General features: G+C 73.2%; 51 protein-coding genes (1 of these 51 running past the window's edge). 17 read left to right on the top strand and 34 right to left on the bottom strand.

The genetic code is table 11. The annotated features are described in order from the left end of the window. From ACWGDE_RS03660 to ACWGDE_RS03620, 9 genes are all read right to left on the bottom strand, one after another. On the bottom strand, positions 1 to 673 hold the 5' portion of the coding sequence (locus ACWGDE_RS03660) for a GntR family transcriptional regulator (RefSeq protein WP_453387329.1). The gene continues 38 nt to the left of window position 1, outside the view; 673 of the gene's 711 nt are visible here — the first part of the coding sequence; the start codon lies at positions 671 to 673; its stop codon lies off the left edge, out of view. A 74-nt stretch (positions 674 to 747) separates the two neighbouring features. Further along, the gene (locus tag ACWGDE_RS03655; protein ID WP_453387337.1) at positions 748 to 1,680 is read right to left on the bottom strand and encodes an ornithine cyclodeaminase family protein; all 933 of its coding nucleotides are present in this window, start codon (positions 1,678 to 1,680) and stop codon (positions 748 to 750) included. 23 nt (positions 1,681 to 1,703) lie between these two features. Beyond that, entirely contained in the window at positions 1,704 to 2,735 is a 1,032-nt protein-coding gene (locus tag ACWGDE_RS03650) for a proline racemase family protein (protein WP_453387328.1), read from the bottom strand. Continuing rightward, positions 2,732 to 3,736 (bottom strand): proline racemase family protein, encoded by a 1,005-nt coding sequence (locus ACWGDE_RS03645; protein ID WP_453387327.1) that lies wholly within the window; start codon positions 3,734 to 3,736, stop codon positions 2,732 to 2,734. The genes ACWGDE_RS03650 and ACWGDE_RS03645 overlap by 4 nt, the downstream gene beginning before the upstream one ends. A 48-nt stretch (positions 3,737 to 3,784) precedes the next feature. Then, complete coding sequence (locus tag ACWGDE_RS03640; protein ID WP_453387326.1) at positions 3,785 to 4,714, bottom strand: dihydrodipicolinate synthase family protein; 930 nt, start codon at positions 4,712 to 4,714, stop codon at positions 3,785 to 3,787. Positions 4,715 to 4,790: 76 nt separating this feature from the next. Further along, on the bottom strand, positions 4,791 to 6,299 hold the full coding sequence (locus ACWGDE_RS03635; RefSeq protein WP_453387325.1) for an FAD/NAD(P)-dependent oxidoreductase: 1,509 nt from the start codon (positions 6,297 to 6,299) through the stop codon (positions 4,791 to 4,793). Beyond that, complete coding sequence (locus tag ACWGDE_RS03630) at positions 6,280 to 6,615, bottom strand: (2Fe-2S)-binding protein (RefSeq protein WP_453387324.1); 336 nt, start codon at positions 6,613 to 6,615, stop codon at positions 6,280 to 6,282. The genes ACWGDE_RS03635 and ACWGDE_RS03630 overlap by 20 nt, the downstream gene beginning before the upstream one ends. A 51-nt stretch (positions 6,616 to 6,666) precedes the next feature. After that, on the bottom strand, positions 6,667 to 7,818 hold the full coding sequence (locus ACWGDE_RS03625) for an NAD(P)/FAD-dependent oxidoreductase (protein ID WP_453387323.1): 1,152 nt from the start codon (positions 7,816 to 7,818) through the stop codon (positions 6,667 to 6,669). Positions 7,819 to 7,898: 80 nt separating this feature from the next. Beyond that, positions 7,899 to 10,292 carry a collagenase gene (locus ACWGDE_RS03620; protein WP_453387322.1) on the bottom strand — a complete coding sequence of 798 codons (2,394 nt, stop codon included), beginning with the start codon at positions 10,290 to 10,292 and terminating at the stop codon, positions 7,899 to 7,901. 172 nt (positions 10,293 to 10,464) lie between these two features. Here ACWGDE_RS03620 and ACWGDE_RS03615 point away from each other — a divergent pair, with 172 nt between their 5' ends. Next, positions 10,465 to 11,853, top strand: coding sequence for an aminopeptidase P family protein (locus tag ACWGDE_RS03615; RefSeq protein WP_453387321.1), 1,389 nt, complete (start codon positions 10,465 to 10,467; stop codon positions 11,851 to 11,853). Between the two features lie 57 nt (positions 11,854 to 11,910). Here ACWGDE_RS03615 and ACWGDE_RS03610 read toward each other — a convergent pair whose 3' ends face one another. The 3 genes from ACWGDE_RS03610 to ACWGDE_RS03600 all read right to left on the bottom strand — a co-directional run bounded on the left by ACWGDE_RS03610 (position 11,911) and on the right by ACWGDE_RS03600 (position 14,031). Further along, entirely contained in the window at positions 11,911 to 12,243 is a 333-nt protein-coding gene (locus ACWGDE_RS03610) for a hypothetical protein (protein WP_453387320.1), read from the bottom strand. A gap of 202 nt (positions 12,244 to 12,445) precedes the next feature. Further along, positions 12,446 to 12,844 (bottom strand): RidA family protein, encoded by a 399-nt coding sequence (locus ACWGDE_RS03605; protein ID WP_453387319.1) that lies wholly within the window; start codon positions 12,842 to 12,844, stop codon positions 12,446 to 12,448. Further along, positions 12,841 to 14,031, bottom strand: coding sequence for an acyl-CoA dehydrogenase family protein (locus tag ACWGDE_RS03600; protein ID WP_453387318.1), 1,191 nt, complete (start codon positions 14,029 to 14,031; stop codon positions 12,841 to 12,843). Before ACWGDE_RS03600 ends, ACWGDE_RS03605 begins: the two co-directional genes overlap by 4 nt. Positions 14,032 to 14,238: 207 nt before the next feature. Here ACWGDE_RS03600 and ACWGDE_RS03595 point away from each other — a divergent pair, with 207 nt between their 5' ends. From ACWGDE_RS03595 to ACWGDE_RS03575, 5 genes are all read left to right on the top strand, one after another. Beyond that, entirely contained in the window at positions 14,239 to 15,888 is a 1,650-nt protein-coding gene (locus ACWGDE_RS03595) for an AMP-binding protein (protein WP_453387317.1), read from the top strand. A gap of 23 nt (positions 15,889 to 15,911) precedes the next feature. Then, positions 15,912 to 16,712 (top strand): PaaX family transcriptional regulator, encoded by an 801-nt coding sequence (locus ACWGDE_RS03590; protein WP_453387316.1) that lies wholly within the window; start codon positions 15,912 to 15,914, stop codon positions 16,710 to 16,712. Positions 16,713 to 16,861: 149 nt separating this feature from the next. Beyond that, positions 16,862 to 17,212: a hypothetical protein gene (locus ACWGDE_RS03585; RefSeq protein ID WP_453387315.1), complete on the top strand. Its 351-nt coding sequence runs from the start codon at positions 16,862 to 16,864 to the stop codon at positions 17,210 to 17,212. Positions 17,213 to 17,318: 106 nt separating this feature from the next. Then, the gene (locus tag ACWGDE_RS03580; RefSeq protein WP_453387314.1) at positions 17,319 to 18,164 is read left to right on the top strand and encodes a GNAT family N-acetyltransferase; all 846 of its coding nucleotides are present in this window, start codon (positions 17,319 to 17,321) and stop codon (positions 18,162 to 18,164) included. Further along, a complete protein-coding gene (locus ACWGDE_RS03575) occupies positions 18,161 to 18,619 on the top strand; it encodes a hypothetical protein (RefSeq protein WP_453387313.1) in 459 nt (152 codons plus the stop codon). The genes ACWGDE_RS03580 and ACWGDE_RS03575 overlap by 4 nt, the downstream gene beginning before the upstream one ends. Here ACWGDE_RS03575 and ACWGDE_RS03570 read toward each other — a convergent pair. Both ACWGDE_RS03570 and ACWGDE_RS03565 read right to left on the bottom strand, forming a co-directional pair. Then, the gene (locus ACWGDE_RS03570; RefSeq protein WP_453387312.1) at positions 18,616 to 21,009 is read right to left on the bottom strand and encodes a bifunctional salicylyl-CoA 5-hydroxylase/oxidoreductase; all 2,394 of its coding nucleotides are present in this window, start codon (positions 21,007 to 21,009) and stop codon (positions 18,616 to 18,618) included. The genes ACWGDE_RS03575 and ACWGDE_RS03570 overlap by 4 nt on opposite strands. A 4-nt stretch (positions 21,010 to 21,013) precedes the next feature. Further along, entirely contained in the window at positions 21,014 to 21,841 is an 828-nt protein-coding gene (locus ACWGDE_RS03565) for an enoyl-CoA hydratase family protein (protein WP_453387311.1), read from the bottom strand. Between the two features lie 239 nt (positions 21,842 to 22,080). Between ACWGDE_RS03565 and ACWGDE_RS03560 the strand changes: the two genes are divergently transcribed. After that, on the top strand, positions 22,081 to 22,500 hold the full coding sequence (locus tag ACWGDE_RS03560; RefSeq protein WP_453387310.1) for an ATP-binding protein: 420 nt from the start codon (positions 22,081 to 22,083) through the stop codon (positions 22,498 to 22,500). Positions 22,501 to 22,552: 52 nt separating this feature from the next. Here ACWGDE_RS03560 and argF read toward each other — a convergent pair whose 3' ends face one another. From argF to ACWGDE_RS03535, 5 genes are all read right to left on the bottom strand, one after another. Further along, positions 22,553 to 23,563, bottom strand: a complete 1,011-nt coding sequence (gene argF, locus ACWGDE_RS03555) for an ornithine carbamoyltransferase (protein WP_453387309.1) — start codon at positions 23,561 to 23,563, stop codon at positions 22,553 to 22,555. 135 nt (positions 23,564 to 23,698) lie between these two features. Then, a complete protein-coding gene (locus ACWGDE_RS03550; protein WP_453387308.1) occupies positions 23,699 to 24,925 on the bottom strand; it encodes an arginine deiminase in 1,227 nt (408 codons plus the stop codon). Between the two features lie 92 nt (positions 24,926 to 25,017). Then, positions 25,018 to 25,485 carry a hypothetical protein gene (locus ACWGDE_RS03545; protein WP_453387307.1) on the bottom strand — a complete coding sequence of 156 codons (468 nt, stop codon included), beginning with the start codon at positions 25,483 to 25,485 and terminating at the stop codon, positions 25,018 to 25,020. Positions 25,486 to 25,714: 229 nt separating this feature from the next. Next, positions 25,715 to 28,282 carry a polynucleotide kinase-phosphatase gene (locus ACWGDE_RS03540; RefSeq protein ID WP_453387306.1) on the bottom strand — a complete coding sequence of 856 codons (2,568 nt, stop codon included), beginning with the start codon at positions 28,280 to 28,282 and terminating at the stop codon, positions 25,715 to 25,717. Continuing rightward, positions 28,279 to 29,769, bottom strand: a complete 1,491-nt coding sequence (locus ACWGDE_RS03535) for a 3' terminal RNA ribose 2'-O-methyltransferase Hen1 (RefSeq protein WP_453387305.1) — start codon at positions 29,767 to 29,769, stop codon at positions 28,279 to 28,281. The genes ACWGDE_RS03540 and ACWGDE_RS03535 overlap by 4 nt, the downstream gene beginning before the upstream one ends. A gap of 262 nt (positions 29,770 to 30,031) precedes the next feature. Here ACWGDE_RS03535 and ACWGDE_RS03530 point away from each other — a divergent pair, with 262 nt between their 5' ends. Genes ACWGDE_RS03530 through ACWGDE_RS03520 form a run of 3 tightly spaced genes read left to right on the top strand, consistent with a single transcriptional unit; the run spans position 30,032 to position 33,226 of the window. Further along, complete coding sequence (locus ACWGDE_RS03530; protein ID WP_453387304.1) at positions 30,032 to 31,312, top strand: cytochrome P450; 1,281 nt, start codon at positions 30,032 to 30,034, stop codon at positions 31,310 to 31,312. 4 nt (positions 31,313 to 31,316) lie between these two features. Next, entirely contained in the window at positions 31,317 to 32,525 is a 1,209-nt protein-coding gene (locus ACWGDE_RS03525; RefSeq protein WP_453387303.1) for an MFS transporter, read from the top strand. Next, the gene (locus ACWGDE_RS03520; RefSeq protein WP_453387302.1) at positions 32,522 to 33,226 is read left to right on the top strand and encodes an HAD family hydrolase; all 705 of its coding nucleotides are present in this window, start codon (positions 32,522 to 32,524) and stop codon (positions 33,224 to 33,226) included. The genes ACWGDE_RS03525 and ACWGDE_RS03520 overlap by 4 nt, the downstream gene beginning before the upstream one ends. Before the next feature lie 48 nt (positions 33,227 to 33,274). On the opposite strand, the gene ACWGDE_RS03515 is transcribed toward ACWGDE_RS03520, so the two are convergent. Next, the gene (locus ACWGDE_RS03515) at positions 33,275 to 33,916 is read right to left on the bottom strand and encodes a MerR family transcriptional regulator (RefSeq protein WP_453387301.1); all 642 of its coding nucleotides are present in this window, start codon (positions 33,914 to 33,916) and stop codon (positions 33,275 to 33,277) included. Positions 33,917 to 33,999: 83 nt separating this feature from the next. Between ACWGDE_RS03515 and ACWGDE_RS03510 the strand changes: the two genes are divergently transcribed. Next, positions 34,000 to 34,506 (top strand): DUF4188 domain-containing protein, encoded by a 507-nt coding sequence (locus ACWGDE_RS03510; protein WP_453387300.1) that lies wholly within the window; start codon positions 34,000 to 34,002, stop codon positions 34,504 to 34,506. Here ACWGDE_RS03510 and mmuM read toward each other — a convergent pair. Further along, positions 34,503 to 35,441 carry a homocysteine S-methyltransferase gene (mmuM, locus tag ACWGDE_RS03505; RefSeq protein WP_453387299.1) on the bottom strand — a complete coding sequence of 313 codons (939 nt, stop codon included), beginning with the start codon at positions 35,439 to 35,441 and terminating at the stop codon, positions 34,503 to 34,505. The two genes, ACWGDE_RS03510 and mmuM, sit on opposite strands and share 4 nt — an antisense overlap. A 16-nt stretch (positions 35,442 to 35,457) precedes the next feature. Then, positions 35,458 to 36,381: an LLM class F420-dependent oxidoreductase gene (locus ACWGDE_RS03500; RefSeq protein ID WP_453387298.1), complete on the bottom strand. Its 924-nt coding sequence runs from the start codon at positions 36,379 to 36,381 to the stop codon at positions 35,458 to 35,460. A gap of 200 nt (positions 36,382 to 36,581) precedes the next feature. Between ACWGDE_RS03500 and ACWGDE_RS03495 the strand changes: the two genes are divergently transcribed. Continuing rightward, a complete protein-coding gene (locus ACWGDE_RS03495; RefSeq protein ID WP_453387297.1) occupies positions 36,582 to 36,869 on the top strand; it encodes a hypothetical protein in 288 nt (95 codons plus the stop codon). Positions 36,870 to 36,942: 73 nt separating this feature from the next. On the opposite strand, the gene ACWGDE_RS03490 is transcribed toward ACWGDE_RS03495, so the two are convergent. The 4 genes from ACWGDE_RS03490 to ACWGDE_RS03475 form a co-directional block, all read right to left on the bottom strand. Next, complete coding sequence (locus ACWGDE_RS03490) at positions 36,943 to 37,428, bottom strand: DUF6099 family protein (protein ID WP_453387296.1); 486 nt, start codon at positions 37,426 to 37,428, stop codon at positions 36,943 to 36,945. Positions 37,429 to 37,551: 123 nt separating this feature from the next. Next, positions 37,552 to 37,893, bottom strand: coding sequence for a nucleotide pyrophosphohydrolase (locus ACWGDE_RS03485; protein WP_453387336.1), 342 nt, complete (start codon positions 37,891 to 37,893; stop codon positions 37,552 to 37,554). A gap of 89 nt (positions 37,894 to 37,982) precedes the next feature. Then, positions 37,983 to 39,305, bottom strand: a complete 1,323-nt coding sequence (locus tag ACWGDE_RS03480) for an ATP-binding protein (protein ID WP_453387295.1) — start codon at positions 39,303 to 39,305, stop codon at positions 37,983 to 37,985. Positions 39,306 to 39,372: 67 nt separating this feature from the next. After that, the gene (locus ACWGDE_RS03475) at positions 39,373 to 39,768 is read right to left on the bottom strand and encodes a cell division protein SepF (RefSeq protein WP_030154409.1); all 396 of its coding nucleotides are present in this window, start codon (positions 39,766 to 39,768) and stop codon (positions 39,373 to 39,375) included. 199 nt (positions 39,769 to 39,967) lie between these two features. Between ACWGDE_RS03475 and ACWGDE_RS03470 the strand changes: the two genes are divergently transcribed. Further along, positions 39,968 to 40,681 (top strand): DUF2470 domain-containing protein, encoded by a 714-nt coding sequence (locus ACWGDE_RS03470; RefSeq protein ID WP_453387294.1) that lies wholly within the window; start codon positions 39,968 to 39,970, stop codon positions 40,679 to 40,681. Positions 40,682 to 40,802: 121 nt separating this feature from the next. Here the strand turns inward: ACWGDE_RS03470 and ACWGDE_RS03465 are convergent, their stop codons facing one another. The 8 genes from ACWGDE_RS03465 to ACWGDE_RS03430 all read right to left on the bottom strand — a co-directional run bounded on the left by ACWGDE_RS03465 (position 40,803) and on the right by ACWGDE_RS03430 (position 48,728). Next, the gene (locus tag ACWGDE_RS03465) at positions 40,803 to 41,171 is read right to left on the bottom strand and encodes a 4Fe-4S binding protein (protein ID WP_453387293.1); all 369 of its coding nucleotides are present in this window, start codon (positions 41,169 to 41,171) and stop codon (positions 40,803 to 40,805) included. Then, a complete protein-coding gene (locus ACWGDE_RS03460; protein WP_453387292.1) occupies positions 41,168 to 42,742 on the bottom strand; it encodes an FAD-dependent oxidoreductase in 1,575 nt (524 codons plus the stop codon). The genes ACWGDE_RS03465 and ACWGDE_RS03460 overlap by 4 nt, the downstream gene beginning before the upstream one ends. Continuing rightward, positions 42,739 to 44,070 carry an LLM class flavin-dependent oxidoreductase gene (locus ACWGDE_RS03455; protein ID WP_453387291.1) on the bottom strand — a complete coding sequence of 444 codons (1,332 nt, stop codon included), beginning with the start codon at positions 44,068 to 44,070 and terminating at the stop codon, positions 42,739 to 42,741. Before ACWGDE_RS03455 ends, ACWGDE_RS03460 begins: the two co-directional genes overlap by 4 nt. 156 nt (positions 44,071 to 44,226) lie before the next feature. Beyond that, entirely contained in the window at positions 44,227 to 45,120 is an 894-nt protein-coding gene (locus tag ACWGDE_RS03450; RefSeq protein WP_453387290.1) for an ABC transporter permease, read from the bottom strand. Continuing rightward, positions 45,117 to 45,947 (bottom strand): ABC transporter ATP-binding protein, encoded by an 831-nt coding sequence (locus tag ACWGDE_RS03445; RefSeq protein ID WP_453387289.1) that lies wholly within the window; start codon positions 45,945 to 45,947, stop codon positions 45,117 to 45,119. Before ACWGDE_RS03445 ends, ACWGDE_RS03450 begins: the two co-directional genes overlap by 4 nt. 9 nt (positions 45,948 to 45,956) lie before the next feature. Next, complete coding sequence (locus ACWGDE_RS03440) at positions 45,957 to 46,988, bottom strand: ABC transporter substrate-binding protein (protein WP_453387288.1); 1,032 nt, start codon at positions 46,986 to 46,988, stop codon at positions 45,957 to 45,959. Positions 46,989 to 47,128: 140 nt separating this feature from the next. After that, positions 47,129 to 47,686, bottom strand: a complete 558-nt coding sequence (gene ssuE / locus ACWGDE_RS03435; RefSeq protein WP_453387287.1) for an NADPH-dependent FMN reductase — start codon at positions 47,684 to 47,686, stop codon at positions 47,129 to 47,131. Positions 47,687 to 47,735: 49 nt separating this feature from the next. Then, positions 47,736 to 48,728, bottom strand: a complete 993-nt coding sequence (locus ACWGDE_RS03430) for a TauD/TfdA dioxygenase family protein (protein WP_453387286.1) — start codon at positions 48,726 to 48,728, stop codon at positions 47,736 to 47,738. A gap of 881 nt (positions 48,729 to 49,609) precedes the next feature. Here ACWGDE_RS03430 and ACWGDE_RS03425 point away from each other — a divergent pair. The 4 genes from ACWGDE_RS03425 to meaB all read left to right on the top strand — a co-directional run bounded on the left by ACWGDE_RS03425 (position 49,610) and on the right by meaB (position 56,067). Further along, positions 49,610 to 50,968: an ROK family protein gene (locus ACWGDE_RS03425; RefSeq protein WP_453387285.1), complete on the top strand. Its 1,359-nt coding sequence runs from the start codon at positions 49,610 to 49,612 to the stop codon at positions 50,966 to 50,968. 62 nt (positions 50,969 to 51,030) lie between these two features. Then, positions 51,031 to 52,887, top strand: a complete 1,857-nt coding sequence (locus ACWGDE_RS03420; RefSeq protein WP_453387284.1) for a methylmalonyl-CoA mutase family protein — start codon at positions 51,031 to 51,033, stop codon at positions 52,885 to 52,887. Further along, positions 52,884 to 55,070 (top strand): methylmalonyl-CoA mutase, encoded by a 2,187-nt coding sequence (scpA, locus tag ACWGDE_RS03415; protein ID WP_453387283.1) that lies wholly within the window; start codon positions 52,884 to 52,886, stop codon positions 55,068 to 55,070. Before ACWGDE_RS03420 ends, scpA begins: the two co-directional genes overlap by 4 nt. Positions 55,071 to 55,083: 13 nt before the next feature. Further along, on the top strand, positions 55,084 to 56,067 hold the full coding sequence (gene meaB, locus ACWGDE_RS03410; RefSeq protein ID WP_453387282.1) for a methylmalonyl Co-A mutase-associated GTPase MeaB: 984 nt from the start codon (positions 55,084 to 55,086) through the stop codon (positions 56,065 to 56,067). Positions 56,068 to 56,282 lie beyond the last annotated feature (215 nt).

Genomic DNA, 56,282 nt, shown 5'->3' with positions numbered 1-56,282 from the left:
CGGGCTCGTCGCGGCCCTGGGCCCACAGGGAGCGGACGTGGCCGAGGTGGCGGGTCATGCAGGCTTCGGCCGCCTCCGCGTCGCCGGTGAGCATCAGGTCGAGGAGTTCGATGTGCTCCTCGGCCGAGGAGACCAGCTTCCCGGCCTCGTCCAGGCCGGTCAGGCCGTACAGCCGGGAGCGCTTGCGCAGGTCGCCGACGGTTTCGACCAGGCGGTCGTTGCCCGAGAGGCCCAGCAGGGTCAGGTGGAAGCGGCGGTCGGCCTCCAGGTACCCGATGAGGTTGTGCTCGCGGGCGCTGGTGACGATCTCCTCGGCGATCGGGCGCAGCGCCTCCAGCTGCTCCGGAGTCGCGATCTTGGTGATCCGGCCGATGGTCGGGACCTCGATCATCGTGCGCAGCTCGGTGTACTGGTCCAGGTCGCGTTCGCTGACCTCGGTGATCCGGAAACCCTTGTTGCGGACCGGCTCGACCAGGCCTTCGCGGGCCAGGTCGAGCATGGCCTCGCGCACCGGGGTGGCCGAGACGCCGAGTTCGGCCGCGAGGCCGGGGGCGGAGTAGACGCTCCCGGGGCGCAGTTCACCCGCTATCAGGGCTGCCCGCAGGGCGTGGCCGACCTGGTCGCGGAGCCGTTCCTGAGCCTTGATGAGACTGTGCTGCTTCAGGTCACCCATTGCATATCCTCCGAGACCGCTCACACCACCGGCGTGCGGAGGAACAGCGTACAATGTCACGTTGCGCTTGCTCCTCAGCGGACACCTCTCCCGGCGGCCTCGAACAGGGCGACCGCCACAGCGAGATCTTCCCAGGCCATGCCCACACTCTTGAAGAGTTGTGGACAACTCCCCGTCCCCGCTCCCGGCATCCGGCCCGCGACCAGGTCGGCCAGGGTGCCGCTGATATGACCGGCCCCGATGGCCCCTTCCGCCTCCGGAACCAGCAGGTCCCCCGCCTCGCGCAGAGCCGCCGCACGCGACTCCACGTACACGGCCGCCCGCCGGACCAGCGCCGTGTCGACCTCGCGGGCGTCCGGCTCGTGCGAGCCGACCGCGACCACGGTCGCTCCCGGTGCGACCAGCCGCCCGTCGAAGAGGGGTTCGCGGGAGGTGGTGCAGCAGATCACCAGGTCGGCGTCGGCCACTTCCGCCGCCGCCCCCGGCCGGGCCGGCACCCCCAGCCCCCGCGCGTGCGCCGCCAGCTTCCCGGCGCGCTCCGCGCTGTCGGGCGACCCCGCGCGGGCCACGACGACCACCTCCGCGAGCTGCCGGATCGCCAGCACCGCTTCGAGGTGCCCGTACGCCTGCGGCCCCGACCCGAAGAGCAACAGCCGCAGCGGCCGCCCGGCCGGGGCCAGATGGCGCAGCGCCAGCGCCGAGACCGCCGGGGTGCGCAGGGTGGTCAGCGCCGCCCCGTCGAGCAGGGCCAGCGGACGCAGGGTGGGGCCGTCCAGCAGGAGGTACGACCCGGTGATCCGGGGCAGCCCGAGCGCGGGGTTCCCCGGCGCCACCCCGGCGATCTTCACGCCCGCGTAGGAGCCGGTGGCGGCCGGCATCAGCAGCAGTTCCCCGCCGCCGGGCACCGGCAGGGCGCTGCGCGGCGGACAGGTCTCCGGGTCCAGCCCGGCGAGCAGTGCGCCGGCCAGGGCGTCCGCGGCGGCGGCCGGGGTGAGCAGCCCGGCCATCGCGGCGCCCGACAGCTGGGGGATCACAGCAGGAACCCCGCGCCGAGGGCGTCGTGCGGGTCGAGGGTGAAGAGGTGTTCGCCGGTGCGGTACGCCGTACCGGTGACCTCCGTGATCAGGCCGTCCGCCACGCGCCCGGCGACGCGGCCCGTGAACACCGTGCCCACGACCGACTCGTGCAGCAGGTCCTCCCCCTCCCCCAGCCGCCCGTCCTCGGACAGCAGCGCGAGCCGCGTCGAGGTGCCGGAGCCGCAGGGCGAGCGGTCGATCTGCCCGTCGGCGAAGACGGTGACGTTGCGCTGGTGCGGCCCGAACGGGGTGTCGGGCATCTCCTCGTACAGGATCACCCCGTAGACCCCGGAGAGCAGCGGCCCGTCCGGGTGCCAGGTCCCGGGGTGGGTGGCGAGCGCCGCCCGGATCTCCTGCCCGGCCCGCACGAGCGAGGGCAGCGCGGCCGGGGTCACCTCCAGGCCGAGGTCCCGCGCCGCGACGGAGGCGTAACAGGCCCCGGCGTGCGCGATGTCGGCCTCGGTCATGCCGAGGGTGGTGGCGACGGGCACCTTGCGGGCGCTGCCGCGCGCCGGGACGTTGCGGAAGGTGACCCCGGTGGTACGGCCGGCCGTACGGTGCACGGTCGCGCAGACCCGCCCCGAGGGCACGTCGATCCGCACCTGGACCTCGCCGTCGTCGGGGGCGGCGACCCGGCCGGTGTCCACGGCCCAGGCTCCGAGCGCCATGGTGCCGTGGCCGCAGGCGGTGGAGTAGCCGTCCTTGTGCCAGAACAGCACCCCGAAGTGGGCCCCGTCGTCGTCGGGCGGCAAGATGAAGCCCCCGTACATCCCGGCGTGCCCGCGCGGCTCCTGGACGAGGAACCTTCGTACGTCGTCCAGGGCTCCCCGCCGCGGCGCCGTGCCGGAGCCGCCCGGTCCGATGGCGGTGGCGCAGCGCTCGGCGACCGTGTCGCCGGGCACGGGAGGCAGGCCCGCCGCGAGGGTGTCGACGATGCGGAAGGGCTCCCCGGCGGCGTGGTAGTCCTCGGTCCGAACGGTGATCACAGCAGGAACCCTCCGGGGAAGGGGTCGGACGGGTCGAGGAAGTACTGGGCGGTGCCGGTGATCCAGGCCCGCCCGGTGACGGTGGGCACGACGGCCGGGAGCCCGCCGACGGTGGTCTCGCCGACGAGCCGGCCGGTGAACTCGGTGCCGATGAAGGACTCGTTGACGAAGTCCGTGTCCAGCGCCAGCTGCCCCCGGGCGTGCAGCTGCGCCATGCGCGCGCTGGTCCCCGTACCGCAGGGCGAGCGGTCGAACCAGCCGGGGTGGATGGCCATCGCGTGCCGGGAGCGGCGGGCGTCGGAGCCGGGGGCGGCGAGGTAGACGTGCTTGACCCCGGAGAACGCGGGGTTCTCGGGGTGGACGGGCTTGTCGTCGGAGGCGTTGATCGCGTCCATGACGGCCAGTCCGGCGGCGAGGAGGTCGTCCCCGCGCTCCCGGTCGAAGGGCAGGCCCAGGGCGTCGAGTTCGACGAAGGCGTAGAAGTTCCCGCCGTAGGCGAGGTCGTAGGTGACCGTGCCGTACCCGGGGACCTCCGCCTTGAGGTCGAGCCCGACGCTGAAGGACGGAACGTTGGTGAGGGTGACGGCGGTGGCCGCTCCGTCCTCGACGCGGACGTCCACGCTCACCAGCCCGGCCGGGGTGTCCAGCCGGACGGTGGTGACCGGCTCGACGACGGGCACCATGCCGGTCTCGACCAGGACGGTGGCGACCCCGATGGTGCCGTGGCCGCACATGGGGAGCAGGCCCGACACCTCGATGTAGAGGACGCCGTAGTCGGCGTCCGGGCGGGTCGGGGGCTGCAGGATCGCGCCGCTCATCGCGGAGTGGCCGCGCGGCTCGTACATGAGCAGGGTCCGGATGTGGTCCAGGTGCTCGATGAAGTGGAGCCGCTTGTCGGCCATGGTGGCGCCGGGAATCACCCCGACTCCCCCGGTGATCACCCGGGTGGGCATGCCCTCGGTGTGCGAGTCCACCGCGTGGTAGACGTGGCGCGTACGCATCCGCTTTCCCCTGACTGACGTGGTGACGTGGTTGGTTGAGGCCCGGTGTTAGTTGAGGCCCTCGGCGAGGGCCTTCTCGGTGGCCGCGCGGACGGCGGCGTCGATCTCGCCGGTCAGCGGGAAGCGCGGCGGGCGGGTGGCGCCGCCGGGGCGGCCGGCCAGGTCCATGGAGAGCTTGATGGCCTGGACGAACTCGGTCTTGGAGTCCCAGCGCAGCAGCGAGTGGAGGGACTTGTAGAGCGGGAGCGCGGTGGTGAGGTCTCCGGCGACGGCGGCCCGGTAGAGGGTGGCGCAGGACTGCGGGAGGGCGTTGGGGTAGCCGGCGATCCAGCCGACGGCGCCGGCCAGGGCGAGTTCGAGCAGGACGTCGTCGGCGCCGATCAGCAGGTCCAGGCCCGGGGCGAGTTCGGCGATCTCGTAGGCGCGCCGCACGTCGCCGCTGAACTCCTTGACGGCGACGATGGAGCCGTCGGCGTGGAGCCTGGCGAGCAGGGACGGGACGAGGTCCACCTTGGTGTCGATGGGGTTGTTGTACGCGACGACGGGCAGCCCGGCGCGGGCGACCTCGGCGTAGTGGGCGCGCACGGTGTCCTCGTCGGCCCGGAAGGCGTTGGGGGGCAGCAGCAGGACGGAGCCCGCGCCCGCCTCGGCGGCCTGGTCGGCCCAGCGGCGGGATTCGGCGCTGCCGTAGGCGGCCACGCCGGGCATGACGCGGGCGCCGTCGCCGGCCGCCTCGACGGCGGTACGGACGACGCGGGCGCGCTCCTCCTCGGTCAGCGTCTGGTACTCGCCGAGGGAGCCGTTGGGGACGACGCCGTCGCAGCCGTTGGCGATCAGCCAGGCCACGTGCTCGGCGTAGGCGTCGTAGTCGACGCTCAGGTCTTCCCGCAGGGGCAATGCGGTGGCGACCATGATGCCGTGCCACGGACGGGTGCGGTGGTCCGCTGCGGCGGGCGCGGGGGTGTGCGCGAAGGTCATGAGGATGCTCCCTAGAGTGATGTGTGACATTTTACTAGTGGGTGCGAGGCGGCCACAAGACTCGCGGCGCCCCTGATCAGTGGTCGGAGGAGGGAAGTTCGGCGAGGTGGGCCAGCGGGACCGGGCAGGACAGCGGCCTGCGGTCCGGCGCGGGGGCCCCTCCGGCCAGTGCCGCGACGGCCGGACCGCACATCCGGCCCTGGCACCAGCCCATCCCGGCCCGGGTGAGGAGTTTGACCGTACGGGCGTCCCGCGCGCCCAGGTCTTCGACGGCCTCCCTGATCCGGCCGGCCGGGACCTCCTCGCAGCGGCACACGTCGGTGTCCTCGCGCAGCCAGCCGGTCCAGCCGGGGCCGGGGCGGTGCGCGGCGGCCATCGCGGCGGCGAAGGCGCGCAGCCTCGTACGGGTCCGGGCGAGCCGGGCCGGGACGGGCCGGCCGGCCACGGCGTGGGCGGCGATCTCCCCCTCGGCCAGGGCCAGCTGGGCTCCGCCGATGCCGCCGGTCTCCCCGGCGGACCAGATGCCGGGGACGGAGGTACGGCCTTCGGCGTCGAGCTCCAGGGCGACGGCCCCGTCCGGGCCGACCGCGGTGGCGCAGCCCAGTCCGGTCGCCAGTTCCAGCTGCGGGACGAGCCCGTGGCCGACGGCGAGGGCGTCGCAGGGGATGCGGCGGGCGGTGCCGGGAACCGGACGCCAGTCGCGGTCGAGGCGGGCCACGGTGACGGCCTCGACGCGGTCGGAGCCGTGGGCCTCGGTGACGGCGTGCCGGGTCAGGAGGCGGATGCCGTGGCGGACCAGGGCGCCGCCGTACGTGGCCGCCTCGGCCAGCTTGGCGGGGTTGCGGAGCAGGACGGGCGTGTGGCCGGCGTAGCCGGTGTAGGCGGCGGCCTCGACCACGGCGGGCACGCGGGCCCCGGCGGCGGCGAGCGAGCCGGCCACGGCGAGCAGCAGGGGCCCGCTCCCGGCGACGACCACCCGCCGGCCCGGGAGCACGAGCCCGCCCTTGAGCATGGCCTGGGCCCCGCCGGCCCCGACGACGCCGGGCAGGGTCCAGCCGGGGAAGGGCAGTTGGCGCTCGTAGGCGCCGGTGGCGAGCAGGACGGCCCGGGCCGTCACGCTCACGGCGCGCTCCTCGGGGCCGGCGACGGCGTGCAGGTTCCACGCGGGGGCGCCGGTGTCCTCGGGGACGACGGTCCAGACGTGGTGGAAGGGGAGGTAGCCGATCCGCCCGGCGGCCTCGTGGGCCCTCAGGGCGGCTTCGCGCGAGGCGAAGGCGTCCCAGTCGTGGTGCAGGGCCTCGGGGCGGGCCGCGCCGAGTCCGGGCGCGGGGTGCCGGTAGTACTGCCCGCCGGGCCGCTCCCCCGCGTCGAGGAGGACGACGCGCAGGCCGAGCCCGGCGGCGGCCACGGCGGCGGCCAGCCCGGCGGGTCCGGCACCGACCACGGCGAGATCCCACGGCCCGCCGGCCACCGGGGCCGCCCCGGCGGGGGCGGCCCCTGCACGCTCAGACCCCGTGCGCTCAGACCCCGTGCGGTCGGCCGCGCCGTGGTCGGACCCGGCGGGGTCAGACGGTGAGGTCGGCATGGCCGGTTCCTTCCTGAGTGGTGACCTGGTCTCCGGGGCGGGCGGGCACGAGGCAGGCGCGCTGGTTCGGGCGGTCGTTGACGGTGACGAGGCAGTCGTAGCAGCTCCCGATCCCGCAGAACGCGCCGCGCGGGGAGCCGGTCTCGCGGGTGGTGCGCCAGGCGAGGATGCCGGCGGACCAGAGGACGGCGGCGATGCTCTGCCCGGACCGGGCGGGCAGTTCGCGCCCGTCGAAGCCGATGCTCCAACTCTCCACCGGCGCCCCGCCGACCAGCTCCCGGGGCGACCGTCGCCGCCCCCTCGTCGCTTCACTCATCGCTGTCCGTCCTCCTCGATTCCTCTGACGTGGGCAAACTCGGCCCCCCGGTCATTCGGGGTGATCCGCGAAGCGGGACGGGGCGAAGGGGGCCGGGTCCATCAGGGGGGTGCTTCCCGTCAGGGCTGACGTGATCAGGGTGCCCGTTGCGGGGGCCAGGCCGATGCCCGCGCCCTCGTGGCCGCAGGCGTGGAGGAGTCCCGGCACCCGGGGGTCCGGGCCGATCGCCGGGAGGTGGTCCGGCAGGTACGGGCGGAACCCGTGGTACGTGCGGAGGACCTTGACGGTCGACAGCACCGGGAACAGCGCCACCGCCTGCGACGCCAGCCGCCTCAGCGCCTCCGTCGACAGCGAGCGGTCGAAGCCCACCCGCTCCCGGGTGGCACCGATGAGCACCGGGCCCGCCGGCGTCCCCTCGACCACTCCGGAGGACTGCAGCGCCGCCGACCCGCTCGCCACGTCGGCGATGTAGTCCGCCGCGTAGACCTTGTGCCGCACCACCCGGGGCAGCGGCTCCGTCACCAGGACGAACCCCCGCCGGGGCAGCACCGGCAGGGTGGCCCCGGCCAGTGCGGCCACCGCGCCGCCCCAGGTGCCGGCCGCGTTGACCACGGCCGGGGCGAGGAGTTCCCTGCGGGGCGTGCGGACGCCGCGGATGGACCCCGAGGGGCCGAGCAGCAGCTCCGTCACCTCCTCGCCGAGGTACGTCCGCGCCCCCGAGGCCGCCAGCAGCCGGGCCGCCGCCTGGGCGGGCTGGACCTGCGAGTCCTGCGGGTAGTGGAAGCCGCCCGCCATGCCCGGAGCCAGGTGGGGCTCCAGCTCGCGCAGTTCCTCCGGCCCGACCTCCACCGCGTCGACCCCGGCGCCGCGCTGGCCTTCCGCGAAGCCCCGTAGCCCCTTCACCGTGGCCTCGTCGGCCGCGACGACCAGGCCGCCCTTGGTCTCGTACTCGATCTCCTCGGGGAGCGCGAGCGCGAGTTCGCGCCACAGGCGTCCCGACAGCAGCGCGAGGTCGAGTTCCGGGCCCGCCTCCTTGTCGGAGACGAGGAGGTTGCCTTCGCAGGCGCCGGTCGTGCCGCCCGCCACCGGGCCGCGGTCGACGACGGCCACGCTCAGTCCTGCGCGTGCCGCGTAGTACGCGCACGCGGCTCCGACGACGCCGGCGCCGATGATCACGACGTCCAGGGAAGTTCTCTTGGCCACGACAGTAATATGTCACATTCTTTAGAAGCCTGGAAGAGAGGGGAACGGGCCGGTCCGGGACGGGACCGGCCCGCGGCCGGTCAGCTGCGCAGCGGCCCCTCGCAGCTGTAACTCGCGGTGCCCGCGACGTGGTTGCTCCAGATCTCCGTGGGACCGAAGGAACAGTTCATGTCGGCCAGGTTGTTCGAGGCCGCGCCCGCCCGGTCGAGGATGAAGTAGTCGACCGTCTCGGACATGTCCTTGAAGTTCTGGTCCTCGCTGCGCCAGTCCTTCAGGTTCGCGGTGATCTTGCCGGTACAGGTGAAGCGGCGCTTGCCGGGGTCGCCGTTCTCCACGCAGTCCGGGTTGCTGTACGTGGCCGTCCGGAAGGAGGTCTTCACGTCCGCGAGCGCCGCGTCGCGCAGCTGGGCGTTCGGGGTGAAGGAGGTGTTCGGCACGTACAGCTGGTCGACCTTGGCGATCTGGGCGTCGAGGAAGCGGTCGTAGTCGCGCTGGAGGGCGGCGTCCTGGCCCATCCGGTTGCGCCAGGCGTCGAAGCCCGCCGGGTTGTCGGCGCGCAGGTGGCCGTACATCTCCTTGAGGAGCGAGGGGCGCTCGGCCCACAGGAACTCGAAGAAGGTGCCCGCGTAGTTGTAGAAGCGGAACCCGTCGCCGTCGTAGGTGGCGTGCAGCAGCCGGTCCACCGTCATGCGCGGGCCGCCGCCGGCCGTGTCGTTGATGATCCCCCGGACGAGCGACTTGCGGACGGCGATGCCGTTGTCGCGGGTCGCGCCGTCGAAGAACTCGGCGGTGCCCTCGTCCATGGCGGTCGTACGGTCGCCCTGGTACCAGGCGCCCTGGCCGAAGGTGCCGGGGACGGCGAAGCGGCCGTTGAGGTAGTGCGTGTACTCGTGGCGGAAGAGCTCCTCGAGGGTGAGCGAGGAGTCCTGCGGGACGCGGCGCTGGTAAGTGTAGAAGGTGGCGCCGTTCTCGATGTAGATGCCGCCGTTGTTGGTGCCGTACCCCGTGAGGATCGGGTGGTAGTTCACGTAGTCGGCGCGGGAGGCGTAGAGCACGATGTTCAGCGTGGCGTTGGTGTCCCCGGCGAGCGGCTGGTCGGTGCCCAGCACGCGGTGGTACTGCGTCTTGACCTGCTTGCTCGCGTAGTAGAGCTGGTCGACGGTGGCCCGGTCGAGGGCGGTGCGGACCTTGATGGCGCCGTTGTCGTACGTGTAGGTGTTCGGGAAGAGCTGCTTCTCGATGTCCTCCTTGCACACCCCGTACGGCTTGCACGCCTCGTAGAAGTTGAGCCAGGAGACGACCTTCGCCCACTGCTCGCTGCCGTCGCCGAAGGCTGCCCTGGCCGTGCCCAGCAGCGTGCCGAGGTCGGCGACGACCCCGTCCTTGAGGCTCGCGATCTGGCCGAAGCGGCCGTACTCGCCCAGCGCGTCGCGCGCCACCCAGGCGTTGCGGGTGCCCTTGAGGTGGCCGTAGTTCGCGAAGTCCTTGAAGGCGGCGCGGTACGAGGCGTCGCCGGCGGCCGCGTTCTGGAACGCGGTGTCCAGGTTGCCCGGGTACACGCCGAGGTAGTTGACGGAGAGGGCGGCGAGCGCGGCGCCGGCCCAGGTGGCGTCCTGGTTCGTCGCGGGGTGCGACGCGTCCATGGTGGCCAGGACCTTCTTGATGAGCCCGAGCTGGTGCTGGCGCAGGCCGGGGGCGCTGGCGGCGTAGAGGGCCTCGCGCAGGGTGCGGGCGTTGGAGGCGGTGGCGTCGAAGGTGCGGGCGGCGGCGCCGAAGTCGGCGACGGCCTGGCGCATCGCGTTCACGGTCGGGGCGTCGGTGACGTCTATCTCGGTGCGCGAGTAGTCGTGGTAGGCCACCGCGTGCAGGTAGGTGAACATCTCCTCCAGGTGCGAGGAGTTCTGGCCGTCGTGGGAGGCGGCCAGGGTGGATATCCGGCGCGAGACGGCCTGGACGTGGGCGTCGGACATGACCGGGGCCAGGCGGGCGTCCCAGGTCCAGATGAGGCCCGAGAGGCAGCCGCCGGTGCCGGCGCTGACGGCCGGGTCGGCGAGGAAGTCGGCGAACTGCTCGGGGGTGAGGTTCGTGATCCCGTCAAGGGTGCAGGGGACGCCGGCGGCCACGCCCTGGGCGGAGGCGGCGGAGGAGGCGGCGAGCTTGCCGCTCTTCGTGGTGCTCGCGGCGGCGGGCTTGGTCACGGGGCCCGGGACCTTGCCGTCGGTGACGGCCTGGCCGCCGGGGGCCGGAGCGGGGGCCGGGTCCGTCTTCGGCGCGTCCGCGAGGTGGTCGACCTCGTCGAACGGGTTGGCGCCCGGGGCGCCCGCGGCGAAGGTGTCGGGCGCGGTGATGCCCGGGACGCCCGCACCGGCGCCGGTCTCGGCCGCCTGGGTCACGGCCTGGCCCGCGGTGGCGAGGAGGGTGACGGCGACGGCGGCGGAGAGGAGAGACGTACGCACAGCTTTGTGCTGGGACACCAATGACTCCTGTTGGGAGGGGAGGTGGGGGAAGTGGTGCGTGAACTGCCCTGCTTCACGCGGCGTTTGACGGGGGTTAACGAGCCGCTGTGTGACCTGTAACATAGTAATGTGAAATTGCACTGACAAGACCCGTGCGCCCACCAGTTCGCATCTTCTTGAGGGAGCTCCCGTGACCGACCCCCACTCCCGCCCCACCACCGGCCTCAACATCGGCAGCCACGACCTGCCGGTATCACCGGAGTTGTCCCGGTTCATGGCGTCCGACTGGGCCGCCTCACCGCTCCCCGAGTCCGACCGCGTCCCCGCGTACGCGCTCACCCCGGCCCGCCGCGCCCGCCTCTCCGCCCGCTTCCCCGGCGAGCGCCTGATCATCCCGGCCGGGGAACTGCGCGCCCGCACCCATGACTGCGACTACCGCTTCCGGCCGGACACCGCGTACGCCTGGCTGACCGGGCTCACCGGCGAGGACCAGGTGGGCCACGTCCTGGTGCTGGAGCCCGCCGGCCCGCACGCCCACGAGGCCGTCCTCTACCTGCGCCCCCGCTCCTCGCGCGGGGACGGCACCGAGGAGTTCTACCGGGACCGCCGCTACGGGGAGTTCTGGGTGGGCCGCCGCCCCGACCTGGCGGAGGCCGAGCGCCTCTCCGGCATCCGCTGCGCCCACCTGGACGCGCTCGGCTCCCCGTCCGGGCGCAACGCCTCCACGGACAAGGAGCTCGGCGCCGCGCTCTCCGAGCTGCGTCTGGTCAAGGACGCGTGGGAGGTGGACCAGCTGCAGCTGGCCGTCGACCACACCACCACCGGTTTCGAGGACGTCGTACGGGACCTCCCGCGCGCGCTGGCCCACCCGCGCGGGGAGCGCTGGATCGAGGGGGTCTTCAACCGCCGCGCCCGGGCGGAGGGCAACGGCACCGGGTACGAGACGATCGCCGCGTCGGGCGCGCACGCGTGCGTCCTGCACTGGATCCGCAACGACGGCCGGCTCCGCGGCGACGAGCTGCTCCTGCTGGACGCGGGCGTGGAGACCGACAGCCTCTACACCGCCGACATCACCCGCACCCTCCCGCTCTCGGGACGGTTCTCCCCCGTCCAGCGCCAGGTGTACGAGCTGGTGCTGGCCGCGCAGGACGCGGGCATGGCCGCGCTGCGGCCGGGCGCGAGCTTCCGCGACTTCCACCGGGCCGGGATGCGCGTGATCGCCGAGGGGCTCGCGGAGTGGGGCGTGCTCAAGCACGCGGAGGGCGACCTGCACCGGCGCTACACCCTGTGCAGCAGCGGGCACATGCTGGGGCTGGACGTGCACGACTGCGCGCAGGCGCGGGCCGATGCCTACCTGGACGGAATCCTGGAGGAGGGCCAGGTCCTCACGGTCGAGCCCGGCCTCTACCTCCAGCCCGACGACGAGACCCTGCCCCCGGAGCTGCGCGGCATCGGCGTCCGCATCGAGGACGACCTGGTGATCACCGCCGAGGGGGCCCGGCTGATGTCGGGCGCCCTGCCGCGGACGGTGGCGGGGATCGAGGAGTGGATGGGGAACCTGCTGGAGAGCCGGGGCTGACGCCGGGCGCACGCCGAAGCCCCCGCCTCGGATCGGGCGGGGGCGGGCGGCCGGAACTCAGTCGTTCCAGTTGTTGTTCCAGTCGCCGCGGCCGTCGTTCCGGCCGCCGTCGCGCCAGTCGTTGTTCCAGTTGTCGTGGTCGTGACGGCCGTCGTGCCGGCCGTCGTTCCAGTTGTCGTTGTTCCAGTTGCTGTTGTCCCAGTTGCTGTTCCAGCTGTCATTGCGCCAGCCGTCGTTCCAGTTGCTGTTGTCCCAGCACCAGCTGGGACGGTCGTTCCCGCGCGAGGGATCGCAGCAGTAACGCCACCAGGTGTCCCAGTTGTCCCCACGCCAGTCGGAACACCGATACGTCTGCGGCAGACCCGAGGCGAAGGCGCTGCTGACGGGCATCAGAGCGAGCGTGATCCCGGCGGCCCCTGCCACGGCTGCCGCAACGAACCCACGGCGCATGTTCATGCACCTCCGAAAATGAGGGCGGATTTATCCCACAAAGGGGCATTTCAACCCTCCCCCCTCCCCCGCCCACTGTCAAAGGCAACCGCTCTGACCTGCGGAAATCCTCGCAGGAGTCCCTGCGGAAGCGGCGAAGCGGCTACGGAAGGACCGCGAGCCCGTCGATCTCCACGAGCGCCTCCTCGTCCCACAGCCGGACCACTCCCACCACCGCCATCGCCGGGTACTCGCGCCCGGCCAACCAGCGCCAGATCCGGCCGAGTTCCGGCGCACAGGCCCGGTAGTCGGCCACGTCCGTCGCGTACACGGTGACCCGGGCCAGATCGGCCGGCGCACCGCCCGCCCCCGCCAGCGCCTCCAGCAGATTGGCCAGCGCCCGCTCGAACTGCTCCGGCAGCGTCCGGCCCACCACCTTGCCCGCGCCGTCGAGCGCCGTCTGCCCCGCCAGGAACACCAGCCGGCCCCCGCTCGCGACGACGGCGTGCGAGAAGCCCGTCGCCGGGGACAGCTCCTGCGGGTTGATCCGTTCCAGGCTCACGCCTCCACCACCGCCGTCCGGGCTTCCCCGCGAGCGCCGAGGTCCCGGTAGAGCTCCTTCGCGATGATCGTGCGCTGCACCTCGCTCGCCCCCTCGTAGATCCTCGGCGCCCGTACCTCCCGGTAGAGGTGTTCCAGCAGGTGGCCCCGGCGCAGCGCGACCGCGCCGTGCAGCTGCACGGCGTGGTCGACCACGTACTGCGCCGTCTCCGTGGCCAGCAGTTTCGCCATGGCCGCCCGCCGCGGCACCTCCGGGGAGCGGGAGTCGGCGTCGTAGGCCCCGGCCGCCGCGTAGACCAGGAGCCGGGCGGCCTCGGTCCGCGTCGCCATCTCGGCCACCCGGTGCGCCACGGCCTGAAGGTCCGCCAGTACCCCGCCGAAGGCCGTACGGGCCGCCGTGTGCGCCACCGTCGCGTCCAGCGCGGCCCGGGCCATGCCGACGGCGAAGGCGCCCACGCTGGGCCGGAAGAGGTTCAGGGTGTCCATGGCCACCCGGAAGCCGCGCCCCGGCTCGCCGAGCAGGTCGTCCGGGCCGACCGGGACCCCGTCGAAGGCCAGCGCCCCGATCGGGTGCGGGGAGAGCATGTCGAGGGCCTCGCCGGAGAGCCCCGGCCGGTCCGCGGGGACCAGGAAGGCGGTGATCCCCTTGGCTCCCGGGCCCTCGCCGGTGCGGGCGAAGACGGTGTAGAAGTCGGCCTCGGGGGCGTTGGAGATCCAGCACTTGCGCCCGTCGAGCCGCCAGCCCGCCACGCCGTTCCGCACCTCCCGCACGGCTTCGAGTTCCAGCGCCCCCGCGTCCGAGCCGGCTCCGGGCTCGCTCAGCGCGAAGGCCGCCACCGTCCGGCCGGAGCGCACCCCGGGCAGCCAGCGCTCGCGCTGCGCGTCGCTGCCCGACCTGAGGACCGGGTACGCGCCCAGCCCCTGGAGGGCCAGCGCCGTCTCGGCCTCCGTGCAGCCGTAGGCGAGGGACTCGCGCAGCAGGCACAGTTCCAGCGCGCCCGAGGTGAACACCCGTTCCAGCAAGCCCTCTTCGCCCAGCGCGGCGAGCAGCGGCCGGTTGACCCGGCCCGGTTCCCCCTTCTCCGCCAGCGGCCGCAGCCGTCCGGCCGCCAGTGCGCGCAACCGCGCGCACCACTCCTCCTGGTCCGCCCCGAGCGCGAATCCTGCGGATCCCGCGAATCCGGTCATCCGAATGCCCCAGCCTCTATCGCGTCCTGTTGACTGCCGTCACCATGACGATACGCTCGTGCTGCGACCGCACGGCAGGCTCCACAGATTCGGTTCCACCGGCTCACCGGCACACCAGGCACCACCGGTTCCTCAAGGTCCATACGGAGGGTCCGGCCCGACCCCGGGTCCGGACCGTTGCAAGGGGGCGAACCCGCCTTGGAGCTCATGCCTTCCGCTCACCGTGACACCTTTGCCCGCGACCATCTGCCGCCCGCGCACGCATGGCCGCAGCTCCTCTTCGAACTCCCCGAACTGGCCTATCCCGACCGGCTCAACTGTGGCGTGGAGCTGCTCGACGCCACCATCGCCCGGTTCGGCCCCGACCGCCCCGCCTTCCGCGGCGCGGACGGCACGGTGTGGTCGTACGGGGAGCTGCACGCCCGCGTCGACCGGCTGGCGCACGTCCTCACCACCGATCTCGGTGTCGTCCCCGGCAACCGCGTGCTCCTGCGCGGACCCACCGGCCCCTGGCTCGCCGCCTGCTGGCTGGCGGTGATGAAGGCGGGCGCGGTGGCCGTCACCGTACTGGCCCAGCAGCGCGCGACGGAGCTGGCCACGGTGTGCGCGATGGCCCGGGTGAGCCACGCCCTGTGCCACGCCGACGCGGTCGACGACCTGGTCAAGGCGCAGGTCCCGGGCCTGCGGATCACCGCGTACGGCGGCGGGGCCCCGGACGACCTGCTGCGCCTGGCCGCCGCCGAGCGGCACGCGGAGCCCTTCGCGGCGGTGGAGACCTCCGCCGACGACGTCGCGCTGATCGCCTTCACCTCGGGCACCACCGGGCGCCCCAAGGGCTGCATGCACTTCCACCGCGATCTGCTCGCGGTGGCCGACACCTTCTCCCGCCGGGTGCTGCGCCCCCGCCCCGACGACGTCTTCGCGGGCAGCCCGCCGCTCGGCTTCACCTTCGGCCTCGGCGGGCTGGTGGTCTTCCCGCTGCGGGCCGGCGCCTCGGCCCTGCTGCTGGCGGACGGGTCCCCGCGCCGGCTGCTGCCCGCGCTCGCCGAGCACCGGGTGTCGGTGCTGTTCACGGCGCCCACCGCGTACCGGTCGATGCTGGACACGCTGGGCCCGTACGACACGGGCGCCTACGACCTGTGCGCGCTGCGCCGCTGCGTCTCGGCGGGCGAGAACCTGCCGGCGGCCACCTGGCAGGCCTGGTACGAGCGGACGGGCCTGCGGATCATCAACGGGATCGGCGCGACCGAGCTGCTGCACATCTTCATCTCCGCCGCCGACGAGGACATCCGCCCCGGCACGACGGGCCGCGTGGTGCCGGGCTGGCAGGCCCGGGTGGTGGACGGGGCGGGCCGCCCGGTCCCGGACAACGAGCCGGGGCTGCTGGCCGTCAGGGGACCGGTGGGCTGCCGCTATCTGGCCGACCCGCGGCAGGGCGAGTACGTGCGGGACGGCTGGAACGTCACGGGCGACACCTACGTCCGCGATCCGGAGGGCTACTTCCGCTACGTGGCCCGGGCCGATGACATGATCATCTCGGCGGGGTACAACATCGCGGGCCCCGAGGTGGAGGAGGCCCTGCTGCGCCACCCCGACGTCCTGGAGGCGGCGGTGGTCGGCCGTCCGGACGAGCGGCGCGGACAGATCGTGGTCGCGTACACCGTCCCCCGGGAGGGCGTCGTCCTCACCGAGGACGCCCTGCGCACCTTCATGCGCAGCGAGCTGGCCCCGCACAAGTGCCCGCGCACCTTCGTCTTCCTGCCCACCCTGCCGCGGACGGCGACGGGCAAGCTGCAGCGCTTCCGGTTGCGCGAGGACGATCCCTCCACCCCGCCTGACCAGCCGGGCAGGACCTAGTGGACACGCCCTAGAGTGAACCCGTGGCCGAGCTACATCCCCCGCGATCCCTGATCGTCACGTTCTACGGAGCCTACGGGCGGGCCTTCGAAGGCCCGGTCCCGGTGTCCGCGCTGGTGCGCCTGCTGGGCGCGGCCGGCGTGGACGCCCCGTCCGTCCGCTCGTCGGTGTCCCGGCTGAAGCGGCGCGGCTTCCTGCTGCCCGCGCGGGCCGCGGACGGCTCCGCGGCGTACGAGCTCTCCGAGGAGGCCCGCGAGCTCCTGGAGGACGGCGACCGGCGGATCTACGGGGCTCCGCGCCGGTCCGAGGAGTGGCTGCTGGCCGTCTTCTCCGTCCCGGAGCAGGAGCGCGCCAAGCGCCACCTGCTGCGCTCTCGGCTCTCCCGGCTCGGCTTCGGCGCGGTCTCTCCGGGCGTGTGGATCGCCCCGGCGCACCTGTACGGGGAGACCCGGCGCACGCTGGACCGGCTGCACCTGACGGCGTACGTGGAGCTGTTCCGCGGCGCCCACCTCGGCTTCGCCCCCACGGCCGAGTCCGTGTCCCGCTGGTGGGACCTGGCCGCGCTGGCCAAACAGCACGAGGAGTTCCTCGACCTCCACGAACCGGCCCTGCGCGCCCTCCAGTCGGCTCCGCCGCCGGAGCCGGAGGCCGCCTACCGCGCCTACCTCCTCGCCCTGGACACCTGGCGCCGCCTCCCGTACGCGGATCCCGGGCTGCCCCGGGAGCTCCTCCCGGCGGACTGGCCGGGCGACCGCTCGGCGGCGGTCTTCGCCGAGCTCCACGACCGGCTGCGGGACCTCGGGGCCGGGTTCGTGGAACCGTAGCCGGGGCCGTCACGTCATCTGATCTTGTGACGAGATCCGAGCGCCCGCGCCCCCCGCACCGAGTCAGAACCGAGCCCATGCCCGAGGACCCGGTCCCGGTCCCGGCTCCTGCCCCTTCCCCTGCCACCCGCTATTGGACCGGTGTCCTCGTGAAGGTCGCTTCCGGGCTGCTGGGCGCCGCGGCCGGATGCCTGGCGATCGCCCTCTCGTCCCACGCACGCGCTTACTGCGACGCGGGCTGGGACGCGGGCGGCCGGTTCGAGCTGACCTTCCTGCTCCCGGTCCTGGTGGTGGGCTTCGCGGTGTGCGCGGTGATGGTCGCGATGCTCACGCCGCGCAGGCACCCGCTGCTGCGGATGGTGCCGGTGGTCCTCGTACTGGCGGTGCTGGTGATCGGGTTCTTCGCCGTCAGGGGCACGCTGGACGGGTATCCGGGGGATTCGGGGCTGTGCGGGCCGGACAACGTGCCGCCGTGGTGGCCGGGGTGGCTGCCGAGCTGACCCGCCACGGCGGGCGGGCGCGGGCGGGCGGGCGGGCAGACAGGCGGGCGCGCGGCCGGGCGGAAAACGGGCTGCGCCGCGGGACGGACGCGGGTCACCATGTCCCATGCCCTGGACCTTGACTTCGGACCTGACGGCCTATCTGGCCGCGGCGCGGCCGGCCGTCGCCGCCGATCCCGTCGCCAACACCATCCTGCTGACCGTGATCGACGCCCTGGAGCGGCGGGGTCTCGACGCCTACGGCTCCGCCGAGCCCCTCTTCGGCTGGTGGACCGGCGGGGACGGGACCGTAGCGGGCGCCCTGCTGCGCACCCCGCCGTACCCGATGCTGGTCGGCACGGTGCCCGCCGAGGCGCTCCCGGAGCTGGGAGCAGCGCTCGGCTCCGATCCGTTGCTGGCCGGGGTCGACGCCGTCAACGCCCGCCGCGAGGACGCCCTGGCGCTGGCCGCCGCCTGGGGGAAGCCCACCGGGGTCGCCGAGGAGAACCGCCTCTACCGGCTCGCCGGGCTCCTCGCCCCCGACCCGGCCCCGTCCGGGCGGGCCCGGCCCGCGGGCGAGGCCGACCTCCCGCTGCTGCTGGACTGGGTCACCGCCTTCAAGCAGGAGTCCGGGGAGGGCGGAGCCGCCTCCGAAGCCGCCCTGCGCGACCGGCTCTCGTACGGCGGGATGCTGCTCTGGGAGGACGCCGGGAACCCGGTCTCGCTGGCCGGGTTCTTCCGCCCGATCCGCTCGGTGAGCCGCATCGGCCCGGTCTACACCCCGCGCGAGCTCCGCGGCCGCGGCTACGCCGCCGGGGTCACCCATGCCACGAGCGAGGCGGCGTACGCGGCCGGCGCCTCGGAGGTGCTGCTCTTCACGGACCTGGCCAACCCCACCAGCAACGGGGTCTACCAGCGCCTGGGCTACACCCCGGTCGAGGACCGCCTGAAGGTGGCGGTGACCGCGACGTGAGCCCGCCGGCGGAGCCCACCGACGAGGCCGGTGAACCCCTCGAACCGCTCTGGATGCTGGCCGCCAACGTGGTCCTGTGGCGGCGCTACGGCGAGGGCGGCCAGGGCCAGCGCCCGGGCACGAAGATGTTCAAGGGCGGCGCCAAGGTGTACGTCCACGACCGGGCGAGCGGCTGGGACGACTGCCAGGTCATCGGCCGGCCCCGGCACGACCGCGGGTACCGCTGGGCGTACGTCGCCACCCGCCACCTGTACGGGTTCCGGGCGCGGCTCGTACGCAGCCCGGCCGTGCTGCGGCTCGCCGAGTTCTCGGGCTTCGCGGACGAGGCCGGCGCCCGGGAGGCCGCCGTCCTGATGGAACGCCACGCCTGGGAGCTCCGCTCGGGTGCCTGGCCCGACTGGCCGCACCCGGAGCCCTGCCACTGCCACGAGTGCCTGACCCTGAGGACGGCCTAGTCCCGCCCGGTCGGCGGTTTGCGGCTGCCGGCCCGGTAGGGGGCGGGCCAGGGTGCGGCCGGGCCCGTGTAGGACTGCTCGGCGGCCGCGTGCAGGGTCCAGTGCGGGTCGTAGAGGTGGGGGCGGCCGAGTGCGCAGAGGTCGGCGCGGCCCGCCAGGAGCAGGGAGTTGACGTCGTCCCAGGAGGAGATCGCCCCGACCGCGATCACCGGTACGCCCAGGGCGTTGCGGATGCGGTCGGCGTACGGGGTCTGGTACGAGCGCCCGTACTCGGGGGTCTCCTCCGCCACCACCTGGCCGGTGGAGACGTCGATGGCGTCGGCCCCGTGGGCCGCGAAGGCCTCGGCGACGGCCACGGCGTCCTCGGGCGAGGTGCCGCCGGGCGCCCAGTCGGTGGCCGAGAGGCGGACCGTCATCGGCCGGTCCGCGGGCCAGACGGCGCGGACCGCGTCGAAGACCTCCAGCGGGAAGCGGAGCCGGTTCTCCAGCGGGCCGCCGTAGGCGTCGGTGCGCCGGTTGGTCAGCGGGGAGAGGAACCCGGAGAGCAGGTAGCCGTGCGCGCAGTGCAGTTCCAGCAGGTCGAAGCCGGCGTCGGCGGCCCGGACGGCGGCGGCCGCGAAATCCGAGCGCACGGCGGCGAGGTCGGCGGCGGTCAGGGCGCGCGGGACGGCCGAGACCCCCGGCCGGTACGGCAGCGCCGAGGCGGCCACCAGCGGCCAGTTGCCCTCGGGCAGGGGGAGGTCCATGCCCTCCCACATCAGCCGGGTCGAGCCCTTGCGGCCCGAGTGGCCGAGCTGCACGCCCAGCGCGGTTCCGGGTGCGCAGGTGTGCACGAAGTCGGCGATGCGCGCCCAGGCGGCCGTCTGCTCCGAGGTGTACAGGCCCGTGCAGCCCGGGGTGATGCGGCCCTCGGCGCTGACGCAGACCATCTCCGTCATCACCAGCCCGGCCCCGCCCAGCGCCCGCGCGCCGAGGTGGACGAGGTGGAAGTCGCCCGGTACGCCCTCGCCCTCGCCCCCGGTCGCCGAGGCCGGGGCCCCTCCGGTCGCGGAAGCCCCTCCAGCCGCCGAGGCCCCTCCGGTCGCGGAATACATGTCCATCGGGGACACCACGACCCGGTTGCGCAGGGTCAGCCCCCGCAGGGTGAACGGGGTGAACATCGGCGGCGTTCCCTCGTGGTCCGGGCCCTCGCCGTCCCCGTCGGGGCAGCCGAACTCGCGTTCCACCGCCCGCGTGAAGCGCGGGTCGCGCAGCCGCAGGTTGCCGTGGGTGACCCGCCTGCTGCGGGTGAGGAGGTTGAAGGCGAACTGCCGGGCGGGCTGGTCCACGTATCCGGCAAGCTCCTCGAACCACCGCATGCTGGCGGCCGCCGCCCGCTGGGTGGAGGCCACGGCCGGCCGCCGCGCGCTCTCGTAGGCGGCCAGGGCGGTGGGAACGTCCTTCTCCGCCTCCAGGGCCCGCGCCAGCGCGAGCGCGTCCTCGACGGCCAGTTTGGTGCCCGACCCGATCGAGAAGTGCGCGGTGTGCGCCGCGTCGCCGATCAGCACCACGTTCCCGTGGGACCAGCGCTCGTTGACGACGGTGCGGAACCGGGTCCACGCCGAGCGGTTCCCGCGCAGCGGCCGTCCCCGCAGGGCCTCGCTGAAGATCTTCGCGCAGCGCGCCGCCGATTCCTCCTCGTCGCACAGGTCGAAGCCGGCCCGCCGCCAGACCTCCTCGCGCATCTCGACGATCACCGTGGAGGAATCCGCCGCATAGGGGTAGGCGTGCAGCTGCATCACCCCGTGCTCGGTCTCGGCGATCTCGAAGCGGAAGGCGCCGAGGGCGAAGTCCGCGGCCAGCCAGATGTACCGGCACCGCCCGCCCGTGACCGTCGGCCGGTAGTGCGCCGCCCCGCTCTCCCGGACCGGGCTGTGCACCCCGTCCGCCGCGACCACCAGGTCGTACGAGGCCGCGAGCGCCCGCGGGTCGGGCGCCTCGGCGCGGAAGCGCAGCCGGACCCCGAGGCCCGCGCACCGCTCGTGCAGGATCTCCAGGAGGCGGCGGCGTCCGAGCGCGGCGAAGCCGTGGCCCCCGGAGGTCAGCAGCCAGCCCCGGTGCACGATGTCCACGTCGTCCCAGCGGATGAACTCCGCGCTCAGGGCGGCGTGGACGACGGCGTCGGCGGCCTCGATCCCGCCGAGAGTCTCGTCGGAGAGCACCACTCCGAAGCCGAAGGTGTCGTCGGGGGCGTTGCGCTCCCAGACCTCCACCGCGTGCCCCTGCCGGGCCAGCAGCGCGGCGGCGTACAGCCCGCCCGGCCCGCCGCCCACGACGGCGACCCTCAGTGCGGCACTTTCTGGGACGGCGGGGCCCGATCCAGCGGGGTCCGGGACAGCGGGGTCCGGCATCGCGCTACCTGCCCTTCCACTCGGGCGGCCGCTTCCCGGTGAAGGCCGCGTGGAACTCCCGGTAGTCCTCGCCGTGCATCAGCAGCGCCTGGGTGTTGGCGTCCAGTTCCACGGAGGCGGCGAGCGGCATGTCCAGCTCGGCGGTGAGCAGCGCCTTGGTCTGCGCGTACGCGAGGGTGGGGCCGGCGGCGAGGTGCGCGGCGAGTTCGGCGGCCCGCGCGGCGGCCTTGCCCTCCTCGGTGACCTCGCTCAGCAGCCCGATCCGCTCGGCCTCCGCCGCCCTGACCTGCTCCCCCAGCATCAGGAGCCGGGTGGCGTGGCCGAGCCCGACGACCCGGGGCAGCAGGTACGCGGCGCCCATGTCGCCGCCGGAGAGGCCGACGCGGGTGAAGAGGAAGGCGAAGCGGGCGGTGGGGTCGGCGATGCGGAAGTCGGCGGCGAGCGCGATGACGGCCCCGGCGCCGGCGGCGACCCCGTGGACGGCGGCGATCACCGGGAAGGGGCATTCGCGCAGGGCGCGGACCACCTGGCCGGTCATCCGGTTGAAGTCGAGGAGCTGGGCGGTGTCCATCGCGAGGGTGGCGCCGATGATCTCGTCGACGTCGCCGCCGGAGCAGAACCCGCGCCCCTCTCCGCCGAGCACGAGGGCGCGTACGGAACGCTCCCTGGACAGTTCGGCGAGCAGGTCGCGCAGATCGGCGTAGGCGCCGAAGGTGAGCGCGTTCAGCTTCTCGGGGCGGTCGAGGGTGACGGTGGCGACGCCTTCGCGCAGGTCCACCCGCAGGTGGCGCCAGCGTTCGGTCGCTGCTGTGGAACCAAGGAAGGGGCTCACCCTCCCGAAGGTATCACCGGCTCGTGACCGCCGTCACAGAAACGCGATACGGATCGGATCCGATCCCCCGGCGAACCCGGTCCGCCACACGCACCGAAGGTCCCGAACCCGTGATGGCCGACGTCCCTCGCGCTCACGTCGGGGTGCCCTACGGCACGACATTTCCACTTCGTATCGTTGAAAACAGGATTTCCCACGACCCCACCGCCCCACGACCCCACGGAACGGACGGTCCTGCCTTGCCCGACGCCTCCGCCTGGCGGATCACCCTGCCGCACACGAACGCGGCCGTACCCATCGCCCGTGCCCTGATCCGCACGGCCCTCTCCGACATCGACGCCCCCGCCGACAGCGACACCGCGGAACTGCTCACCGCCGAGCTGGTCGCCAACGCCGTCGAGCACACGCCCACCGGCGCCCCGATCGAGCTGGTCGTGGAGCTGCTGGCCAACGGGTGCCAGGTCGAGGTCCACGACGGGGACCCACAGGCCCCCGCCGACCTCACCGCCCCCCGCGCGGACGACGCGCACCCCGACCCCTGGCAGGAGCACGGCCGCGGCCTGCTGCTGATCCGGACCCTCAGCTCGGCCTGCGGCCATCGCCGCACCCCGCACGGCAAGGCCGTGTGGTTCACCCTGCCGGCCCGGCCCGCCTTCTAGCGCCGCGACCGGCCGGGGCGCCGGTCCGACCACCGCGGAGCGGAGCGCATGACTATGCGCCGGGCTCCGCGAGCGTCGCGACGAGGACGGCCTTGATGGTGTGCAGGCGGTTCTCCGCCTCGTCGAAGACGACCGAGTGCGCGGACTCGAACACCTCGTCCGTCACCTCCAGCGACTCCAGCCCGTGCCGCTCGTGGATCTCCCGCGCCACCTTGGTGCCGAGGTCGTGGAAGGCCGGCAGGCAGTGCATGAACTTCACGTCCGGGTTCCCGGTGGCGCGCAGCACGTCCATCGTGACGGCGTACGGGGACAGCGCCTCGATCCGCTCGTCCCAGACCTCCTTGGGCTCGCCCATGGACACCCAGATGTCGGTCAGCACGAAATCGGCCTGACCGACGCCCTCGTCGAGGTCCTCGGTGAGGGTGATCCGGGCGCCGCTCCCGGCCGCCAGCTCGCGGGCCGCGGTCACGACCGGCTCGGCCGGCCAGTACGCCTTCGGCGCGACGATCCGTACGTCCATGCCCAGCAGCGCGCCGGTCACCAGGTAGGAGTTGCCCATGTTGAAGCGCGCGTCGCCGAGGTAGGCGAAGGCGATCCGCTCCAGCGGCTTGGCGCAGTGCTCCGTCATCGTGAGGACGTCGGCCAGCATCTGGGTGGGGTGCCAGTCGTCGGTGAGGCCGTTGAAGACGGGGACGCCGGCGTGCTCGGCGAGCTGTTCGACGGTGTCCTGGGCGTCACCGCGGTACTCGATGCCGTCGAACATCCGCCCCAGCACCCGCGCGGTGTCCTTGACGGATTCCTTGTGGCCCATCTGGGAGCCGGAGGGGTCGAGGTAGGTGGTGTGGGCGCCCTGGTCGGCGGCGGCGACCTCGAAGGCGCAGCGGGTGCGCGTGGAGGTCTTCTCGAAGATCAGGGCGATGTTCTTGCCCTGCAGGCGGCGCCGCTCGGTCCCGGCCTTCTTGGCCGCCTTGAGTTCGGCGGCGAGCTCGATCAGGCCGCGGAACTCGGCGGCCGAGAAGTCGAGCTCCTTGAGGAAACTGCGGCCGACGAGGTCGGTGGCCATGGGGACTCCAAAGTCACGGTGACAGGGGAACGCTGGAAGTCTATACGATGCTCTGCATTGATATACAGACCCCCGTGTGACGCCCGGCGCTCCCTGCACCCCGCCCCGCCTGCCCGGCGGCGCTCCCGCGGCCCTCTACACGGCGTCGCGCTCCACAGGACAGCTCATGCACCGCGGTCCGCCCCGCCCCCGCCCCAGCTCGCTGCCCGGGATCTCGATCACCTCGATGCCCTCCTTGCGCAGATGGGTGTTGGTCGTGACGTTGCGCTCGTACGCGACGACCACGCCCGGCTCCACCGCCAGCACGTTGCAGCCGTCGTCCCACTGCTCGCGCTCCGCCGCGTGCACGTCCTGGACCGCCGTGAGCACCCGGATCGAGTCCAGTCCGAGGGCCGCGGCGATGGCCCGGTGCATGTGCTCGGGCGGGTGGTCGGTCACCTTCAGATCGCTGAGGCCGTCGCCCGGCTCGATCGTGTAGGAGCGCAGCATGCCCAGGCCCGCGTACTGGGTGAACGTATCTCCGTCGACCATGGTCATCACCGTGTCCAGGTGCATGAACGCCCGCCGCTTGGGCATGTCCAGCGCCACGATCGTGGTCGCCGACCCGGCGGCGAACAGCCCGCGCGCCAGCATCTCCACCGCCTGCGGGGTGGTCCGCTCGCTCATTCCGATCAGTACGGCGCCGTTGCCGATGACCAGCACGTCACCGCCCTCGATGGTGGACGGGTAGTCGGCCTGCCCCTGCGACCAGTAGTGGAAGGCTCCCGAGGTGGTGAACAGCGGGTGGTGCTTGTAGATGGCCTCGAAGTGCACGGTCTCGCGCTGCCGGGCCGGCCAGCGCATCGCGTTGATGGACACCCCGTCGTAGATCCAGGCCGAGGTGTCGCGGGTGAACAGGTGGTTGGGCAGCGGCCCCAGCAGGAAGTCGTCCAGCTCCATGGCGTGGAAGCGGACCGACACCGGCTCCGCGTGCCGCTCCAGGAACTCCCGCTTGGTCATCCCGCCGACCAGCGCCTCGGCGAGCGCCGCCGAGTCCAGCCCGTCGAAGACGGACCTCAGGTGATCGGTGGCGAGCGGACCGTACTCCTTCTCGTCGAAGACCCGGTCCAGTACGAGGTGTCTCGCCTCGGGGATCTCCAGGGCCTCGCGCAGCAGGTCCCCGAAGAGGTGGACCGCAACGCCCCGGTCGCGCAGTACGTCGGCGAAGCCGTCGTGCTCCTGGCGCGCCCGGCGCACCCACAGCACGTCGTCGAACAGCAACGCGTCCTTGTTGCTCGGTGTGAGCCGCTTCAGCTCCAGGTCGGGCCGGTGGAGGATGACGCGGCGGAGCCGCCCGGTCTCGGAATCGACATGGAATCCCATGCCGTACACGTTCGCAGACCGGGCGGCTTTTTGACGTGGCGTCGGCTCAGCGGGTCAAGTGCGGCCGGGCCGGCGCCGCCGTCACCGCCGGTTCAGCGCAGGCCGAGCAGGGCCTGCGGGGCGCCGGTGATCTCCGGGGCGAGCACGCCCAGCGCGGGCGGAGTCACGTTCGGGATCCCGTAGTTCGACCCGTCGGGCATCGTCAGCGGGGAGCCGACGATCAGTCCCGGGGTACGGGTGCGCATGGTGGTCGCGGGGGCGTCCAGAGAGCCCTCGCCGTCCGTCTCGGGCTTGCCCGCCAGGTTCGGCACCGGGGAGGTGACGAGCGTGTCGCCGAGCTCGGTGGCGATCGGAACCCCCGGCAGGAGCGGGGTCGGCAGCATGTCGCCCTTGTGGTGCACGGGTGCCTGGGGCGCCCCGACGACCGGCACCGGAACCCCGGTGGCCAGGTGCGGGACGTCCACGCCGAGCGTGGTGCGCACCGCGTCGAGGGGGACACCCACCGGCACCGCGTCGGCCACGGCCGGGGTGGCCGCGCCGGCCGCGGCCATACAGGTCATGAGTGCCGCAATGCTTCCGCGCGCGGTCATCTTCATAGGTGACGTTCCGTCCTTCCAGGGTCGCGGACATTCCGCTGCCCTGGATGAACGATCCCGCCGGGGGTTTTCCCGGAGTTCTCCGCGAAAGTTCCCCCATACGACCTAATGACCGGCCGTACGGGGGTGCCTCCTTGACGCCCCGGACCCGCCGGGGCGGCGCCGGCTCGGAGCCGCGGGCCTCAGTCGCGGCTCAGAGCCGCGGGTCCACCGGCTCCGACTCCAGCGCGAGGACGGCGAAGACCGCCTCGTGGACGCGCCACAGCGGCTCCTCGGCCGCCAGCCGGTCCAGGGCCTCCAGACCGAGCGCGTACTCGCGCAGCGCGAGCGAGCGCTTGTGCCCGAGGTGGCGCTGGCGCAGCCGCTCCAGGTGGTCGGCGCGCGTGTACTCCGGACCGTAGATGATCCGCAGGTACTCGCGACCGCGCACCTTGATCCCGGGCTGGACCAGACGGCCCTTGCCGTCCTTGGCGTACGCCTGGAGCGGCTTGACGACCATGCCCTCGCCGCCGGCGGCCGTCAGCTCCAGCCACCAGTCGGTGCCCGCCCGTACCGAGGCCTCGTCGGCCGTGTCCACCAGGATCCGGCCCGTGCGGCGCAGCAGCCCGGTGCCGGAGGCCTCGTCGGCGGCGACCAGCCGGTCCAGCCAGAACAGCTGCTCGTCGTGGGGCACGGCCGCCAGCGAGCGGCCGGCCGCGGCCAGCAGCTGGAACGGGGCGAACCGTACGCCGTCCAGCCCGTCGGTGGTCCAGCAGTAGCGCCGGTAGGCGTCGGTGAACTTCGCCGCGTCGGCGGCCCGCCCGCGCTGGCGCTCCAGGAGCTCCGCGGTGTCGATGCCCCGGGCGCCGGCCGCCTCCAGGGCGGCCAGGGCGTCCGGGAAGACGGCGGCGGAGGCCGCGCCCACGGCGGCGTACTGGCTGCGCAGCAGACCGCCGGACTTCAGAGACCAGGGCAGCAGTTCGCCGTCGACGAGCAGCCAGTCCGTGTCGAGCTCCTCCCACAGCCCGGCGTCGGTGACGGCCGCGCGGAGCCGGGTGAGGACCTCCTCGGTGACCTCGGGGTCCTTGAAGAAGGGCCGTCCGGTGCGGGTGTAGACGGACCCGGTGGGGCCGTCGACCCCGAACCGCTCGCGGGCCGCGTCGGCGTCCTTGCAGATCAGCACGGTGGCGCGGGAGCCCATGTGCTTCTCCTCGCAGACCACCTGGGCGATGCCGTCCTGGCGGTACTGCGCGAAGGCCTCGGCCGGGTGCTCCAGGAAGCCCTCCGTCCGCGAGGTGGGGGTCGGCGCCATCGTCGGCGGGAGGTACGGCACCAGGCGCGGGTCCACGGCGAAGCGGCTCATGACCTCCAGGGCGGCGGCCGCGTTCTCCTCGCGGACGTTGACGTTGCCCAGGTGGCGGGTCTCGACGACCCGGCGGCCGTTGACGTCGGCCAGGTCGAGCGGGCGCCCGTCGTGTCCGCCCGGCGTCTCGGCGACGAGCGGCTTGACCGGCTCGTACCAGACCTTCTCGGCCGGTACGTCGACCAGTTCGCGCTCGGGCCAGCGCAGGGCGGTCATCCTGCCGCCGAAGACGGCTCCGGTGTCCAGGCAGATGGTGTTGTTGATCCAGGCCGTGTTCGGGACCGGGGTGTGGCCGTAGACCACGACGGCCTTGCCCCGGTAGTCCTCGGCCCACGGGTAGCGCACGGGCAGGCCGAACTCGTCGGTCTCGCCCGTGGTCTCCCCGTACAGGGCGTGCGAGCGCACCCGGCCGGAGGTGCGGCCGTGGTACTTCTCGGGCAGCCCGGCGTGACAGACAACAAGCTTCCCGCCGTCGAGGACGTAGTGGCTGACCAGGCCCCTGATGAAGGTGCGTACCTCCTCGACGAACTCCTCGGGCTCCTGGGCGAGCTGCTCGATGGTCTCGGCCAGCCCGTGCGTCTGCTGGACCTTGGATCCCTTGAGGTAACGGGCGAGCTTGTTCTCGTGGTTCCCCGGTACGCACAGGGCGTTGCCGGAGCCGACCATCCCCATCACGCGGCGCAGGACGCCGGGGCTGTCCGGGCCGCGGTCCACGAGGTCGCCGACGAACACGGCGGTGCGGCCCCCGGGGTGCGCGCCGTCCTCGTAGCCGAGCTTGGCGAGCAGGGTCTCCAGCTCGGAGGAACAGCCGTGGATGTCACCGATGATGTCGAAGGGGCCGGTGAGGTGGGTGAGGTCGTTGAAGCGCTTCTCCAGGACTACCTGGGCCGATTCCACCTCCTCGGGCGTCCGCAGGATGTGCACCTTGCGGAAGCCCTCGCGCTCCAGGCCGCGCAGCGAGCGGCGCAGGTCGCGGCGGTGGCGCTGGATGACGGCCCGCGGCAGCTCGGCCCGCTCGGGCCGGCCCGCGTTGCGCTCGGCGCACACCTCCTCGGGCATGTCGAGGACGATCGCGATGGGCAGGACGTCGTACTCGCGGGCCAGCTGGACCAGCTGTCGGCGGGACTCGGCCTGGACGCTGGTGGCGTCGACCACGGTGAGGCGGCCGGCGGCGAGGCGCTTGCCCGCGATGTAGTGCAGGACCTCGAAGGCGTCCTTGCTGGCGCTCTGGTCGTTCTCGTCGTCGGCGACCAGGCCCCGGCAGTAGTCGGAGGAGATCACCTCGGTGGGCTTGAAGTGCTTGCGGGCGAAGGTGGACTTGCCCGAGCCGGTGGCCCCGATCAGGACGACGAGGGACAGATCGGTGACGGGAAGTACGCGCTTGCGGTCGGTATCGACGGCGGCGGTCGTGACGGTCATGCTGCCTCGCCCTCCTTCGGGGTGTCGGTGGTGGTGCCCTGCTCGCCCGTCCCCTGCGTGAAGACGGCCATCTGGGTCGGCGGCCCCACCTCGGGGTCGTCGTCGCCGACGGGCACGTGGGAGACGGTGTAGCCGTGCCGGTCGGCGACCCGCTCGGCCCAGGCGCGGAACTCGGCGCGGGTCCACTCGAAGCGGTGGTCGCCGTGCCGGACGTGCCCGGCGGGCAGGGTCTCCCAGCGGACGTTGTACTCGACGTTCGGCGTGGTCACCAGGACGGTCCGGGGGCGGGCCGAGCCGAACACCGCGTACTCCAGGGCGGGCAGCCGCTCCAGGTCCAGGTGCTCGATGACCTCGCTGAGCACGGCCGCGTCGTAGCCCACGAGCCGCTTGTCGGTGTACGCGAGCGAACCCTGCACGAGGCGGACCCGGGAGCTCTGCCGCTCCCCCATCCGCTCCAGCCGCAGCCGCCTGGCGGCGAGGTTCAGCGCCCGGACGGACACGTCCACGCCCACGATCTCGGTGTACGCCGGGTCCTTGAGCAGCGCCTGCACCAGCTGGCCCTGGCCGCAGCCGAGGTCCAGGACGCGGGCGGCCCCGGCGGTGCGCAGGGCGTCGAGGATCGCCTCGCGGCGGCGCACCGCGAGCGGCACGGGACGCTCCTCGGTGTCCCGCGTCTCGTCGACCGCGTTGTCGATCTCCTCGACCTCGCTGCCGTCGGCCTCGGCGAGGCGGACCAGCTCCAGGCGCTCCAGGGCGTTCTGGGTCAGCCGCTTGTGCCGGGCCAGGTAGCGGGAGGTGATCAGGGCGCTCTCGGGGTGATCGGCGAGCCAGCCCTCACCGGCCCGCAGCAGCTTGTCCACCTCGTCGGAGGCGATCCAGTAGTGCTTGGCGTCGTCGAGGACGGGCAGCAGGACGTACAGCCCGCGCAGCGCGTCGGAGAGGCGCAGCTCGCCCTCCAGGACCAGGCGCACGTACCGGGAGTCGCCCCACTCGGGGAACGTCTCGTCGAGCGGGAGCGGGGTGGCCGTGACGGTCTGCCAGCCGAGCGGCCCGAACAGCCGCCGCACGAGGTCCGGTCCGCCCCGGGCGGGCAGGGCCGGGATCTCGACGCGCAGCGGGCGCACCTCGTCCGCCAGTTCCGGGCGGGCGGTGCACTGGCCCGCCAGCGCGCTGCGGAACACACCGCTCAGCGCGACGGCGAGCAGCGAGGAGGCGGCGTACGGGCGGTCGTTGACGTACTGGGCGAGCGCTGCGTCGGGCGTTCCGCCCCGGCCCTTGCCCTGACCCCGGCGCACGAGCGCGACGGGGTCCACCTCCAGCAGCAGGCCCGCCGTGCACCGTTCGGGCGTGGCTTCGGGATAGAAGACGTGGGCGGTGCCGTGGGAGGTGGAGAACGACTGCGCCTTGCCGGGGTGCTTGTGCAGCAGGAAGCCCAGGTCGGTCGCGGGTCGTTCTAGGGAACCGGTGGTGGATATCGTCAGGAACACACCGGCGATTGTTCCTGGTCACAGGGGCTGTCCGCGCCTCATTTTCCGCCGGGCCACGGCCTGCGCCACGGCCTGCGCCGCCGCCTGTTCCGAGGCCTGTTCCGCCTCCTGTTCCGCGGCCCGCGCGGTCACCCCCCTATTCGCGCGACGGCGCGTTCAATAGGGGCGCCGATGCCTTGATCGCCTTCAATCCTTCGAAATAGCCTTCCAATCTACGGAATTGATATTCCACATACCGGAAAGCCCTCGGGGGGACTTCGCCATGACCACCGCCACCACCGGCCTCGTACCGCAGTTCAGCATGAACACCGAAGCCTTCCAGCGGGACCGCTACGCCATCTACGCGGAACTGCGGGAACACGAGCCGGTCTTCTGGCACGAGGAATCGGCTTCCTGGTTCATCACCCGGTACGCGGACGTGACGAAGCACCTCGTGGGCGACGCCTTCGTCACCAGCCCGCTGCTCACCGAGAAGATGAAGAACGTGGAGCCGGCCGACAGCGGCCATTTCTCGGACGTCATCGACATCCTCTCCACGTGGATGATCTACAACGACCGTCCGCACCACACCCGGCTGCGCGGCCAGATCAACCGCGCCTTCTGGGTCAGCGAGATCGAGGCCGTACGCCCGGAGATCCGCCGGATCGTCTCGGCCGAGATCGAACGCCTCGTCGCGGACGGCGGGAGGACCGCCTTCGATTTCGTCGAGGACATCGCCCACCCGATCCCGGCCCTGGTCCTGTGCCGCATGCTGGGAATCCCCGAGGACCGGATCGGCGACTTCATCGGCTGGTCCGACGACATCTCCGCCTTCATGCAGGACTTCGTCGTGTCACCGGTCCCCGACGCGGCGATCAGCGAGCAGACGCGCGGAAGCATGCGGGAGATGTTCGACTACCTCGCCCTCGTCATCGAGGAGCGCCGCGCGAACCCGCAGAACGACCTGATCTCCCGGCTGGCCCCCCAGATCACCGAAGAGGGCGCGCAGTTGGCGGACCGCGAGATCATCGCGCAGGTCATCCACCTGATCTTCGGCGGGCACAAGGTTCCCCAGTTCCTGCTGAGCAACTGCCTTCACCTGCTGTTCTCCCACCCCGAGGTCCTCGAAGAGGTCCGGCGCGACCCGGACCGCATCGCCGCGGTCGTCGAGGAGGCGATGCGCCTGGAAGGGCCGGTCCAGTACGTCACCCGGCACGCGAGCCGGGACATCGAGCTGCACGGGCGCACCATCGCCCGCGACGACTCCGTCTACTTCTTCCTCGCCTCGGCGAGCCGCGACCCGCGGGCCCACGAGGACGCCGACGCCTTCCTCCCGTCACGCCCCGCCCGCCGTCAGCTCGGCTTCGGGGTCGGGTACCACGCCTGCGTCGCGGCCGCCTTCGCGCGCGCCCAGGTCATCGAGGTCCTCGACGAGGTGATCAGGCGGCTCCCCGGAATCCACCCGCTGTACGACCTGGCCGAGCCCGCGTGGACCGCGAACCCGACGTTCCACGGCATCACCACCATGCCCGTCGGCGTGCGCCTTCCGTTCGGAGCGCGGTAGCCGGATGTCCCTGAGCAGGTGGCTCTCCACCCGGTTCTTCTTTTTCTTCATGGCATGGAGCGTGTTCCTCTCCTACTGGGGACTGTGGCTGACGCACGCCGGATTCACGCCCTCACAGATCAGCCTTTCCATGTCGGCGGGGCTGCTGGCCCGCGCCGCCTCCGTCTCGTTCCTTTTCCCGGCCCTCTGCCGGACGTTCCCCGTCCTGGAGCTCGCCCGCTTCCTGCCGTGGTTCTCCGCGGGCCTGAGCCTCCTCTATCTGATTCCGCCCACCCTTTCCTCCGTCCTTGCGGCCTCCGTGCTCATCGGCGTCTTCTTTCCCATGCTGATGCCGCTCAACGACACGGTCGCCACGTTCGGGAGTTCGAAGGGGCTGATCAGTTACGGGAACGTCCGGTACTGGGGTTCCGCGGGGTTCATCGCCGGACTGGCCGTCACGGGCGCGGCGACGAGCCGTTACGGCGCCGGAATCGTCGTGGTGGTCTACGTAGGGTCGTGCGCCGTCATGGCCGCGACGGGAACGCGCGGACCCCGGACGGAAACCGCTTTTCCCGCGGTTCCCGCCGAACGCTCCTGGCGGACCCTCCTGCGCAACCGGGTCTTCGTCCTGAGCCTGGCCCTTTCCTTCCTGCTCCAAGGGGCGCACGCCGTCTACTACTCGTTCGGCGCGGAGCGGTTCCGGTCGACCGGGCTCTCCGGGATCGGCGTGGGCCTGCTGCTCGCCTCGGCCACCGTCGCCGAACTGCTGCTCTTCAAGTACCTGGCGCACAGGCTCGAAGCGCTCTCCGTGCCGGTGCTCTTCGCCATCGCGGCGGCCGCGTCGGTCGTCCGGTGGGCCGCATCCGCCGCAGACCCGCCCCTGGCGGTCGTGATCCTCCTGCAGGTCCTGCACGCCGGCTCGTTCGCCCTCACCCACTTCTCGTTCGTCAAGACCGTCCGGACCTTCGTCCCGGAGGCCGAATGGGCCTCCGCACACGGGATCCACGCCGCCGTGGCGATGAGTCTCGGAGGCGCCTTCGTCACCGCGCTCGCGGGCCCGCTGTACGGGATCTCCCCGGCCGCCGCTTTCCTCGGCATGGCCGCGGTCTGCCTGCCCTGCGCACCCCTGCTGTTCGCCCTCTCCTCGGCCGTCCGCGCGGCGGCCGGGACGGCCGCAACCGCCGGGAAGACACCGTCACACGAAGAAACCCGAAAGGAACTCGACCCCAGATGAGCACTTCGCACGGTGCGGCGGGACACATCGTCTTCGACTTCAACGGCACGCTCCTCGACGACAACGCGGCCCGCCTCCGCGCCGTCAACGACTCCCTGGTCGCCCTCGGGGCCGCACCGATCGGCATGGCGCGCTACCGCCGCACCTTCTGCGTCCCCGTCCCCGGCTTCTACGCCCGGCTGCTCGGCCGGCCCCTGACGGCCGCCGAATGGCAGCTGACGGACGGCGTCTTCCAGCAGCGCTACGCCGGCTACGCCAGGACCGACGCGCAGCTGATGCCGGGCGCCTTCGAGGCCCTGCGGAGGTGGTCGGCCGCGGGCCACACCCAGTCGCTGCTCTCGCTGCACAGCCACCACGAGCTCGTGGACGAGGTCGCGCGGCTGGGCCTGGCCGGCCGCTTCACGCCCGTCGACGGACGCCGCGGGCCCACCGGCGGCAGCAAGGAGCAGAGCATGCGCGCCCACGTGGCGCGCCTGCCGCTGCACCCCTCGCGCATCGTCGCGATCGGCGACACCCGGGACGACGCCCGGGCCGCGGCCGCCGCCGGCATCCCCGCGGTCCTGCTCTCCAGCGGCGCCCAGCTCGCGGACGACCTCGCCGGTGCGGGCACCGCCGTCGCCCACTCCTTCGCCGAGGCCGTCGAACTCGCCGCCGGCATCCTGGGCGTGGCGCTCGACGTCCCGCTCCCGTACGCGGCCTGAGCGCCGCGCGCGGGCCGCGCGTCACAGACCGCGGCGGCGGCCCGCGCGTCAGAGACCGTAGCGGCGGGCCGACTCCTCCTCCTGCGCCAGCCGGTGCAGCGCCTTGAGCACCGGCTGGAAGAGGACGGCCGCCGCCACGGCGGTCTCCACCTTCTCCGACTCGGAGGGGTAGGTCTCCACGAAGTCCAGGTCGCGCACGGCCGCTCGGTGCATGAGCTCGGCGTACGGAGCCATCAGCTCGGCGTCCCAGGGGTAGCCCAGGCGCAGGAGCGTGGCCACGGCCACCACCAGCGACCGGTGGACCGGCGAGAGGTCGCCCAGTTCTCGGGCCGTCGACCAGCCCAGGGTCTCCAGCAGCCGGTCCACCTCGCGCCGTGCGGTGACCACCGCCGCGTCCTCCTCGTCCGGCTCGGGCCCCTGCGGCAGCGCCCACAGCGCGGCGCCCATCCGTATCGTCCGGCCCAGCGACTCGTCGTCGACGTGCGCGAGCACCTCCTTGGCCTTCGCCACCGGGATCCCGCCGACCTGGATCAGGGCCCGTACCAGGCGCAGCCGCCGCAGGTGCCCCTCGTCGTACTCGGCGGTCGTCGCGCTGACCAGATGGCCCGGCGCCAACAGCCCCTCGCGCAGGTAGTACTTGATCGTCGCGGTCGAGACGCCACTGCGTTCGCTCAACTCCGCCAGTCGCATCTCTTGAACCTTCCCTTGGAGAGTGCCACTATCCAACTGTGCACGGACAGTGCCGCTATCCAACCAGGCGAACGGGAGGCAGAGTGTCCGCGAAGCCGGTGAAGGGCCGCACCACCGCGGCGGCCGAGGGCGACGTCGTCGTCCTGCTGATCGGAATGCGCATCAACCACTTCTGGGCCGTGCACCACTGGCTGCCCGTCCTGATCGCCATGCCCCGCATGCTCCGCGAACTGGCCCGGGACAAGAGCCGGGGACTGCTCGGCCACGTCCTGCTCACCGGCTCTCCCCGCACCTACTACGTGGTCCAGTACTGGGAGTCCAAGGAGAAGCTCTACGCGTACGCCGCGGCCCCGGACATGTTCCACCACCGGGTCTGGGCGATCATCAACCGCAAGGAGCGCGCGGGCAAGGTCCGCGGGCACGTGGGGATCTGGCACGAGTCGTACATCGCGCCCGAGGGATCGTACGAGTCGATCTACGCCGACATGCCGCCCTACGGACTGGGCGCGGCCACCGGAGTGCTCCCCGTCGAGGCCCGCGGCCGACGCGCCGCCGACCGCTTCCGCCACCGCTCGGAGCAGGGAAGCTAGGGCCTGTCTTCCGGCTGCCGCCGGGACGATCCCCCGGCCGCGAGGGCCGCGATGCGGTCCGGGCCGATCCGGCAGCAGCCTCCCACGAGGCGGACCCCCGCCCGCAGCCAGTCGGCCACGGGCCAGGGGACGGCCGCCGCCGGGGCCCGCCAGGTCCCGGTCCCGGCCTCCCAGACCGAACCGTCGTTGGGGTAGGCCACCAGCGGCTTGTCCGTGACGGACGCCGCCGCTTCGAGGGCGGGCAGCACCTCCGCCGGATCGCAGCAGTTGACGCCGACCGCGATGACCTGCGGGGACCCGGCGGCCAGGGCGAAGGCCCCGGCGAGCGACCCGCCGGCCCGGGTGCGGCCGTCCGCCACCGTGTAGCCGACCCAGGCGCGGGCGTCCGTCTCCGCGAGGACCTCGAGCAGGGCTTCGGCCTCCACGGCGTCCGGGATCGTCTCCAGGGCCAGTACGTCCGGCCCCCCGTCCAGCAGCGCCTCGACGCGGGGGCGGTGGAAGGCCGCCAGCTCCCGCACGCTCAGCCCGTACCGGCCGCGGTACTCGGAGCCGTCCGCCAGCACCGCCCCGTACGGGCCCACGGACGCGGCGACCCACACCTCGTGGTCCGCCTCCCGCGCCGCCTGCGCGGCCAGCCGCACGCTGCGGCGCAGCAGCTCGGTCGTGCGCTCCCGGCCGTAGCCGTGGCGGGCGAAGGCGGCGTGGCCCACCTGGTAGCTCGCGGTGATCAGCACCTGCGCGCCGGCCCGCGCGTACGCGGCGTGCGCGGCCGCCACCTGCTCCGGCCGCTCGGCGAGCACCCGGCCCGTCCACAGGCCGCCGGACAGGTCGCAGCCCTGGTCGGCGAGCTGATTGCTCAGCCCGCCGTCCAGGACCACGGCTTCGACGCCGGGGCCGGTCAGGGCCTCGGCGAGCGGGCGGGACGCGCGGGGCACGGCTGTCGCTCCCGGCTCAGCCGAGCTGGGACAGGACCCGGGCCGAGATCAGCTCCAGGTGGTCCAGATCGGCGAGGTCGAGCAGCTGGAGGTAGAGCCGGGAGGAGCCGACCGCCTCGTACGCGCCGATCCGCTCCACCACCTCGGCCGGGGAGCCCGCCAGGCCGTTGGCCTTGAGCTCGTCCACGTCCCGGCCGATGGCGGCGGCCCGCCGGGCCACCTCGGCGTCGTCCTTGCCCACGCACACGACGAGGGCGTTGGAGTAGACGAGGTCGTCGGCCTTGCGCCCGGCCCCCTCGGCCGCCGCGCGGACCCGGCCGAACTGGCGCTCGCTGTCCGCGATCGAGGCGAACGGCATGTTGAACTCGTCGGCGTACTGCGCTGCGAGGCGCGGGGTGCGCTTCGCGCCGTGGCCGCCGATCAGGACGGGGATCTTCGCCTGGACCGGCTTGGGCAGCGCCGGGGAGTTCTCCACCTGGTAGTGGACGCCCGCGTAGTCGAAGGTGGCGCCGACCTCGGTGGCCCACAGGCCGGTGACGATCTCCAGCTGCTCCTCCAGCCGGGCGAGGCGCTCGGCCGGGAAGGGGATTCCGTAGGCCTTGTGCTCCTCCTCGAACCAGCCCGCGCCCAGGCCGAGTTCGACGCGGCCGCCGGACATCTGGTCGACCTGCGCGACCTGGATGGCGAGGACACCGGGCAGCCGGAAGGTGCCCGCTGTCATCAGCGTGCCCAGGCGGATGCGCTTGGTCTCGCGGGCCAGGCCGGCGAGCGTGATCCAGGCGTCGGTGGGACCGGGCAGGCCGTCGGCCGATCCCATGCGCAGATAGTGGTCGGAGCGGAAGAAAGCGTCGAAGCCCAGGTCCTCGGTGGCCTTGGCGACGCTCAGGAGGGTGTCGTAGCTCGCGCCCTGCTGGGGCTCTGTGAAGATACGGAGATCCATGTCCCCATCCTGCCCCTTCGACCCCGGCCGGGTGAATCTGAGTCAACCGGGCGCTCCACCCCGCCCCCGCCAGTGACCAGCCCGGACGGGGATCGTTGGCTCGGACGGAGCCGGACCGCCCGGCCCGCGCGCCGGCGGCCTTCGCCGGTACGTCCACCGCCCCCTTCCGCCACGGAAGGGCCAGGGCCGAGGAGGCCGCCATGCCCCAGGAGTCCGCGCCGGAACCCGTCCGACAGCTCGGTCAGGACCGCCAGACCGGGCAGGCAGCACACGACCACGCACACCAGGAGCCGGTGGTACCCGCCCAGGGCGGTGCGCCGAAGGGTCTGCTGCAGCAGATGGAAGAGCTGATGGCGGCGCTGAACGCCGACCTCTCGCAGCTCGACGCCGACCTCCAGTCCTCCACGGACCGCAGCCCCGGCACCCCGCTGCCCCAGGGCGGCCGCACCCCGGAGAACGAGTACCGCCCCTCCCCCCGGTCGTACTGACCGCACGGGTCCCGCCGCGCGCGGCGGGACCCCACCCCGGACCCGTGCCGTGACCGGAAAGGTTCCGGAAGTCTCAGGCCACGCCGGACGCGGACCCCCGCTCGCGCACGGTGAGCCGGCGCAGGATCGCCCGCACCCGGTCGCTCGACTCGTCGGCCGCGTCTATGGACTCTATGCACTGCCAGTACAGACCCTCGTCGTCCGTACCGCAGGCGACCCCGACCAGCGCTATCCCCACTTCGCCCAGCAGCGCCTGCAGTCCGAGCAGCGCCTGTCGGACATCCATCACCCCGCTCAACTGCGCGGCCCGCGGCGGCAGATCGGGCGCGTAGCCCTCTCCGCGCAGCGCCGCCCGGTCGAGCACCCCGCAGCCCCTGCCCCCCGCCTCGCCCAGCCCCCGTGCCTCCGATCTCAGCTCCGGCGGCCCGGTGACCGCCAGCCAGCTCCCTATGCCCTGAGCGAGGGCCTGTGCCTGCCAGGCCTCGCCCACGATGTCCCACGCAGCCCCGCTCTGTGCCAGCGCGTGCCGGCCGGCTGCGATGAGCCGTACCGCGTCCATATGCCGTCCCCCGTCCGCACGACATCTTGCCGTTCACACCACTACCCAGAGTGAGGGCAACGGGCCGCTAAAGCCAGGGGTATTCGGAAATTGTGGACACAAACATGGTTGTGGATAACGCCATCACTCCGAAGAGTGACGGCCCGCCACCGGAGCACCGGGGACGGGGAACCGCAGCTCGTTCCGCTCGATCTTCGCGGCGAGCGCATCCAGCACATCGACCCCGAGGACCTCACAGAATTGCAGCAGATAGGCCAGCACGTCGGCCACCTCATCGGCCACTCTGTGCGCGCTCTCCGGCTTCTCCATGACCCTCGCCGACTGTTCCGGCGTCAGCCACTGGAAGATCTCGACCAGTTCGGCCGCCTCCACGCTCAGCGCCACCGCCAGGTTCTTGGGCGTGTGGTACGGCTCCCAGCCGCGCGCCGCCGCGAAGTCGGCGAGCCGCCGCTGCAGCCGGTCGATCCGTTCCTCGGGCCGCTCCCCGGGCCGCCGTTCGGGCGCGTCCTCGGGCCGCTCCCGCGCGGGCCCGGCGGAGGTGTCACGTTCGTCGCTCATGCGCCCAGGTCTACCACCGAGACGCCCTCCACCCCCCGGGCGGCCTCCGCGCACGCCTCGCCCGCCGAGGCCGTCAGCCTGACCTGCCCGCGCCCGCACGCCAGTACGGCCAGCCGCAGCAGCTCGGCGCTCTGCGTCCGGTCCAGGTCCCGGTCGAACCCGTCGGCGACCACGGCCAGCACCTGCCGCGCGGAGAGCAGTTCGGCGGCCGGGTCCATGGCCAGCACCCCCGGCCCGGTCAGCAGCACCAGCGCGAGGGCCAGGAAGCGGAGTTCACCCGCGCCGAGCCTGGCCAGTTCGGTGGCGGGCCGGGCGGAGCCGCGGTCCAGCAGGCCGGTGACCGGGCCGCCCTCGGGGGCCCGTACGTCCAGCCCGGCCACCCATCCCGCGCAGCCGGTCCGGGCGGCCTCGGTCAGCAGCCCGTAGCGCGTGCCGCACTCCGCGCGGGTCCGGCGCAGTACGTCGGCCAGGTTGGCGCAGTCGCCCAGCAGCCGCCCCTCCCCCGGCGCCACCGGCTCCCGCATCCGTTCCGGGCGCGGATCGCAGGGGAAGACCGAGCGCAGCGCGACCACCACCTGCTCGGCGGCGGCCAGTACCCGGCGCTGCCCCTCCGTGGCGCCGGCCACGCGCAGCGGGAGCAGTGCGGTGCCGAGCCGGTCGTCGGGGAGCGGGGCCCGGGTGACGCCGATGGCCCCGCCGGTCAGCCAGGCCGCCTGGACGGACCGTCGCCCGGGGTCGCGCAGGGCGGTGCCGAGCAGGATCTGGCCGTCCACGGAGAGCCGTTCGCCGACGATCCGCAGCGCGGGCTCCGCCTGGACGGCGAGGTCGAGCCGGACCGGTCCGGCGGGGCCGTCGACCGTGCAGCCGATCCGGAACCCCCGCCGCCGCTCGGCGTCGGGCACCGCCCGGTCGGGGATCCTGGCCCGCGGCTCGGGGAACACCTCTTCGAGGGTGGCCCCGCCGGCCAGCGCGGCCAGCGCCCCGTACGCCTCCAGCACCTGCGATTTGCCGCTTCCGCTCGGACCGGTGAAGACCGTGATCGCCCCCAGCGCGAACCGGGCCCCGCGGTGCGCCCCGTAGGCGGAGAGCCGCAACTCGGTGACGACGGGCCGCAGATACGGCCCGCCGGGCGGACCCGCGGCGAGGCCGGCGGACGGGCCGGCGGCCGCGGCCGGAGCCGGGCCGGCGGGCGCGGCGCGAGCAACGGGCACGGCGGGAGCGGCGGATACCGCGGTTACGGCGGATACCGCGGTTGCGGCGGATACGGCGGTCGCGGCGGGCACCACGGGGGCGGCCGGGGCGGAGGCAGGCGGGGTCATGCGCGGGACGGTACGGCCCGCGGAACCCCCCGGGGGTCCGGCGAACCGTTCCGCCCGCGGGACCTTCCTACGATCGGGGGACGGCCGCGGCCGCGATCCCCTCCACCTCGGTCCCGACGGGCGCCAGCAGGAAGACGTTCCGGTCGACCCGGTGCATCCCGCTGCCCAGCCCGAAGACCACACCGCTGCTGAAGTCCAGGATCCGCTTGGCCACTTCGCCGTCCGCGCCCGTGAGGTCCAGGAGCACCGGGATCTGCGCGATCAGGTACTCCGCCACCTCCCGCGCGTCCGCGAAGACCTGGACGCGGATGACCACGAAGCGCCGCTGCTCCGCCGCGGACGCTCCCGGCGCCGTGGGAATCGTGCGGTGGTCCACCCGGGAGGGCCATTCGTTGCGACTGCGCAGCGGAACCACCTGCGCGAGCCCCTCCCACTGCTCGTCGGTGACGTCGTACCTGCTCACCGGGCCGCCCCGGCCCTGCGCTTCATGTGCATCCCCCCATCCTCTCGCGTTTCACCCGTTCAGCCCAACACCGACACGAGCTGTCCGGTTCCGCCGCTCCGGCTACCCACCCCCCACCGAATAAGTTAGGTTAGGCATGCCTAAGTAACCGCGCACGCTCTCGCTCCACTCACTCGCACTCGGGACGACGGAGATCCACATGCAGCTGCCCATGCCCACCGACGCCGAGCGGGTCCGGTCCGTCCTGGCCGCCGCCCATTCCATGACCGTCGTCACCGACGGGCTGCGCACGGAGATCCGCCACCTCGACGGCAGCGACCCGCTCGGCCGGCTCCACCTGCACCCCGCCGAACCGGGCGGCCACGCCGAGCACCGGCCCTCGATCCGCCTGGAGTTCACCGACATCGCCCCCACCCCCGTACGGGACCGGGTGCGCGCCCGCGTCACCCTGCTCGGGCGCCTCCTCACCCCTTACTCCGACGAGGGCTCCGACTCCACCTGCGTGGAGTTCGGGCAGGCCGTCCTCGAAGGCTCCGACGGCACCCGCTCGTACGTCGGCCTCGAGGAACTGGACGCGGCCCGTCCCGACCCCCTCGCCCCGTACGAGGCGGGCATGCTCACCCACCTCCTCGACGACCACGCCGAGCTCGTCACCCTCCTGCTGCGCCTGGTGCGGCCCGCCGGCCAGTCCGAGCGGTCCGAGCGGTCCGGCGAGCCGGCCGTCCTGCGCGCGCTGCCGGTCGCCATGGACCGGTACGGGATCACCCTGCGGCTCGAGGAACGCCGCGGCCACCGCGACGTACGGCTCCCCTTCCCCTCCCCGCTCGACGACGTGGAGCAGTCCGGCGCACAGATCCAGGCCCTGTTCAGCGCGGCCCGCCGCCACTCGCACCGCAACACCCTGCCCGCCTGAGGCCTCCCGCGCCCATCAGGCCGGGCCCGCGAGCCGCGCGCGGGGATTGCGGGCCGCACACGCGGAACCGCCGGAGCGAGCGGCTCCGGCGGCGTGTGCGCCCGTACGCGCGTTTCCGCGCTCAAGAGGTGATCGGCGGCGAGGCACCCCCCTCCCCCGAGGAGCCGAGCCGCGGGCCCACCGCCCGCAGCGCGCCCGGCGTGCGGCCCTCGCCCCAGCCGATCTCCCGGCGGTAGCTGCCGAGCAGCCCGCGGCCGGCGAGCCCGGCCTCGTCCCGTACGGCCGGGTCCTCGGGCAGCGGCCGGGTCAGCGGGGCCACGAACAGCGCGTCCACCGGGCAGTTGGCCTCGCACAGGAAGCAGGTCTGGCAGTCCTCCTGCCGGGCGAGCAGCGGGATCCCCTGCGGGCCCCGTTCGAACACGTCGGTCGGGCACACCTCCACGCACTTGTCGCAGGCGATGCACCGCTCGGCCGAGACCAGTTCGATCATGCGACCAGCCCCGCCGGACGCGTCCACACCCGGTCGAGCCCGCCGGTCACGATGCGGTGGTGCTGCGCCGGGTCCTGATCGGGGTGGTCGAGCCGGCGGGCCATGCCGCGGCTCTCGGTGCGGGCCAGCGCGGCCGCGTACATCCAGCGCGCGTGCGCCGTCATCGCCGCCGCCTGCCGGGCCTTGACCAGGCCGGCGCCCTCGCCGTGCAGGGAGGTGCGCAGCTGCGTCCAGGCCTCGTCGAGCGCGCCGAGCGAGGCGGTGAGGACGGAGCCGCTGCGGAGGTAGTTCTTGTCGTACGGCAGTACTTCGGCCTGTACGAGTTCCACGGCCGCCCGGTGCCCGTCGGTCGGCCCGGCCTTCCCCGTCGGGCGCAGGCCCGCTCCGCCGGCCCCGGTGACCGGCCGGCAGGCGGCCCGGCCCGAGGCCAGGGAGCGGGAGTACGCGGCCGCGCCGGCCCCCGCCCAGCTGCCCGAGGACATCGCCCAGGCGGCGTTGTGGCTGCCACCTCCGGTGAAGCCCCCGCAGATCTCCTCACGGGTGGCCGCGTCCCCGGCGGCGTACAGGCCGGGGACCGCGGTCGCGCAGTCGTCCCCGGTGATCCGGATGCCGCCGGTGCCGCGGACGGTGCCCTCGGCCAGCAGGGTCACGGCGAACCGGTCGGTGAAGGGGTCGATGCCGAGCCGGTCGAAGGTGAGGAAGAAGTTCGGCTGGGCCAGGCGCATCGCGGCCTGCGCGGCGGCGTCTGCCCGGTCCAGGCGCGCGTACACCTTGGCTCCGGTGAGGAGTTCGCGGGCGATGGCGGAGCGGCCGCCCTGGCTGGCGGCGCCCTCCAGGACCCCGCCGTCCTCCCGGTAGAAGGTGGCGAAGCCGTAGAAGGCCGTCTTGGTCACCGAGGTGCCCTCGGGGGCGATCCCGTAGGAGTTGGAGAACTCCATGCCGGAGAGCTCGGCCCCGGCCTCGGCGGCGAACAGCGCACCGTCCCCGGTGTTGGTGTTGGTGCCCAGCGCACCGCTGAGGAAGGCGCAGCCGCCGGTGGCCAGGACCACGGCGCCGGCCCGGACCCGGTAGTGCTCGCGGGCCTGGCGCCGGTAGCCGGCGGCGCCCGCGACGGCGCCGTCCGCGTCGGTGAGCAGTTCGGTGACCGGGCTGTGGTCGAGGATCCGGACCCCCGCGCGGCGGACCCGGATGCGCATGCGGCGCATGTACTCCGGCCCCTGCAGCCCGTTGCGCAGCGGCCGCCCGTCCGGGCCGGTCGGGAAGGGGTAACGCCCGTCGGTGGCCAGCTCGTTCATCCGGTCGTACGTCTCGTCGAGGACCCGGGACATCCACCGCCGGTCGGCGAGGTACCCGCCGAGACCCTCACGGCTCGCCATCGCGGCCTCGCGGGCGGCCGGCTCCGGCGGGACGTACCAGACGCCGGTGCCGCCGGCGGCCGTCGCCCCGCTGGTGCCGCAGTAGCCCTTGTCCGCGAGGACGACCGAGGCCCCGGCCCGGGCCGCCTCGAGGGCGGCCCAGGTGGCGGCGGGCCCACCGCCGACGACGAGCACGTCGGTGACGTGATCGCTCACGCCGTCGCCCCCGCGTAGCGGTTGGCGGGCCGGGCCAGCCCGTAGTTCTCGCGCAGGGTCCGGCCGCTGTACTCGGTGCGGAACAGGCCGCGGCGCTGGAGGATCGGGACGACCTGGTCGACGAAGTCGGTGAGGCCGGTGGGCAGGACGGGCGCCATGATGTTGAAGCCGTCGGCGGCGCCCTGGGTGAACCACTCCTCCAGCTGGTCGGCGATCTGCTCGGGCGTCCCGGCGAAGACGCGGTGGCCCCGGCCGGCGCCCAGGCGGGCGATCAGCTCGCGCAGGGTGAGGCCGTCGCGCCGGGCGAGCTCGGCGACGAGCGTGAAGCGGCTCTTGTTGCCGTTGATGTCCCGCTCCTCGGGCAGCTCGGGGAGCGGGCCGTCCAGCGGCAGTCCGGTCAGGTCGGTGCCGAGCATCCCCGAGAGCTGGGCGAGCCCGTACTCCGGCACCTGCAGGTCGGTGAGCTCCTGCTCCAGGGCCTTGGCCTCGGCCTCGGTGGAACCGATGACGGGGGCGATGCCCGGCAGGACGAGGAGGTCGCTCTCGGCGCGGCCGTACTTGGCGAGCCGCGACTTGAGGTCCTTGTAGAAGGTCTGCCCGTCGGCCAGGGTCTGCTGCGCGGTGAAGACGGCCTCGGCGTACTCGGCGGCGAACTCCTTCCCGGACTCGGAGGATCCGGCCTGGACCAGGAGCGGGTGCCCCTGCGGGGAACGGGGGACGTTGAGCGGGCCGGCCACGCCGAAGTACTCGCCCCGGTGGGCGGCGGGGTGGAGCTTGTCCGTGTCGGCGTAGATGCCGCGCTCCTTGTCGAGGACGATCGCGTCGTCCTCCCAGCTGTCCCAGAGCTTGGTGGCGACGTCGAGGAACTCCCGGGCGCGGTCGTAGCGCCGGCCGTGCTCCAGGTGCTCCTCCCGGTTGAAGTTGCGGGCCTCGTCGACGGTGCCGGAGGTCACGATGTTCCAGCCGGCCCGGCCGCCGCTGATGTGGTCGAGGGAGGCGAACTTGCGGGCCAGGTTGTAGGGCTCGTTGAAGGTGGTGGAGACGGTCGCGATGAGCCCGATGTGCTCGGTGACGGCCGCGATGGCGGAGAGCAGCGTGAGCGGCTCGAACCCGCCGAGGGCGTTGTAGCGGGCCTTGCCCCACAGGGCGAGCCCGTCGGCGAAGAAGATCGAGTCGAGCCGCCCGCGCTCGGCCGTCCTGGCCAGTTCCTGGAAGTAGCGCAGATCGGTGACCCGTTCGGGGCTGCTGGCCGGGTGGCGCCAGGCGGCGTCGTGGTGGCCGGCGTTCATGAGGAAGGCGTTGAGGTGGAGGGTCCGGGGTGCGGTCATGTCGTGTCCTCGGGGGAATCGGGTCGGATGGGGCCGGGCGGGTCGGTCCGCGAGCGGGTCGGTCCAGGAGCGGGTCGCGACGCGCACCCGGCGGTGGCGGGAAGGCGGGCAGGCGGTGCGGGCCGGCGGTGCGGGCCGGCGGCCGGCGCCCCGGGGTCAGGAGGGGACGCGCCAGAGGCTCAGGCGGCGCTCGATCGTGACCAGGATCTGGTTGAAGGCCAGGCCGATCGCGGAGATCGTGACGATGCCCGCGTACATCTGCGGGATCGCGAAGTTGAACTGCGAGGCGTTGATCAGATAGCCGAGTCCCGCCTTCGCGCCGATCATCTCGGCGGCCACCAGGACCAGGATCGAGACGGCTCCGGCCAGCCGGATGCCCGTGAAGATGGCGGGCACGGACGCCGGCAGGATCACCTTCTGGAAGAGCCTCGGCGTGGACAGGTCCATCGAGCGCGCCAGCTTCACGAGCGTCGGATCGGCGTTGCCCACCGCGCTGATGGTGTTCAGCAGGATCGGCCAGACGCAGGCGTAGACGACGATCGAGACCTTCGAGGTCTCCCCGATGCCCAGCAGCAGCACGAACACCGGCAGCAGCGCCAGCGCCGCCGTGTTGCGGAACACCTCCAGCAGCGGCCCGAGCAGTGCCGCCACCGGCCGGTACCAGCCGATCAGCAGCCCGAGCGGGACCGAGACGGCCACCGCGATGCCGAATCCGCCGAAGGAGCGGGCCAGACTGGCCTTGCTGTGCTGGGCGAGCTGCCCGTTGCCCAGCAGCTCCCACCAGGACTTGCCCACCTCGCTGACCGGCGGCAGGAACGTCGCGTCGACCAGCCCCAGCCGCGGCGCCGTCTCCCACAGCGCGAGCAGGGCGAGGATCGCCGCCGAGCGCAGCGCCACCGCCCGCAGCCCCCGCAGGATCCTCAGGGCCGCGGCCGGGACCCGTACGGGAGCGCGCGCGGGCTCCCGTACCGCCGCGGGCGCGGGGCCCCGTACCGGCGCCCGGTCCGCTTCCGCCTGGTCCACTTCCGCCAGTTCCACCGTCGTGCTCATACGGCGACCTCCTCCTTCTCCAGTTGCTGGGCTCGGGCCACCTCGTCGTGGAGCAGGGTCCAGATCTCGTGGCGGTAGCGGGCGAACTCCGGGCTGGAGCGCAGGTCTTCGCCGGTGGCCCCGGCGGAGCGGTCGCCGAAGGACACGGGGACGACCTGCTTGACCCGTCCGGGGCGGGAGGTGATGACGGCCACCCGCTGCCCGAGGTACACGGCCTCCTCGATGCCGTGCGTGATGAACACGATCGTCTTGCCCGTGCTCTGCCAGATGCGGCGCAGCTCGTCCTGGAGGGACTCGCGGGTCTGCGCGTCGAGCGCGGCGAACGGCTCGTCCATCAGCAGCACGTCGGGGTCGTAGGCGAGGGAGCGCGCGATGGCGACCCGCTGCCGCATGCCTCCGGACAGCTCGTGCGGGTGCCGGTCCTCGAAGCCGGTGAGGCCGACGAGGTCGAGGAACTCCCGCGCCCTCGCCGTACGTTGGCGGCGCGGAACGCCGGTGGCCTCCAGGCCGAACTCGATGTTGCCGAGCGCGGTGCGCCACGGCAGCAGCGCGTACTGCTGGAAGACGATGCCCCGGTCCAGCCCGGGCCCGGTGACCGGCTTGCCGTCGAGCAGGATGCGGCCGGAGGTCGGCCGGGTCAGGCCGCCGAGCAGGTCCAGGAGGGTGGACTTGCCGCAGCCGCTGGGGCCCACGACGACCACGAACTCACCCGCCGCGATCTCCAGGTCGATGCCGTCGAGGGCGGTGAACTCCCCGCCGTTCCTCTTGTTCTTCTTGTCCTTCGTCGGGAAGGTCTTCGTCACTGACTCGAACACGATCTTCGCCATGGCCGCGCCTCAGCCCTTCCCGTATCCGTTGAACTCGTTGGTGTAGAGGTCCGAGGCCTTCAGCTGGTCCTTCTTGAGCTCGCCGCGCTCGGCGAGCCAGTCGAGCCAGAGCTGGAACTCCTTGTCCTCGATCCGGCCGCCGGTCTCGGCGACGCCGAACGAGCGCCAGTACTGGAGGGTCGCGGTGTCCTCGTTGCGGCCGCGCTTCTTGACGATCTCGGTCATCCGGGCGATGACCTCCTCGCGCGGGGTCGTGCGGGACCACTCGATGGCCTTGGCCACGCCGGTGGTGAAGGTGCGGACGGTGTCCGGGTTCTCCTTGATGAACTTCTGGGTCATCACGTACGAGCCGGCGCTGAACTTGCCGAGCAGGTCGAAGTCGCTGAACAGCGGCCGGATGCCGCCGGCGGCCAGCGCCTTGTCGCGCAGGACGCCGGTCAGCACGCCCACCTCGATCTGCTTCTGGCGCAGCACCTGTTCGGTGTTCACGGGCGGAATGACGATGGGCTCGACCTTGGCGGCATCGGCCTTCGAGAGGCCGTTGCGACTCAGGTAGATGTCGAGCAGGGCCTGGTAGTGGGCACCCAGGGTGTTCATGCCGACCTTCTTGCCGAGCAGGTCGCGGGCGGACCGGATCGGGCTGTCCTCCAGGACGTAGTAGCCGCCGTACGAGTACTGGTCGACACCGTAGGAGGAGATGACGGCCTTGATCGGGGCCTTGCTGGCGGCGAGTTTGATGACCGCCCCGTTGAAGGCGCTGCCGAAGTGGGTCTGGCCGGTGGCGGCGGACTGGATGTCCTGGGGGCCGCTGATGGTGTTGCCGACCCAGTCCAGGGTGACGTCCCCCAGGTAGCCGAGGTCGGCGGCCAGCTCGGGGAGCGTGACCGAGCCGACCGCGCCCTGGTACTTGAGCGAGGTGACCTGCTCGCTGCGGGCGCCGGTGGCGGTCGCCGTCCCGCAGCTCACCGCGGCCGCCGAGATGCCGAGCAGGGTGAGGAACTGGCGTCGGGAGGTGCGGGTCGTGGTGAAGGCTGCGGGCATGACGATTCCTTGTCGATCCGGTCGGGCGGGTCTCACGGGGCGGGCGGGTGGAACGGGCGGAACGGGCGGCTCCGCACGAACTCGTTCGTTACGGGGGCCAATGAGGGGCAAGGGGCAAGCGGCAAGGGGGGGTACGGAGATCAGTGCGCGGTGGCGAGCGCGGCGGCCTCGGCCGCGCGCAGGGCCTCCGCGAACTCGTCGACGGCCTGGTAGAGGTCCAGCTCCGCCTCGGCCCGCAGCCGGTCGGGGCCGTCCCCGCGCTCGACGGAGGAGTCCAGGACGAAGCGGCCGGCGGTGACGTGCCGGGCGCCGAGGGCGGCGAGGACCGGGCGCAGGGCGTAGTCGATGGTCAGGACGTGGGCGAGGCTGCCGCCGGTGGCGAGCGGGAGCACGGTCTTGCCGGCCAGCCCGTCCTGCGGGAGCAGGTCGAGGAAGGCCTTGAGCAGTCCGGTGTACGAGGCCTTGTAGACCGGGGTCGCGATGACGACCCCGTCGGCTTCGGCGACGGCTTCCAGGGCCCGCCGGACCTCCGGCTCGCCGCGGCGGGCGGAGAGCAGATCGGCGGCGGGGAGATCGCGCAGGGAGAGGTGAGCGGTCTCGAACCCGGCGTGGTTCAGGCGGCGGAGCACGTGGTCGGCGACGACGGCGGTGCGGGAGTGGACGGAGGGACTGCCGGTGAGGGCGAGCAGCTTGGGCACGGAGCGCTCCTTGGCTGACGGTGCGGGGCGGGCGGTCGGGGCGGTCGGGTCAGGCGGCGGAGTCGGAGGCTCCGGCTGCGGAGACTGCGGAAGCTCCGTCGGTGGAGGCTCCGTCGGTGGAGGCTCCGGAGGCGATGCCGAAGGCCGGGTCGGGCACGGACTCCGGGCTGATCAGCCGGGACGGGACCCCGTCCGGCCCGACCGGGACGTCGCCGTCGACGGTCACGCGGCGCAGGGTGCGCTCGTGGTCGTCGGAGTCGTCGACGCCGTAGTGCTGGGTGGCGCGGTTGTCCCAGATCGCGACGTCACCGGCCTGCCACTGCCAGCGGACGGTGTTCTCGGGGCTCTCGATGTGGGACTGGAAGAGGTCCTGGAGGGCGCGCGAGTCACGGCCGGTGAAGCCGTTGATGCGCTGGACGAAGTTGCCGAGCAGCAGGGTGCGCTCACCGGTCTCCGGGTGGACGCGGACCACCGGGTGCTCGGTGAGGAACTTGGTGGAGGTGAACACCTCGCGGTACTGGGCGAGCGCCTCGGGGACCGCGTCGGGCTTCAGGGCCGCGTAGTCGTACTCGTTGGAGTGCACGGCGCGCAGGCCGTCGGCGAGGGCGCGCAGCGGCTCGGGCAGGTGGGAGTACGCGGTGGCCGTGTTGGCCCACAGGGTGTTGCCCCCGTAGGGCGGGATGGTGACGGCGCGCAGGATGGAGAAGGCGGGGTAGGCGGGGACGAAGGTGACGTCCGTGTGCCACTGGTTGGCGCGGGCGCCGTGGTGGGAGTCGATGCCGAGCGCGTACCGCCCGTCGGCGGAGGGCACGGTGGGGTGCGCGACGGGCGCGCCGAGGAGCTGGGCGAAGGCCTCGTGCCCGGCTTCGTCGAGGTGGTCCTGCCCGCGGAAGAAGACGACCTTGTGGGCGAGCAGCGCGGCCCTGATCTCGGCGACGGCCTCGTCCCCGAGCTCCCCACCGAGGCGGACCCCGCCGATCTCGGCGCCTATGCGGCCGCCGATCTTGGTGACGGTGATGTCGGTGCGGGTGGCGGTGGTCATGATGGCTCCTTGTTTATTTCCGCAGAGGAAGAAATAGAGGTGGGCGGAGGGGAAGCAATACGAAGGGGTGAAGGGCGGTGCGTACGACGGGGCGGGCGGCGCGCGGTGCTCGATGACGACCGCGCTGGACCGGGTCGGGACGGGAGGAGAACGGGCGGGCCGACGAAGCCCCCACGCCAACCCGGCGCGGGCACCCTCACGACACCCGGGCCCCCCGCACGAGTCACCGCGACGGGACGGGCCCGGACGGGATCACCGAAACCCCGAAACCCCGGGGCAACCGGACTACCGGACTACCGGACTACGGGACTGAACGACGGGGGTCGGCGGAAGGCCGGAGCGGGGCGGGCGGAACGGTGCACGGGGGCCGAGGCGACGCCTCTCAGGCGTGGCGGCGGGCCGGACAGCGGCCCTGACACTCGCCCGGCGCGGTACAGGAGCCGGGGGTGCGGAGCCGCGGGGCGAGGAGCTCGTTCGCGGACATGTCCCGGAGCCTGCCAGCGCCCCCACAACGGGTCAACCCCGTCCCACCCGGCACCGACCCGCTCCGCCGACCCACCACACACCCCCCACGACCTGCGCTTTCCCCGATCCGGGCCACCTCCCCCCAGGCCGAAACCCGTGGCCGGATTTCACGCCCCCGCAACGCACCCGCCACGCCCTCGCGACGCCGGCCCACATTCCCCGCCCCGGCCCCCGCACGAGGCTCCCCCTCCCGGCCCCCCGCTGCACACGACCACTGCGCAAGCCCCCCTCGGCAACGGGGCCGGGGCGGAGCTCCGGGGAACGGGCGAAGGGCGGGTAGGGGAGCAAGTCCCGCGCAGTGGCACCGCGCGACACGGCATGATCGGGAGCCACCCCACCCCCCGAGGAGCGCACCCGTGTCCCCCACCCCCGGTGACAGCCGGGCCGCCGCCAACGCCGCCGCCGTGCTGCGCGCCGTCCTGGCGCACGGCCCCATCGCCCGGAGCGACATCCCGAAGCTCTGCGGCCTCAGCCCCGCCGCCGTGTCACGGCAGACCACCGCCCTGCTGCGCGCCGGCCTCCTCCGAGAGCTCCGCGAACTCCCGGAACCCAGCGGCACCTCGACCCCCGCCAGCCCCGGAAGCCCCGGAAGCCCTGAGATCACCGGAGACCCCATCCGCCCCGGCGGTCCCGCAGGCCCGAGAGGCCCGGGAGGCCCGGGAGGCCCCGGAGGCCCGGGAGGCCTCGGAGGTCCTGGCGGCTCCGGCGGCCCCAGAGATCCGGGAGGATCCGGAACCCCCGGCGGCCCCGGCCGCCCCCGCATCCCCGTAGACCTGAACACCGGCCCCACCACCGGCCCCCTCGCCGCCGCCCTGCACATCGGCGTGCCCTCCTCCACCTTCGGCCTCGTCGACCTCCGCGGCCGCGTCCTCGCGCGCCGGGCCTTCCCGCACGCCGGGCACTCGCCCGCCGCCCTCCCCGCCGCCATCGCCGCCGAACTCGGCCGTTTCCTCGACGAGTTCGGGAGCGACCGGCCCGTCCTCGGCCTCGGCGCGGCCCTGGGCGGCTGGGTACGGCCCGCCGAGGGCACCATGGTCCGGCACGATGCCCTCGGCTGGCACGGCCTCCCCCTGGCCGCCGGGCTCCAGGACCGGCTCGGTCTGCCCGTCTCCGTCGACAACCACGCCCGCGCCATCGCCCACGCCGAGATCCTCTTCGGCCGCCCCGAGGCCCGCTCCAGCCTCCTCCACCTCTTCATCGGCAATGTCGTCGACGCCGCCTTCGGCATCGAGGGCACCGTGCACCAGGGCCCCGGCGCCGCCGCCGGCGACGTCGCGCACCTCCCGGTGCCCGGTTCGCGGACCCCCTGCGCGTGCGGCCGTACGGGTTGTCTCCAGGCGAGCGCCTCCGACACGGTCCTCGGCGCCGAGGCCGTCCGACGGGGCATCGTCCCGGAGCCTTCCGTCAACCTCCTCGTCGACGCCGCCGCCACCGGCGACCCCCGCGCCGACCGGCTGCTGCGCGAACGCGCCCGTACGGTCGGCCGGGCCGCCGCCCTGCTCCTCGACGTGTTCAACCCGGCCGTCATGGTGATCACCGAGCTCTCCAGCGTCCTGTACGACGGCTACCTCGACGAGATCCGCGACGCGGCCGGCGCCCCGGACCGCTACGGACAGCGGATCGTGGCACCCCACGCGGGACCGGCCGTACTGCCGGTAGCCTCCGCGACCGTCCTCCTCGCCCCGCTCTTCCGTGACCCATCGGGTCTCACATGAGAGGGCGAGATCACATCCGGTGGTTATAGGTCGTTCACATGGACCCCCCTAACATTCGAGCCATGACGGTCCTGCCTGATGACGGGCTCTCCTTGGCCGCCGAGTTCCCTGACGCGACGCATGAGCAGTGGCAGCGCCTTGTAGAGGGCGTCCTGCGCAAGTCGGGCAAGGAAGTTTCCGGCGAGGCAGCGGAAGACGCGTTGTCCACGAAGCTCGAGGACGGGCTCACCACCCGCCCGCTGTACACCGCGCCCGAAACCGCGCCCGACACCGGCTTCCCCGGATTCGCCCCCTTCGTACGGGGCGGTCGCGCCGAGGGCAACGCCGCCTCGGGCTGGGACGTCCGCCAGCGGATCGCCGGCACCGATCCCGTACGGGTGAACGAGGCGGCCCTGGCCGACCTCGAGAACGGCACCACCTCCCTGTGGCTGGCCGTCGGCGACGCCGGTCTCCCGGCCGAGGGCCTGGCCCGGGCGCTGGACGGGGTCTACCTCGACCTCGCGCCCGTCTCCTTCGACCCCGGAGCCCAATTCGCCGAGGCCGCCCGGGCGTTGGTCGCGCTGTACACCGAGAACGGGGTGGCCCCCGAGGCCGCCCACGCCTCGCTCGGCGCCGACCCGCTGGGCCACGAGGCCCGTACGGGCGTGGCCCTGGACCTCGCCGGAGCCGCCGCGCTCGCCGCGGAGACGGCCGCCTGGCCCCACGTACGCGCCCTGACCGTCGACGCCCTGCCCTACCACGAGGCGGGCGGCAGCGCCGCCGAGGAGCTGGGGCTCTCCCTGGCCACCGGAGTCGCGTACCTGCGCGCCCTGACGGAGGCCGGCCTCACCACCGAAGCGGCCTTCGGGCAGCTGGAGTTCCGCTACGCGGCGACCGCCGACCAGTTCCTCACCATCGCGAAACTGCGCGCCGCCCGGCGCCTGTGGGCCCGTATCGCCGAGGCCTGCGGAACCCCCGCGGCCGGCGCCCAGCGCCAGCACGCCGTCACCTCGCCGGTGATGATGACCCGCCGCGACCCGTGGGTGAACATGCTGCGCACCACCGTCGCCTGCATGGCGGCGGGCGTGGGCGGCGCGGACGCGGTCACCGTGCTCCCCTTCGACCAGGAGCTCGGCCTGCCGGACGCCTTCGCGCGCCGCATCTCCCGCAACACCTCCACCATCCTGCTGGAGGAGTCCCACCTGGCCCGCGTGATCGACCCGGCCGGCGGCTCGTACTACGTCGAGCAGCTCACGGACGAACTCGCGCACGCCGCCTGGGAGTTCTTCCAGACCGTCGAGAAGGCGGGCGGCCAGGCGGCCGCCCTGCGCTCGGGCCTGGTCGCCGACCGCCTCGCCGCCACCTGGGCGGAGCGCTCCAAGAAGCTGGCCAAGCGCCGCGAACCCATCACCGGGGTCAGTGAGTTCCCGCACCTCTCCGAGAAGCCGGTGGTACGCGAACCCGCGCCGGCCCCGCTCACCGGCGGACTGCCGCGCGTGCGGCGCGACGAGGCGTACGAGGCCCTGCGCGCCCGCAGCGACGCCCACCTGGCGGCGACGGGCGCCCGGCCGACGATCTTCCTGGCGGCGCTCGGCCCGGCGGCCGCGCACACCGGCCGCGCCACCTTCGCCTCCAACCTGTTCCAGGCGGGCGGCATCACCCCGGTGCACGACCCGGTGTCGGTGACCCCGGAGACGGCAGCGGCGGCGTACACCGCGAGCGGCGCGGACGGCATGGCCGTGATCTGCTCCAGCGACGCCCTGTACGAGGAGCAGGCCGAGGCCGTGGCCGCGGCCCTGCGCGCGGCGGGCGCGAGCACCGTGTTCCTCGCGGGCAAGCCCGGCACCGCCGCGGCGGCCGTGGACGAGTACGTCTTCGCCGGCTGTGACGCGGTCGCCGTGCTGTCCTCCGTACTCGACCGGATGGGAGTCGCGCTGTGAGCATCCCCGATTTCTCCGAACTCGCGCTGAACGGCGCGGCACCGGCCTCCGGGTCCGAGGACCAGTGGCGCGCGGCGCTCAAGGAGTCCACCGGCTCCGGCGCCGACGACCTGCTGTGGGAGACGCCCGAGGGCATCGGCGTGCAGCCGCTGTACACGGGCCGGGACCTGGAGGGCCTGGACTTCCTGCGGACCTACCCGGGCGTGGCCCCGTACCTGCGCGGCCCGTACCCGACGATGTACGTCAACCAGCCCTGGACGATCCGGCAGTACGCCGGCTTCTCCACGGCCGAGGAGTCCAACGCCTTCTACCGGCGCAACCTCGCGTCCGGCCAGAAGGGCCTGTCGGTGGCCTTCGACCTGCCGACGCACCGCGGCTACGACAGCGACCACCCGCGCGTGACGGGCGACGTCGGCATGGCGGGCGTGGCGATCGACTCGATCTACGACATGCGCCAGCTGTTCGACGGGATCCCGCTGGACAAGATGTCGGTGTCGATGACGATGAACGGCGCGGTGCTGCCGGTCCTCGCCCTCTACATCGTGGCGGCGGAGGAGCAGGGCGTCTCCCCCGACAAGCTCGCCGGGACCATCCAGAACGACATCCTCAAAGAGTTCATGGTCCGCAACACCTACATCTATCCGCCGAAGCCCTCGATGCGGATCATCTCGGACATCTTCTCCTTCACCTCGCAGAAGATGCCCCGGTACAACTCGATCTCCATCTCCGGCTACCACATCCAGGAGGCCGGGGCCACGGCCGACCTGGAGTTGGCGTACACGCTCGCGGACGGCGTGGAGTACCTGCGCGCCGGCCAGGCCGTCGGCCTGAACGTGGACGCGTTCGCGCCGCGCCTGTCCTTCTTCTGGGCGATCGGCATGAACTTCTTCATGGAGGTGGCCAAGCTCCGCGCGGCCCGCCTCCTCTGGGCGCGCCTGGTCAAGCAGTTCGACCCGCAGAACGCCAAGTCCCTGTCCCTGCGCACCCATTCGCAGACCTCGGGCTGGTCGCTGACGGCGCAGGACGTCTTCAACAACGTCACCCGCACCTGCATCGAGGCGATGGCGGCGACCCAGGGCCACACCCAGTCGCTGCACACCAACGCCCTCGACGAGGCCCTCGCACTGCCCACCGACTTCTCGGCCCGCATCGCCCGCAACACCCAGCTCCTGCTCCAGCAGGAGTCGGGCACCTGCCGGTCCATCGACCCGTGGGGCGGCAGCGCGTACGTCGAGAAGCTCACCTACGACCTCGCCCGGCGCGCCTGGCAGCACATCCAGGAGGTCGAGGCGGCCGGCGGCATGGCGCAGGCCATCGACGCGGGCATCCCGAAGCTGCGCGTCGAGGAGGCCGCGGCCCGTACGCAGGCGCGCATCGACTCGGGCCGCCAGCCGGTGATCGGCGTCAACAAGTACCGGGTGGCCACGGACGAGCAGATCGACGTCCTGAAGGTCGACAACTCCTCGGTGCGCTCCCAGCAGATCGCCAAACTGCGGCGGCTGCGCGAGGAGCGCGACGAGGCGGTCACCCAGGACACCCTGCGGGCGCTGACGAACGCGGCCGAGCGCGGCGACGGCAACCTCCTCGCGCTCGCGGTGGACGCGGCGCGCGCGAAGGCGACGGTCGGTGAGATCTCGGACGCCCTCGAGAAGGTGTACGGGCGGCACGCGAGCCAGATCCGTACGATCTCGGGTGTGTACCGAACCGAGGCAGGCGAGTCCCCGTCCCTGGAGCGCACCCGCGCGCTCATCGACCGGTTCGAGGAGGCGGAGGGCCGCCGCCCGCGCATCCTGGTCTGCAAGATGGGTCAGGACGGCCACGACCGCGGCCAGAAGGTGATCGCGACCGCCTTCGCCGACCTGGGCTTCGACGTGGACGTCGGCCCGCTGTTCCAGACCCCGGCGGAAGTGGCCCGCCAGGCCGTCGAGGCGGACGTCCACGTGGTGGGCGTCTCCTCGCTGGCCGCCGGCCACCTGACCCTCGTACCGGCACTGCGCGAGCAGCTGGCGGAGGAGGGCCGCGAGGACATCATGATCGTGGTGGGCGGCGTGATCCCCCCGGCGGACGTCCCCACCCTCCTGGACATGGGGGCGACGGCGGTGTTCCCGCCCGGCACGGTGATCCCGGACGCCGCCTACGACCTGGTGACGCGGCTGGCCGCGGACCTCGGCCACGAGCTGTAGGCGGCTGACGCGGGTGCCGAAGATCGACGTTTCCGTTTACACGAAGGGCGTACTCGACGGGAAGCGCGCGTTCATCGCGCGCGCGATCACCCTCGTCGAGTCCACCCTGCCCGCTCACCGGGCGCTGGCGCAGCAGCTGTTGACGGAACTCCTGCCCCACTCGGGGCGGGCGCGCCGGATCGGCATCAGCGGTGTGCCCGGGGTCGGCAAATCGACCTTCATCGACGCGTTCGGCACGATGCTGACGGGGCTGGGCCACCGCGTGGCGGTCCTCGCGGTGGACCCCTCCTCGACCCGCACGGGCGGTTCCATCCTGGGCGACAAGACCCGGATGGAACGCCTCGCCGTCGACCCGGCGGCCTTCGTCCGCCCCTCCCCCTCAGCCGGAACACTGGGCGGGGTCGCGAAGGCCACCCGCGAGTCGATGATCGTGATGGAGGCGGCGGGCTACGACGTGGTCCTGGTCGAAACGGTGGGCGTGGGCCAGTCGGAGACGACAGTCGCCGGAATGGTCGACTCCTTCCTGCTCCTCTCCCTGGCCCGCACGGGCGACCAGCTCCAGGGCATCAAGAAGGGCGTCCTGGAACTGGCCGACGTCCTGGCGGTCAACAAGGCGGACGGCCCGCACGAGCGCGACGCGAAGTCGGCGGCACGCGAACTGTCGGGAGCCCTGCGCCTGATGCACCCGGCCGACGCGGCATGGACCCCGCCGGTCCTGACGTGCAGCGCCCGGGAGTCGAAGGGCCTGGACGAGGTCTGGAACCGCCTGGAACAACACCGCAAGCTGTTGGACGTCGACGGTCGCCTGACGGCGAAGCGCGCGTCCCAACAGGTGGAATGGACCTGGTCGATGGTCCGGGACGAACTCCTGGAACGCCTCCGCTCGAACCCGGCGGTACGCGACCTGGCCCCCACCCTGGAATCAGCGGTCCGCGCGGGCACGGTAACCCCCACCTCAGCGGCGGACCGCCTCCTGAAGGCGTTCACGGAGTCCTGAGGGCACGGGCACGCCCCAGCCAATCCAGCCCCGTCGGCGTTCGAGGCGCGGGGCCCGGGGCGGAGCCCCAGGGGGTCCGGGGCGCAGCCCCGGGAAACGGCGAAGGGGCGGGGCGGGGAGAGCCCCGCGCAGCGGCCCACCCCGCCCCCCCCCCCCCCCCCCCCCCCGGGGCAACCGCCCCACCCCCCCCCCCCCCCCCGGCCCCCCCCCCCCGC

The sequence above is a fragment of the Streptomyces sp. NPDC054956 genome, from assembly GCF_053609185.1.
The sequence above is the reverse complement of the archived record's forward strand: the minus strand, read 5'-3'. Positions and strand labels throughout refer to the sequence as shown.

Coding starts and splice junctions, on each gene's coding strand:
- ACWGDE_RS03655 (WP_453387337.1), bottom strand. CDS start 1,680: ATGGCCGGGCTGCTCACCCCGGCCGCCGCCGCGGACGCCCTGGCCGGC.
- ACWGDE_RS03645 (WP_453387327.1), bottom strand. CDS start 3,736: ATGCGTACGCGCCACGTCTACCACGCGGTGGACTCGCACACCGAGGGC.
- ACWGDE_RS03640 (WP_453387326.1), bottom strand. CDS start 4,714: ATGACCTTCGCGCACACCCCCGCGCCCGCCGCAGCGGACCACCGCACC.
- ACWGDE_RS03635 (WP_453387325.1), bottom strand. CDS start 6,299: ATGCCGACCTCACCGTCTGACCCCGCCGGGTCCGACCACGGCGCGGCC.
- ACWGDE_RS03630 (WP_453387324.1), bottom strand. CDS start 6,615: ATGAGTGAAGCGACGAGGGGGCGGCGACGGTCGCCCCGGGAGCTGGTC.
- ACWGDE_RS03610 (WP_453387320.1), bottom strand. CDS start 12,243: ATGCCCGTCAGCAGCGCCTTCGCCTCGGGTCTGCCGCAGACGTATCGG.
- ACWGDE_RS03600 (WP_453387318.1), bottom strand. CDS start 14,031: ATGACCGGATTCGCGGGATCCGCAGGATTCGCGCTCGGGGCGGACCAG.
- ACWGDE_RS03595 (WP_453387317.1), top strand. CDS start 14,239: ATGCCTTCCGCTCACCGTGACACCTTTGCCCGCGACCATCTGCCGCCC.
- ACWGDE_RS03580 (WP_453387314.1), top strand. CDS start 17,319: ATGCCCTGGACCTTGACTTCGGACCTGACGGCCTATCTGGCCGCGGCG.
- ACWGDE_RS03570 (WP_453387312.1), bottom strand. CDS start 21,009: ATGCCGGACCCCGCTGTCCCGGACCCCGCTGGATCGGGCCCCGCCGTC.
- argF (WP_453387309.1), bottom strand. CDS start 23,563: ATGGCCACCGACCTCGTCGGCCGCAGTTTCCTCAAGGAGCTCGACTTC.
- ACWGDE_RS03550 (WP_453387308.1), bottom strand. CDS start 24,925: ATGGGATTCCATGTCGATTCCGAGACCGGGCGGCTCCGCCGCGTCATC.
- ACWGDE_RS03545 (WP_453387307.1), bottom strand. CDS start 25,485: ATGACCTGTATGGCCGCGGCCGGCGCGGCCACCCCGGCCGTGGCCGAC.
- ACWGDE_RS03540 (WP_453387306.1), bottom strand. CDS start 28,282: ATGACCGTCACGACCGCCGCCGTCGATACCGACCGCAAGCGCGTACTT.
- ACWGDE_RS03530 (WP_453387304.1), top strand. CDS start 30,032: ATGACCACCGCCACCACCGGCCTCGTACCGCAGTTCAGCATGAACACC.
- ACWGDE_RS03525 (WP_453387303.1), top strand. CDS start 31,317: ATGTCCCTGAGCAGGTGGCTCTCCACCCGGTTCTTCTTTTTCTTCATG.
- ACWGDE_RS03520 (WP_453387302.1), top strand. CDS start 32,522: ATGAGCACTTCGCACGGTGCGGCGGGACACATCGTCTTCGACTTCAAC.
- ACWGDE_RS03515 (WP_453387301.1), bottom strand. CDS start 33,916: ATGCGACTGGCGGAGTTGAGCGAACGCAGTGGCGTCTCGACCGCGACG.
- ACWGDE_RS03500 (WP_453387298.1), bottom strand. CDS start 36,381: ATGGATCTCCGTATCTTCACAGAGCCCCAGCAGGGCGCGAGCTACGAC.
- ACWGDE_RS03495 (WP_453387297.1), top strand. CDS start 36,582: ATGCCCCAGGAGTCCGCGCCGGAACCCGTCCGACAGCTCGGTCAGGAC.
- ACWGDE_RS03490 (WP_453387296.1), bottom strand. CDS start 37,428: ATGGACGCGGTACGGCTCATCGCAGCCGGCCGGCACGCGCTGGCACAG.
- ACWGDE_RS03480 (WP_453387295.1), bottom strand. CDS start 39,305: ATGACCCCGCCTGCCTCCGCCCCGGCCGCCCCCGTGGTGCCCGCCGCG.
- ACWGDE_RS03470 (WP_453387294.1), top strand. CDS start 39,968: ATGCAGCTGCCCATGCCCACCGACGCCGAGCGGGTCCGGTCCGTCCTG.
- ACWGDE_RS03465 (WP_453387293.1), bottom strand. CDS start 41,171: ATGATCGAACTGGTCTCGGCCGAGCGGTGCATCGCCTGCGACAAGTGC.
- ACWGDE_RS03455 (WP_453387291.1), bottom strand. CDS start 44,070: ATGACCGCACCCCGGACCCTCCACCTCAACGCCTTCCTCATGAACGCC.
- ACWGDE_RS03450 (WP_453387290.1), bottom strand. CDS start 45,120: ATGAGCACGACGGTGGAACTGGCGGAAGTGGACCAGGCGGAAGCGGAC.
- ACWGDE_RS03445 (WP_453387289.1), bottom strand. CDS start 45,947: ATGGCGAAGATCGTGTTCGAGTCAGTGACGAAGACCTTCCCGACGAAG.
- ACWGDE_RS03440 (WP_453387288.1), bottom strand. CDS start 46,988: ATGCCCGCAGCCTTCACCACGACCCGCACCTCCCGACGCCAGTTCCTC.
- ACWGDE_RS03430 (WP_453387286.1), bottom strand. CDS start 48,728: ATGACCACCGCCACCCGCACCGACATCACCGTCACCAAGATCGGCGGC.
- ACWGDE_RS03420 (WP_453387284.1), top strand. CDS start 51,031: ATGACGGTCCTGCCTGATGACGGGCTCTCCTTGGCCGCCGAGTTCCCT.